Annotated in this window: 53 protein-coding genes (2 of these 53 only partly in view); 28 read left to right on the top strand and 25 right to left on the bottom strand. The window is 63.3% G+C overall.

Annotated elements, in window-relative coordinates; all coding sequences use genetic code 11:
• The 4 genes in view from AC1DX6_RS09300 to AC1DX6_RS09285 are tightly spaced (at most 1 nt apart) and all read right to left on the bottom strand, a layout consistent with a single transcriptional unit that may run on beyond the window.
• Positions 1–87 carry the start of an ABC transporter permease gene (locus AC1DX6_RS09300; RefSeq protein ID WP_477312470.1) on the bottom strand. It extends 720 nt beyond the left edge of the window, so only the first 87 of its 807 coding nucleotides appear in the window; its start codon is at positions 85–87; its stop codon lies beyond the left edge, outside the window.
• The gene (locus AC1DX6_RS09295) at positions 77–1003 is read right to left on the bottom strand and encodes an ABC transporter permease (protein ID WP_477312468.1); all 927 of its coding nucleotides are present in this window, start codon (positions 1001–1003) and stop codon (positions 77–79) included. The genes AC1DX6_RS09300 and AC1DX6_RS09295 overlap by 11 nt, the downstream gene beginning before the upstream one ends.
• Positions 987–2132 carry an ABC transporter ATP-binding protein gene (locus AC1DX6_RS09290; RefSeq protein ID WP_477312466.1) on the bottom strand — a complete coding sequence of 382 codons (1146 nt, stop codon included), beginning with the start codon at positions 2130–2132 and terminating at the stop codon, positions 987–989. Before AC1DX6_RS09290 ends, AC1DX6_RS09295 begins: the two co-directional genes overlap by 17 nt.
• Before the next feature lies 1 nt (position 2133).
• Positions 2134–3792, bottom strand: a complete 1659-nt coding sequence (locus AC1DX6_RS09285; protein WP_477312464.1) for an amidohydrolase — start codon at positions 3790–3792, stop codon at positions 2134–2136.
• Between the two features lie 156 nt (positions 3793–3948).
• Here AC1DX6_RS09285 and AC1DX6_RS09280 point away from each other — a divergent pair, with 156 nt between their 5' ends.
• Positions 3949–4680, top strand: a complete 732-nt coding sequence (locus AC1DX6_RS09280) for a GntR family transcriptional regulator (RefSeq protein ID WP_477312462.1) — start codon at positions 3949–3951, stop codon at positions 4678–4680.
• Positions 4681–4758: 78 nt separating this feature from the next.
• Here the strand turns inward: AC1DX6_RS09280 and AC1DX6_RS09275 are convergent, their stop codons facing one another.
• From AC1DX6_RS09275 to AC1DX6_RS09225, 11 genes are all read right to left on the bottom strand, one after another.
• Complete coding sequence (locus AC1DX6_RS09275) at positions 4759–5742, bottom strand: beta-ketoacyl-ACP synthase III (RefSeq protein WP_477312460.1); 984 nt, start codon at positions 5740–5742, stop codon at positions 4759–4761.
• A complete protein-coding gene (locus AC1DX6_RS09270) occupies positions 5739–7004 on the bottom strand; it encodes an adenosylmethionine--8-amino-7-oxononanoate transaminase (protein ID WP_477312458.1) in 1266 nt (421 codons plus the stop codon). Before AC1DX6_RS09270 ends, AC1DX6_RS09275 begins: the two co-directional genes overlap by 4 nt.
• The gene (gene bioD, locus AC1DX6_RS09265) at positions 7004–7639 is read right to left on the bottom strand and encodes a dethiobiotin synthase (RefSeq protein WP_477312456.1); all 636 of its coding nucleotides are present in this window, start codon (positions 7637–7639) and stop codon (positions 7004–7006) included. The genes AC1DX6_RS09270 and bioD overlap by 1 nt, the downstream gene beginning before the upstream one ends.
• Positions 7636–8775, bottom strand: a complete 1140-nt coding sequence (locus AC1DX6_RS09260; RefSeq protein ID WP_477312454.1) for an 8-amino-7-oxononanoate synthase — start codon at positions 8773–8775, stop codon at positions 7636–7638. Before AC1DX6_RS09260 ends, bioD begins: the two co-directional genes overlap by 4 nt.
• The gene (gene bioB, locus AC1DX6_RS09255) at positions 8772–9713 is read right to left on the bottom strand and encodes a biotin synthase BioB (RefSeq protein WP_477313661.1); all 942 of its coding nucleotides are present in this window, start codon (positions 9711–9713) and stop codon (positions 8772–8774) included. Before bioB ends, AC1DX6_RS09260 begins: the two co-directional genes overlap by 4 nt.
• A 161-nt stretch (positions 9714–9874) precedes the next feature.
• Positions 9875–10729: a carboxylating nicotinate-nucleotide diphosphorylase gene (gene nadC / locus AC1DX6_RS09250; RefSeq protein ID WP_477313659.1), complete on the bottom strand. Its 855-nt coding sequence runs from the start codon at positions 10727–10729 to the stop codon at positions 9875–9877.
• Positions 10730–10731: 2 nt separating this feature from the next.
• Complete coding sequence (locus tag AC1DX6_RS09245) at positions 10732–12270, bottom strand: L-aspartate oxidase (RefSeq protein ID WP_477312452.1); 1539 nt, start codon at positions 12268–12270, stop codon at positions 10732–10734.
• Positions 12267–13241 carry a quinolinate synthase NadA gene (gene nadA, locus AC1DX6_RS09240; protein ID WP_477312450.1) on the bottom strand — a complete coding sequence of 325 codons (975 nt, stop codon included), beginning with the start codon at positions 13239–13241 and terminating at the stop codon, positions 12267–12269. Before nadA ends, AC1DX6_RS09245 begins: the two co-directional genes overlap by 4 nt.
• 66 nt (positions 13242–13307) lie before the next feature.
• Positions 13308–14258 (bottom strand): NUDIX hydrolase, encoded by a 951-nt coding sequence (locus tag AC1DX6_RS09235; protein WP_477313657.1) that lies wholly within the window; start codon positions 14256–14258, stop codon positions 13308–13310.
• 527 nt (positions 14259–14785) lie between these two features.
• Complete coding sequence (locus AC1DX6_RS09230) at positions 14786–15109, bottom strand: hypothetical protein (RefSeq protein WP_477312448.1); 324 nt, start codon at positions 15107–15109, stop codon at positions 14786–14788.
• Between the two features lie 250 nt (positions 15110–15359).
• Positions 15360–16250 (bottom strand): helix-turn-helix domain-containing protein, encoded by an 891-nt coding sequence (locus tag AC1DX6_RS09225; protein WP_477312446.1) that lies wholly within the window; start codon positions 16248–16250, stop codon positions 15360–15362.
• Positions 16251–16559: 309 nt separating this feature from the next.
• Here AC1DX6_RS09225 and AC1DX6_RS09220 point away from each other — a divergent pair, with 309 nt between their 5' ends.
• The 4 genes from AC1DX6_RS09220 to AC1DX6_RS09205 all read left to right on the top strand — a co-directional run bounded on the left by AC1DX6_RS09220 (position 16560) and on the right by AC1DX6_RS09205 (position 22507).
• On the top strand, positions 16560–17345 hold the full coding sequence (locus AC1DX6_RS09220) for a hypothetical protein (protein ID WP_477312444.1): 786 nt from the start codon (positions 16560–16562) through the stop codon (positions 17343–17345).
• A gap of 704 nt (positions 17346–18049) precedes the next feature.
• A complete protein-coding gene (locus AC1DX6_RS09215; RefSeq protein ID WP_477312442.1) occupies positions 18050–19555 on the top strand; it encodes an arylsulfatase B in 1506 nt (501 codons plus the stop codon).
• Positions 19556–19592: 37 nt separating this feature from the next.
• The gene (locus AC1DX6_RS09210; RefSeq protein ID WP_477312440.1) at positions 19593–20552 is read left to right on the top strand and encodes a formylglycine-generating enzyme family protein; all 960 of its coding nucleotides are present in this window, start codon (positions 19593–19595) and stop codon (positions 20550–20552) included.
• 113 nt (positions 20553–20665) lie between these two features.
• Positions 20666–22507 carry a mechanosensitive ion channel family protein gene (locus AC1DX6_RS09205; RefSeq protein WP_477312438.1) on the top strand — a complete coding sequence of 614 codons (1842 nt, stop codon included), beginning with the start codon at positions 20666–20668 and terminating at the stop codon, positions 22505–22507.
• A gap of 105 nt (positions 22508–22612) precedes the next feature.
• Here the strand turns inward: AC1DX6_RS09205 and AC1DX6_RS09200 are convergent, their stop codons facing one another.
• Together AC1DX6_RS09200 and AC1DX6_RS09195 are read right to left on the bottom strand one after the other, a co-directional pair.
• Positions 22613–23830, bottom strand: coding sequence for an NAD(P)/FAD-dependent oxidoreductase (locus tag AC1DX6_RS09200; RefSeq protein WP_477312436.1), 1218 nt, complete (start codon positions 23828–23830; stop codon positions 22613–22615).
• Positions 23831–23844: 14 nt separating this feature from the next.
• Complete coding sequence (locus AC1DX6_RS09195) at positions 23845–24609, bottom strand: HpcH/HpaI aldolase family protein (RefSeq protein WP_477312434.1); 765 nt, start codon at positions 24607–24609, stop codon at positions 23845–23847.
• A 112-nt stretch (positions 24610–24721) separates the two neighbouring features.
• Between AC1DX6_RS09195 and AC1DX6_RS09190 the strand changes: the two genes are divergently transcribed.
• The 20 genes from AC1DX6_RS09190 to AC1DX6_RS09095 all read left to right on the top strand — a co-directional run bounded on the left by AC1DX6_RS09190 (position 24722) and on the right by AC1DX6_RS09095 (position 47196).
• Positions 24722–25612 carry a 2-hydroxy-3-oxopropionate reductase gene (locus tag AC1DX6_RS09190; protein WP_477312432.1) on the top strand — a complete coding sequence of 297 codons (891 nt, stop codon included), beginning with the start codon at positions 24722–24724 and terminating at the stop codon, positions 25610–25612.
• Positions 25613–25616: 4 nt separating this feature from the next.
• On the top strand, positions 25617–26429 hold the full coding sequence (locus AC1DX6_RS09185; protein WP_477312430.1) for a shikimate dehydrogenase family protein: 813 nt from the start codon (positions 25617–25619) through the stop codon (positions 26427–26429).
• Positions 26422–27228 carry an SDR family NAD(P)-dependent oxidoreductase gene (locus AC1DX6_RS09180; protein ID WP_477312428.1) on the top strand — a complete coding sequence of 269 codons (807 nt, stop codon included), beginning with the start codon at positions 26422–26424 and terminating at the stop codon, positions 27226–27228. Before AC1DX6_RS09185 ends, AC1DX6_RS09180 begins: the two co-directional genes overlap by 8 nt.
• A gap of 13 nt (positions 27229–27241) precedes the next feature.
• The gene (locus tag AC1DX6_RS09175) at positions 27242–27589 is read left to right on the top strand and encodes a RidA family protein (protein ID WP_477312426.1); all 348 of its coding nucleotides are present in this window, start codon (positions 27242–27244) and stop codon (positions 27587–27589) included.
• 135 nt (positions 27590–27724) lie between these two features.
• Positions 27725–28513 (top strand): FadR/GntR family transcriptional regulator, encoded by a 789-nt coding sequence (locus AC1DX6_RS09170; RefSeq protein WP_477312424.1) that lies wholly within the window; start codon positions 27725–27727, stop codon positions 28511–28513.
• A 289-nt stretch (positions 28514–28802) separates the two neighbouring features.
• Positions 28803–29513, top strand: coding sequence for an SDR family oxidoreductase (locus AC1DX6_RS09165; protein WP_477312422.1), 711 nt, complete (start codon positions 28803–28805; stop codon positions 29511–29513).
• Positions 29514–29524: 11 nt separating this feature from the next.
• A complete protein-coding gene (locus AC1DX6_RS09160; protein ID WP_477312420.1) occupies positions 29525–30274 on the top strand; it encodes an SDR family NAD(P)-dependent oxidoreductase in 750 nt (249 codons plus the stop codon).
• An 82-nt stretch (positions 30275–30356) separates the two neighbouring features.
• The gene (locus AC1DX6_RS09155; protein WP_477312418.1) at positions 30357–31304 is read left to right on the top strand and encodes a LysR substrate-binding domain-containing protein; all 948 of its coding nucleotides are present in this window, start codon (positions 30357–30359) and stop codon (positions 31302–31304) included.
• 103 nt (positions 31305–31407) lie between these two features.
• Complete coding sequence (locus tag AC1DX6_RS09150; RefSeq protein WP_477312416.1) at positions 31408–32427, top strand: amino acid ABC transporter substrate-binding protein; 1020 nt, start codon at positions 31408–31410, stop codon at positions 32425–32427.
• 81 nt (positions 32428–32508) lie between these two features.
• Entirely contained in the window at positions 32509–33672 is a 1164-nt protein-coding gene (locus AC1DX6_RS09145; protein ID WP_477312414.1) for an ABC transporter permease subunit, read from the top strand.
• A gap of 3 nt (positions 33673–33675) precedes the next feature.
• On the top strand, positions 33676–34755 hold the full coding sequence (locus tag AC1DX6_RS09140; protein WP_477312413.1) for an amino acid ABC transporter permease: 1080 nt from the start codon (positions 33676–33678) through the stop codon (positions 34753–34755).
• Between the two features lie 9 nt (positions 34756–34764).
• Entirely contained in the window at positions 34765–35529 is a 765-nt protein-coding gene (locus AC1DX6_RS09135; protein ID WP_477312412.1) for an amino acid ABC transporter ATP-binding protein, read from the top strand.
• A gap of 58 nt (positions 35530–35587) precedes the next feature.
• Complete coding sequence (locus AC1DX6_RS09130) at positions 35588–36994, top strand: FAD-binding oxidoreductase (RefSeq protein ID WP_477312411.1); 1407 nt, start codon at positions 35588–35590, stop codon at positions 36992–36994.
• Between the two features lie 117 nt (positions 36995–37111).
• The gene (locus tag AC1DX6_RS09125; RefSeq protein WP_477312410.1) at positions 37112–38782 is read left to right on the top strand and encodes a thiamine pyrophosphate-binding protein; all 1671 of its coding nucleotides are present in this window, start codon (positions 37112–37114) and stop codon (positions 38780–38782) included.
• A complete protein-coding gene (locus AC1DX6_RS09120) occupies positions 38779–40875 on the top strand; it encodes a hydantoinase/oxoprolinase family protein (protein ID WP_477312409.1) in 2097 nt (698 codons plus the stop codon). Before AC1DX6_RS09125 ends, AC1DX6_RS09120 begins: the two co-directional genes overlap by 4 nt.
• The gene (locus AC1DX6_RS09115; protein WP_477312408.1) at positions 40872–42506 is read left to right on the top strand and encodes a hydantoinase B/oxoprolinase family protein; all 1635 of its coding nucleotides are present in this window, start codon (positions 40872–40874) and stop codon (positions 42504–42506) included. The genes AC1DX6_RS09120 and AC1DX6_RS09115 overlap by 4 nt, the downstream gene beginning before the upstream one ends.
• On the top strand, positions 42503–43705 hold the full coding sequence (locus AC1DX6_RS09110) for a pyridoxal phosphate-dependent aminotransferase (protein WP_477312407.1): 1203 nt from the start codon (positions 42503–42505) through the stop codon (positions 43703–43705). The genes AC1DX6_RS09115 and AC1DX6_RS09110 overlap by 4 nt, the downstream gene beginning before the upstream one ends.
• A 3-nt stretch (positions 43706–43708) precedes the next feature.
• Positions 43709–44521, top strand: coding sequence for an NAD-dependent epimerase/dehydratase family protein (locus tag AC1DX6_RS09105; RefSeq protein ID WP_477312406.1), 813 nt, complete (start codon positions 43709–43711; stop codon positions 44519–44521).
• A gap of 455 nt (positions 44522–44976) precedes the next feature.
• Positions 44977–46017 carry a proline racemase family protein gene (locus tag AC1DX6_RS09100; protein ID WP_477312405.1) on the top strand — a complete coding sequence of 347 codons (1041 nt, stop codon included), beginning with the start codon at positions 44977–44979 and terminating at the stop codon, positions 46015–46017.
• A gap of 189 nt (positions 46018–46206) precedes the next feature.
• Complete coding sequence (locus AC1DX6_RS09095; RefSeq protein ID WP_477312404.1) at positions 46207–47196, top strand: GlxA family transcriptional regulator; 990 nt, start codon at positions 46207–46209, stop codon at positions 47194–47196.
• Positions 47197–47427: 231 nt separating this feature from the next.
• Here the strand turns inward: AC1DX6_RS09095 and AC1DX6_RS09090 are convergent, their stop codons facing one another.
• Positions 47428–48297 (bottom strand): LysR family transcriptional regulator, encoded by an 870-nt coding sequence (locus AC1DX6_RS09090; RefSeq protein ID WP_477312403.1) that lies wholly within the window; start codon positions 48295–48297, stop codon positions 47428–47430.
• Between the two features lie 235 nt (positions 48298–48532).
• Here AC1DX6_RS09090 and AC1DX6_RS09085 point away from each other — a divergent pair, with 235 nt between their 5' ends.
• Both AC1DX6_RS09085 and AC1DX6_RS09080 read left to right on the top strand, forming a co-directional pair.
• Positions 48533–48688, top strand: coding sequence for a YjiS-like domain-containing protein (locus AC1DX6_RS09085; RefSeq protein ID WP_477312402.1), 156 nt, complete (start codon positions 48533–48535; stop codon positions 48686–48688).
• A 262-nt stretch (positions 48689–48950) separates the two neighbouring features.
• Positions 48951–49943 carry a DUF930 domain-containing protein gene (locus AC1DX6_RS09080; RefSeq protein WP_477312401.1) on the top strand — a complete coding sequence of 331 codons (993 nt, stop codon included), beginning with the start codon at positions 48951–48953 and terminating at the stop codon, positions 49941–49943.
• A gap of 179 nt (positions 49944–50122) precedes the next feature.
• Here AC1DX6_RS09080 and hpaH read toward each other — a convergent pair whose 3' ends face one another.
• The 5 genes from hpaH to AC1DX6_RS09055 all read right to left on the bottom strand — a co-directional run bounded on the left by hpaH (position 50123) and on the right by AC1DX6_RS09055 (position 54815).
• Positions 50123–50926 (bottom strand): 2-oxo-hept-4-ene-1,7-dioate hydratase, encoded by an 804-nt coding sequence (gene hpaH, locus AC1DX6_RS09075; RefSeq protein WP_477312400.1) that lies wholly within the window; start codon positions 50924–50926, stop codon positions 50123–50125.
• Positions 50926–51795 carry a fumarylacetoacetate hydrolase family protein gene (locus AC1DX6_RS09070; RefSeq protein WP_477312399.1) on the bottom strand — a complete coding sequence of 290 codons (870 nt, stop codon included), beginning with the start codon at positions 51793–51795 and terminating at the stop codon, positions 50926–50928. The genes hpaH and AC1DX6_RS09070 overlap by 1 nt, the downstream gene beginning before the upstream one ends.
• A 93-nt stretch (positions 51796–51888) precedes the next feature.
• Complete coding sequence (gene hpaD / locus AC1DX6_RS09065) at positions 51889–52869, bottom strand: 3,4-dihydroxyphenylacetate 2,3-dioxygenase (protein ID WP_477312398.1); 981 nt, start codon at positions 52867–52869, stop codon at positions 51889–51891.
• Between the two features lie 14 nt (positions 52870–52883).
• Entirely contained in the window at positions 52884–54398 is a 1515-nt protein-coding gene (hpaE, locus tag AC1DX6_RS09060; RefSeq protein WP_477312397.1) for a 5-carboxymethyl-2-hydroxymuconate semialdehyde dehydrogenase, read from the bottom strand.
• 30 nt (positions 54399–54428) lie between these two features.
• The gene (locus AC1DX6_RS09055) at positions 54429–54815 is read right to left on the bottom strand and encodes a 5-carboxymethyl-2-hydroxymuconate isomerase (RefSeq protein WP_477312396.1); all 387 of its coding nucleotides are present in this window, start codon (positions 54813–54815) and stop codon (positions 54429–54431) included.
• A 216-nt stretch (positions 54816–55031) separates the two neighbouring features.
• Between AC1DX6_RS09055 and hpaR the strand changes: the two genes are divergently transcribed.
• Entirely contained in the window at positions 55032–55442 is a 411-nt protein-coding gene (gene hpaR / locus AC1DX6_RS09050; protein ID WP_477313655.1) for a homoprotocatechuate degradation operon regulator HpaR, read from the top strand.
• A 6-nt stretch (positions 55443–55448) separates the two neighbouring features.
• Here hpaR and AC1DX6_RS09045 read toward each other — a convergent pair whose 3' ends face one another.
• The gene (locus AC1DX6_RS09045) at positions 55449–55958 is read right to left on the bottom strand and encodes a flavin reductase (protein ID WP_477312395.1); all 510 of its coding nucleotides are present in this window, start codon (positions 55956–55958) and stop codon (positions 55449–55451) included.
• Positions 55959–55970: 12 nt separating this feature from the next.
• Positions 55971–56964, bottom strand: partial view of a 4-hydroxyphenylacetate 3-hydroxylase N-terminal domain-containing protein gene (locus AC1DX6_RS09040; protein ID WP_477313653.1) — the 3' portion only. Its footprint extends 551 nt past the window's final position; the window shows 994 of its 1545 coding nt (coding positions 552–1545); the start codon falls outside the window, past its right edge; it ends in the stop codon at positions 55971–55973.

Genomic DNA, 56964 nt, shown 5'->3' with positions numbered 1-56964 from the left:
CAGATAGAGAGCGACGATCGCCAATCGCGCAACAATGCCGAAGCCTGGCTGCGCCTTCAGATCGAATGCGTGCTGACTAGCGGCCATGCGCATTCTCCTTAGCCGAGCTTCCGCGGATGTAGATGATGAGCGCTACCGTCACGATCAGCAGGAGGCAGATGGAAAGTGCTGCGCCGAGGGGCCAGTTTCGACCCTGACCGAACTGCAGTTCGATCAGGTTGCCCATCATCATGTTCTTCCCCCCGCCCAAGACGCGCGGCGTCACGTAGGCACCGATTGCGGGGATGAAGACGAGGATCGATCCGGCGATCAGGCCCGGCTTGCAGGAGGGAATGACGATATGCCAAAGCACCTTTGAGCGCGTCGCATAGAGATCGTATCCTGCCTCTACAAGGCTGAAATCCATCCGCTCGAGGCTCGCATAGATGGGCAGTACCATGAGCGGCAGGTAGACGTAGACGAGTCCCAGGAGAACCGCCCCGTCCCTGAACAGCATCTGCATCGGCTTATCGATCAACCCAGCCCAGATGAGGATGTTGTTGATCGGCCCCTGATTGGACAGGATGCCCATGATCGCGAAGGTGCGGATCAGGAGATTGGTCCAAAAGGGGATCGTGATCAGCAGCATCCATTGCGACCGGACCTGCTCGGGCCGGGTCGCGATGTAATAGGCGGTGGGGAAGCCGATGAGCAGCGTGGCCAGCGTCGTTATCAGTGCCAGTTCGACGGAACGCCAGAAGATGATGAGATTGGCATCGGCCAATACGAGCACGTCGTCAAAGGGATCGCGCTCCACAAAGACGTTCATCCAGCCATCGAGACTGAACTGACCGAGCGCGACCCCGCCGAAGTCGCCCTTTGCCATCACCGAATAGACAAGCATCACTGCAAGCGGGCCGACAGAGGCGATCATGATGGTCACAAGGGCCGGCGCCTTGAGCAACCAGCGGCGCCGGCTTTCGGCGGCTCGGCGTGTGGCCGCCATCTCAGTGATGCTGGACATGTTCGCCTCCGAGCAGCCGGGCGCTATGGCCATGAATTCGCAGCCACACCTGCGTGCCAGACGTCATGATTTTCTCTTGTTCCGGGCTGTTGGTCAGGCGCGCCGTGAAAGTCGAACCGTCGTTCAGGCGCAGTTGAAGGCGTGTGTCCGTCCCAACGAAAACCTCGCCTTCAATGACCGCAGGAATGCAGTCCGATGACGGGGAGTGGAGGACGTCGACATGTTCGGGGCGGATCAGGACCTGAACCGTCCCGTCGCTGGACGTTCCGGCTTTGCCGTAAGCGGTGGTGACAGTGCCAGCAATATTGACCCGATGAGCATCCGGCGCGGCCTGGCCGACAAGCCGACCGCTCAGAATGTTCGATTCACCGATGAAGTCGGCGACGAACCTGTCCACCGGAGCGTTGTAGATTTCCCTCGGACGGCCAACCTGGAGCACCCGCCCACGATTCATGACGGCGATGCGATCGGACATCGCCAGCGCCTCCTCCTGATCGTGCGTCACGAAGATAAACGTGATGCCGGTTTCGGTTTGGAGTCGCTTCAATTCGACCTGCATCTCCTTTCGCAGCTTGTAGTCCAGGGCCGACAACGGCTCATCCAGCAAAAGCACTTCCGGTTGCGGAGCCAGGGCGCGGGCCAGGGCGACACGCTGCTGTTGCCCGCCGGAGATCTCGCTGGTCCGCCGGTCGGCAAGCGTTTCCATCCGCACAAGTTTCAGCATCGCGGCCACGCGATCCACGATCCTGGACTTCGTCCAGCCCAGCATTTTCAGTCCGAAACCGATGTTCTCGGCGACAGACATGTGGGGAAAGAGCGCGTAATTCTGGAAAACCGTGTTGATTGGCCGCCGAAACGGCGGAAGCGCCGCAATGTCCTTGCCACGGAGCAGGATTTGTCCGTTGGTCGGAAAGTTGAACCCGGCGATCAGTCTTAATAGCGTGGTTTTTCCGCAGCCGGACGGCCCCAGCAACGTAAAGAACTCGTTTTCGGTAATGTCGATCGACACATCGTCAAGCGCCAGAAAGGCCGAGGCGCCGGTGCCGTAACTCTTGTGCAGGCCGATCGCCTGGACCGCCAGGCGACGATCCGCGGTTTGCTGCTGGGCGGGTTGGGACAATGCCAGCATATCAGGCCTCGAAGGTCACGCGACCGCCGCAGACGGTCAGTGCGGGTGACAGGGTGTTGATCTCCTCTGGTGAAACGGCCTCGATATCGCCGGACAGGAGGACAAAATCGGCGAAATGACCGGGTTTGAGCTGTCCCTTCCGGTCCTCCGCGTGTTCGGCATAGGCGCCTTCGATCGTATAGGCTGCAATCGCCTCGTGGAGGGTGAAGCTCTGGTCCGGCAGATGCGGCGCCCAGGGCTTGCGGTTGACGGCGGCATGGATGCCAGCCAAGACATCGATCCGCGCCACCGGCCAATCCGACGCGAAGACAACATGGGTACCCGCCTGCATTAATGTCCGCCAGGCATAGGCCAGCGGCCAGCGATCGGGTCCGATGCGGGTCTTGCCCGGTTCAAGCGAGAAATCCATCACGCCTGGGGGATGGGGCGGCTGCATGGACGCGATGGCGCCAAGGGCTGCAAAGCGCGGAATGTCGTTGGGCTGGATGACCTCGACATGCTCGACCCGGTGGCGCGCGTCCCGCGAGCCGTTGGCCTCCATGGCGGCTTCATAGCCGTTCAGGACCGCGCGCACCGCACCGTCGCCGATCGCGTGCACGGCGATCTGCAAACCGCGCCGGTCCGCCTCGATCGCCATTTCGGTGAATTGGGCCTGCGTGAAGAGCGGTTGCCCGGTGAAGTCGGGTCTGTCGGCATAGCCATCGACGAGATAAGCGGTATAGCCTTCGATCACGCCGTCATAAAACGCCTTGACGAAACCGGAATTCAGCCAGTCCCCGCGATAGTCGTCATTCATGCGGGATGCCTTTTCCAGCATGTCGACCGTCATGAAGTTCTTGAAATGGAAGGGCACCTTGACACGGCAGATCAGGTTGCCCTGTTCCTGGATCTCGTTGAGCAGTTCCAGTGTGTAGAGATTTCCGTCCATGTTGTGGATCGACGTGATCCCGTGCCTGGCGCACCAGGCGAGGCCGGCGCTTATGGATGCCCGGTCTAGTGCCCTTTCCTCTGGCGTTGGCGGTTCGGGCGGCTCGCCTCCGGTGGAGAGCCCCAGCGACGACCGAAAGGTGCCGGCATAGACATCGACCGGTCCGAAGGCCTCGACTTCGCGCAGCTCGCCGGTAGCAAGGCCGTCCAGGCCCATGACCACCTCGTTGCCGGGGCCCAGGGCCTTTCCATGGAGAAGCCGGACTTCCTTGAGCAGTATGGTGTTGGCCCACATCGTGTGATGGTCGAAGGCCACGAAGGCCAGGGGCCGGTCATCGAGGATGCTGTCGAGGAAATGCCGGTCGATCGGGCTGCCATCGAGCATATCGTAGTCGGCACCCTGGCAATAAAGGACCTTCGCGTCCGGATTTGCCGCCGCGTGCGCCCGGACTTTTTCGCGGATCGCGGCTTTACCCTTCGTTCCCGTCAGCAACAGGTCATTGACGGTGGCGCCGCCGCCAAACACATGCATGTGCGCTTCGATGAAACCCGGCAGCACGCTTCGACCGGCACCGTCGATTATCCGCGTCGAATTGCCGGCAAGGGGCAGGATTTCCGTTGCGTCGCCGACAGCGAGAATGCGTCCGTTCGCGACTGCCATCGCAGAGGCCGCCGGCCTGGCAGGGTCCATGGTCAGGATCCGTGCGTTCGTGACCACGATGTCTGCCTGCATCTCTGACGCTCCCCCAGCCTCCCCAACCCGCTTTCGGTTGCGGCGGCAATTGACTACATTTTATGAATACTTTGTTGTATACATTATGCGGTTGCGAATGCGCGAGTCAACCGGTATCTATTGCCGCGTTGACGCCTGCTGGTGTTAGGAGCCCCCATGAACGAAGTTGGCCGCGGCCATTTGCGTCAGTCGACCTATGAATCGATCAAGGCGATGATCGTGACCGGGCAGCTGTCACCGGGCAGACGAATTACGGAACTCGAGCTCGTCGAACAGCTTCAGGTTAGCCGGACGCCGGTGCGCGAGGCCCTTAATCGATTGGAGCGCGACGGGCTTGTGGTCGAACGTCCCCGCACGGGATTTGCGGTGGTTCAATTTGACGTAACGATGCTGCGCAATGTGTTCGACATCCGGGCAGAGCTGGACGCCTATGCGACGACCTTGACGATCGCCCGCATCACCCTCGATGAAGTGGAAATGCTTCGCGGCCTGGTCGCGGACTGCGAGCGCCTGGCGCAAACCGATCCATCTCCACGTGCCCGGCTGGAAGAAATGCAGACCGGTATGGAAATCCATCGCGCAATCGCGCGATTTAGCGCCAACGCCATGCTCGCGGAAATGCTGAACGGACTTTTGGACAAGTGCCAGGTCTATGTCTGGATGGAACTGACCCAGTTGAACGACTGGCAGGCGGCGCGTGACGACCATCACATGATTGTCGAAGCGATCGCTGCCAGGGACGTCGACACAGCCTGCCGCGAATCCCGCCGTCATATCCGGCAATCGAGGGATGGCATCCTGGACCTCATGCTCAGACAGCGCGATCTGCGCGACCTGTATCTATCCCGAAACGAGGAATTGCAGACGCGATCGGGTCTGGCCGTATAAATGCCAGCATGCGGCTTAGCTGACGGCCGATCGACGCCTGGGGCTTAGCCGATCGGCTTCTCGCCGCCCCGTCGGTCGCTAAATTCCGACGACGAGCGCTCCGCCGCTGAGACCCGCACCCGCCGCCGCCAGAAGGACTTTTTCGCCCGACCGAAACGGCTCCGTCAGATTGGCCAGCGACAGGGAGAGGGGGATCGTTGCGGCCGAAGAGTTGCCGTATTCGGCGATCGTCTTGACGATTGCTTGATCTGCTATGCCGAGGTTTTTCCCGACCGCATCGAAAATGCGGGCATTGGCTTGATGCGGCACGAACCTGCCGACATTCTGTGGTCGCACTCCGGCAGCGGCAAGCGCGCTCATCGAGCAATCGGTCATCATCTCGACGGCCTTGGCGAACACTTCGCGACCGTCGGTCATCGTCATGCGGGTTTGCCCGAGGTCGAGGTCGCCATGGAACGGGATGTTGCTTCCGCCCGCCGGGATATGGATCAGCCCGTAGCGCGAGCCGTCGGAATCCACCGAGGCACCGAGAATGCCCCGATCAGGGTCCTCGCACGGACCAATCACCAGGGCACCGGCGGCGTCGGCGAACAGGACCGAACTGGCGCGCTCGGCCGGATTGATGCGGCGGCTGAGGATGTTGGCGGCAATGACAAGGCTCGCTTTGCCGTGCAGGCGGGTGAATCCATCAGCAAACATCAGCGCATAGATGAAACCGGCGCAGGCGCCGGTTAGATCGACCGCGCCCGCGCGGCCAAGGCCGAGCTTGTGCGCGACCAGGGGTGCACTGGGCGGCAGAAGGTGGTCGGGCGTCGAGGTGGCAAGCAACAACAGCCCGATGTCGCTGCGGTCGATGCCGGCGTTCGCCAGCGCCATGTCGCCGGCTTGCGTGGCGAGGCCTGACAAAGTGTCTTCGTCCGTGGCCCAGAAGCGCGACCGTATCCCGGTGCGCCGTTCGATCCAGCCGGGTTCGAGCCCGAGACTGTTTTCGATCTCCGGGTTCTCGACCTTGCGTGCCGGCGCATGATGGCCGAACCCGAGAAGGCGCGACGAACTGCTCACGGCTTCGCGCCGAAGCGTTCGCCGGCCTCCTCGATGGCGCCATAGAGTCCGTCGAGCTCGTCGCCGGTGATGCAATAGGGCGGCATGAGATACAGCACATTGCCGAGCGGGCGCACGAGCAGCCCCCGGTCAAGGAAGAATGCTCGCAGCTTCGGCCCGATCTCGGCCAGATAGCCGGCGGAGCCGGTGCGCAGATCGAGGGCTGCGATCGTGCCGGTTGTCCGGCTGTCGGCGAAGTAGGGATTGTCGCCAAAGCGCCGAAGCCCGGCGGCCTGTCGCGCACTCAGTACCGCGATACGCTCGGCCACCGGTTCGTCATGCCAAATTTCGACATTGGCGAGTGCTGCCGCGCAGGCTATCGGATTGGCCGTGTAGGAACTCGAGTGGAAGAAGGTCTTCTTGCGGTCCTGGGAATAGTGGGCCTGGAAGATGGCATCGGTCGCAAGCGTGGCGGCCAACGGGATCACGCCGCCCGTCAGCCCTTTCGAGGTGCACAATATGTCCGGAGAGATGGATGCCTGCTCGCAGGCGAACATGGTTCCGGTGCGGCCCCAGCCGGTCATCACTTCGTCGGCGATCAGCAGCGTGCCGGAGGCCTCGGCGATCTTCTTCAACTCGGCCAGAACCCAGGCCGGATACATCAGCATGCCGCCGGCGCCGAGCACCAGCGGCTCGACAATCAGCGCGGCGGCGTGCCGGTCGCGGGAGACGGCCTCGAACCGGTCCAGCGTCTCCTGCTCGCGCCCGGCGGCCGGGAAGGGGATGGTGTCGACCTCGAACAGCAACGGCTCGTAGGCGGCATTGAACACACCGCGGGCGCCGACGCTCATCGTACCGATCGTGTCGCCATGATAGCTGTGCTCCATGACGACGATGCGCGAGCGCGGCGCGCCGATGTTGCGGAAATAGCCGAGCGCCATTTTCAGTGCGACCTCGACGGAGGTCGAGCCGCTGTCGGAATAGAACACCCAGTCGAGGCCGGGCGGAGCGAGGCCGACAAGCGCCTTGGCCAGGCGCTCGGCCGGCTCGTGCGTGAAGCCGGCGAAGATGATCTGGTCGAGGCTCGCCGCGGTCGTCTCGATGGCCTTGATGATGCGGGGGTGGCGGTGGCCGTGGGTGACGACCCACCAGGAGGAAATGGCATCCAGGATGCGCGTGCCGTCGGCCTTGTGGAGGTAGGCGCCTTCCGTCCGGACGATTTCAGGGATGGCAAGCTCGAGCGCGTGCTGGGTGAAGGGATGCCAGACTTGAGACTGCGACATCACTCGCCTCCCGCGATCGCTGTGAGGTCGAAGCCGGCAACCATCGCTTCCCGCAGCGTCTCACTCGTCAGCGGATCGATGAGCGGCAGCCTGCCAAGCTGGCGCACGCCGCTGAATTCCACGATTGTTCTCTGCGTATCGGCCACCTCATCGCCGATGAAGGCAATGCCGATGAGCGGGATCGAACGGGCCCTGAGCGCCTCGATCGACAAGAGGGTGTGGTTGATCGTGCCGAGCTTGGTACGGGCGCACAGGATGACCGGCACCCGCCACTGAGCGAATATGTCGATAAATTTGGTGCGCCGGTTGAGCGGCACCATCAGACCCCCGGCACCTTCGATGACGATCGGACCCGGCAGGTCCGGAAGCGAGAGTTTTGCCACGTCTATCGCGACGCCGTCGAGTTCGGCTGAACGATGCGGCGACAGCGGCTCCTTCAGGCGATACACTTCGGGCAGCACGCGCCCGGCGGGCAAGCCGGAAAGCCGGGCGACGACCTCGCTGTCCGTCTCCTCGTCGAGGCCCGATTGCACCGGCTTCCAGTAGAAGCCGTCGAGCAGGCCGGCCAATCCCGCCGAAAACACCGTCTTGCCGATGCCGGTATCTGTTCCGGTGATGACGATGCGCTTGGTCATGTCGAGGCCAACACCTCGACGAGCGCCTCGACCATGGCGGAAATGTCGGCTTCGCTGACGTTGAGCGTCAGTGAAATGCGCAGCCGCGACGTGCCCTCGGGCACGGTCGGCGGACGAATGCCGCGTATGTCGAAACCGCGCGCCTGCAGTGCTGCCGCCACCGCCATGGTGCGCCCGACGTCGCCGATGACAAAGGGCTGGATCTGCGAGCCGCTGGCCTTCACGCCGCAGCGTTCGGCCAATTGGCGGCCCGCCAAGGCAACGCGCTCCTGCAACTGGACACGGCGTTGGGGCTCATCGGACAGCATGGCAATTGCCTCGCGCGCTGCCACTGCCATCAGCGGCGACGGCGCCGTGGAATAGATAAATGGCCGGCAGCGGTTGACGAGATAGTCGCACAGCAGTCCCGGCCCGGTGACCAGCGCACCGGACGCGCCGAGCGCCTTGCCGCAGGTATGGAGCGCAATGATGTTGTGGCGGCCCTCGAAAGCGGCGGCAAGGCCGCGGCCGTCCGGTCCCCAGACGCCGGTAGCATGCGCCTCGTCGACGACGATGAACGCCTCGTGCCGATCGGCAAGCGCGACCAGGCCCTCCATCGGCGCGCGGTCGCCATCCATGCTGAAGAGGCTTTCGACCACGATCCAGACGCGCCCGGTGCCGCCCTCGGCGCGCCAGCGCGTAATCGCATCCTCGAAGGCATCGACGTCGTTATGCGTTGCCAGCTTGAACTCGGCGCGGCCTGCACGAGCCCCCTCATGCATGCTGGCATGGGCGAGCTCGTCGAGGACCAAAAGGTCGCCCTTCTGTGGCAGGGCGGTCAGCAGAGCGAAGTTGGCGATGTAGCCGCTGCCGAAGAACAGCGCGCGGTCAGCTCCGAAGAACACCGCCGCGTCAGTCTCCAGAGCCTCATGCTCCGGCGCATTGCCGCGCAACAGCCGCGACCCGGTGGCGCCGACCGGCGTGCCCTGCGCGATCGCCACTGCCACCGCATCGCCTAGCCTTCCGGAAGCGGCAAGCCCGAGATAGTCATTCGACGAGAAGTCGAGGCCGGCGCGCGGCGACAGTGTCCGCAGCCGGTCCTTGCGCGCCAGTCCCTGCAGGGTCGCGTCGTAGCGGGCAAGCGGTGCCCCGTTCATTGCGCCTCGAGTTCCATCGGCTCGATGCCGAGACGGCGAAACAGAAGGCTATCCTTGTCCTCGCCTGGATTGTTCGCCGTCAGCAGCGTGTCGCCGACGAAGATCGAGTTGGCGCCGGCAAAGAAGCACAGCGCCTGCATCTCGTCGGTCATGGCGGTGCGGCCGGCCGAAAGTCGGACATGCGATTTCGGCATCATGATGCGCGCCAACGCGATCACGCGCACGAATTCGATCGGCTCGATGGGTTTGGCGTCGGCAAGCGGGGTGCCCTCGATCGGGATCAGCATGTTGATCGGAACGCTTTCCGGGTATTCCGGCAGATTGGCCAGCGTCACCAGCATGTCGATCCGGTCCACCGGCTCTTCGCCCATGCCGACAATGCCGCCGCAGCAGACCTTGATGCCGCTGTCGCGGACATTGGCCAGCGTATCCAGCCGGTCGGCGAACGTCCGGGTCGAGATGATCTCGTTGTAGTAGCGCTCGGAGGTGTCGATGTTGTGGTTGTAGTAGTCGAGGCCAGCCTCTTTCAGTTGCTGCGCCTGGCCGAGGTCAAGCATGCCGAGCGTCATGCAGGTTTCCATGCCCAGCGCCTTGACACCTTCGACCATCGCCACGACTGCATCCATGTCACGCGCCTTGGGATTGCGCCAGGCAGCACCCATGCAATAGCGGGTGGCGCCGGCATCACGCGCCTTGGTCGCCTCGGCGATGACGCGCCGGACCTCCATCAGCTTTGACGCCTTCAATCCGCTTTCGTGATGCGCCGACTGGCTGCAATAACCGCAATCCTCCGGACAGCCGCCTGTCTTGATGCTGAGAAGCCGGCTGAGCTGGACCTTGTTGGGATCGAAATTCCGGCGGTGGACGGTCTGCGCCTGAAACAGCAGGTCGTTGAAGGGCGCGTCGTGGAGAGACTGGGCCTCTTCAAGGCTCCACATCCGGCGGTCGCCGAGGGATTGAATTTCAGGCGCGGTCTTTTCCGAAATCGCTGCGTGCATTTCCATCCTGTTCCTTGCGTTGTGGCGACATGGGCGCCTTTTGAACTGGCGGCCCCCGTCGAGAGGAGCTGGGTCGAGTGTAGATGGTCAGGGTCTCACGATCAAAGCTCACGGTAATCGAGGCCGATATCGAGGATCGGGGCGCTGTGAGTCAACCAGCCGACTGAAATCAGATCGACACCGGTCGCGGCGATGACAGGCGCCGTCGCGGCGGTAATCCTGCCGGACGCCTCGGTGATCGCCCGGCCGGCAACCATCACCACGGCCTGGCGCAAATCGTCAATCGGCATGTTGTCGAGCAGGACAGCGTCAGGGGCAAGCGCCAGGGCCGCTTCCAATTGGGCCAGCGTATCGACCTCGACTTCGATCTTGACGAGATGACCGACGCTCATTCGGGCCCGCTCGATTGCCGTGCGAATTCCGCCGGCGATGGCGATGTGGTTGTCCTTGATCAGGATGGCGTCGTCGAGGCCGAAACGGTGATTGGATCCGCCACCGGCACGCACGGCGTATTTTTCGATGGCTCGTAGACCAGGCGTCGTCTTGCGCGTGCAGACGATCTTTGCGCCGTGATCGCGGACCGCCGCGACGACCGATGCCGTCGCCGTGGCGATGCCGCTCAGATGACAGAGAAAATTGAGCGCCGTCCGTTCCGCGGTGAGAATGGCGCGGGCCAGGCCGGTCACCGACGCAATGGTCTCTCCTGCGGCGACTTCGCTGCCGTCCGCTCGCTCCACCGTCATCTCGACATTTGGATCGATCAGCTTGAAGGCAAGCATCGCCAGATCGAGACCGGCGACAATGCCTCGCTGGCGTGCCGCAAGCACGGTCGTCGCGTGGCGTTCCTTCGCCACGATGGCATCCGTGGTCAAGTCACCGGCTCTACCAAGGTCTTCGAGCAGAGCCGCCCGTACCAGAGGCTCGAGCATGATTGCCGGAAGGGGCGAGAGGTTCATCATCATGTGACGTCTTCCAGCAGCAGGGGTTCGAAATCCCGCGCTGCGGCAATGGCCGCTTCGAGCGTGATTCGGGAGCGGCGGGCGACGGCCGCATGATGCGGGAAGTCCGTCCGGAAATGAGCGCCGCGGCTCTCCCGGCGTAGCAAGGCAGCAATCGTGATCATCAGCCCGACGGCGGCGGGATCGGATGCTGCATCGTGCTGCTGAGCCAGCGGCAACAAGGCCTGCGCGGCCTCCCTCAACCCGTCGCCATCCCGGATGACGCCGAGGGCACGCGACAGGTGAGGGCGCACAGGCCTTGGGTCCGGCGCGGGCAGGTGAGGTGCCATGGCTGGCTTTCCGCCGCTGTCGGGCGAACCGGCTACACTCTCGGCGACCCAGCGCGCGCAGACGACGGCCTCGGTCAGCGAGTTGCTGGCCAGCCGGTTGGCGCCGTGCAGCCCGGTCGAGGAGACTTCGCCGCAAGCCCAAAGTCCCGGAACCGATGTCCGCCCGGCCAGATCCACTGAAACCCCACCCATGTGGTAGTGCTGGGCAGGACGAATGGGAAGGAGATCGCGCGCCGGATCGATGCCGGCCTTGGCGCAGGCCGACGCGATCGTCGGGAACTGGCGCACGAATGCCGGGCCGGGCTTTTCCCGCACGTCGAGAAAGACGCGATGGCCATCTGCCAGGTGCTTCCAGACAGCGCGCGCGACGACGTCGCGCGGTGCGAGTTCCGCGCCGCGCAAGCCGTCGAGGAAACGTCGGCCCGTCTCGTCGACGATCACAGCACCTTCACCGCGAACCGCCTCGCTGATCAGCGTCATGGGGCGGTTCGATCCATCAAGCGCGGTCGGGTGGAACTGGATGAATTCCATATCGGCAAGCTCAGCCCCCGCGCGGGCCGCGAGCGCCAGGCCCTGTCCGCAACTGCCCAGAGGATTGGTGCTGTCGAGAAACAACCCGCCGATCCCGCCGGTGGCAAGGACGGCCCGTCCCGTGGTGAAGAACACCGGGCCCGTCGGACCGCTCGCCAGAACGCCGGCGATTTTGCCTTCCTCCACGGCGAGCCGGCGCGCTTCGAACCCTTCAATGACCTCTATTGTCGGCGTCGAGCGAACGGCCGCGACCAGGGCGCGCATGATTTCGCGCCCGCTGCCGTCGCCGTCGGCATGAACGATGCGGCGCCGGCTGTGCGCGGCTTCCAGCCCGAGACGCACCGTTCCTTCCGGCGTGCGGTCGAAGCGGACCCCGAAGCCCGCCAATGTCTCGATCGCGCCCGGTGCCGCGTTGAGGATGCGGCTCGCCATCTCCCTGTCGCAAAGCCCATCGCCTGCGGTGAGTGTGTCGGCAAGGTGGAGTGCTGGATCGTCGTCGTCGCCGAGGCTTGCCGCGAGGCCGCCCTGTGCCCAGGTGCTGGAAGCATCAGCACCCAGTGGCGTCCTGGACAGGAGAAGCACCGGCTCGGGCGCCAGATGCAGCGCAGTCATCAATCCGGCTATGCCGCCGCCGATAATTACCGGCCGGCCGGCGAGAGGGTGGACGTCCATGCTCATACCGCCAGCATCCGCTCGACGGCCAGCCGGGCGCGCCCGGCAATCTCCGGCTCGATGGTCACCACATGGCGGTTCTGCTCGAGCGCCGCACGGATGTTGGTCAGCGTTATCCGCTTCATATGCGGGCACAGATTGCAGGGCCGGATGAACTCGACCTCGGGATGCTCGACCGCGACGTTGTCGCTCATCGAGCACTCGGTCATCAGCACGACGCGGGGCGGCTTTTGCCTTCCGACATAATCCGACATGGCGGCAGTCGAACCGGAGAAGTCTGCTTCCGCGACGACTTCCGGCGGGCACTCAGGATGCGCCAGCACCGTCACCCCGGGATGGTCCTCGCGCAACTGGCGAATGTCGGACGGCGTGAAGCGCTCATGCACCTCGCAATGCCCTTTCCAGGCGATGATCTCCACCTCGGTCTGGGCGGCGATGTTCTGGGCCAGATACTCGTCAGGCAACATGATCACCCGCGGAACGCCGAGGGACTCGACGACGGCCTTGGCATTGCCGGAGGTACAGCAGATATCGGACTCGGCTTTCACTTCGGCCGATGTGTTGACGTAGGTGACGACCGGCACGCCCGGATAGCGTTGCCGCAGCAGCCGGATGTCCTCGGCGGTGATCGAGTCCGCCAGCGAACAGCCTGCTTGCAGGTCAGGAATGAGCACCGTCTTTTGCGGATTGAGCAGCTTCGCCGTCTCGGCCATGAAATGCACACCGGCCAGCACGATGACATCCGCATCGGCCGTCATCGCCTTGCGAGCCAGCGCCAGGCTATCGCCGACGATGTCGGCGACACAGTGGAAGATCTCCGGCGTCTGGTAGTTGTGCGCCAGGATGACGGCATTTCGCTGCCGCTTCAGATCGAGGATGGCGTCGATATCATCGGTGAAGGCTGGCCATTCGATCGGTGGAATGACCCGCCGCACCCGATCGTAGAGCTCGGTCGCACGTGCGGAGGTGGTCAGCATAGCTAGCACCAATATTCTCGATGTGAGTATAACTAGGGCATATACTTACCTTGAGCATAAGGAAAGTCAAGCGCGTGAAAGTGGCAATTTTGTTCCCGCAATGGCACGTTCCGCCAGAACGCCGTGGCGGAAGCGGAAGAGCTTGGCCGGCCGGCCGCCAGTTTCCAAAGTCACCGAGCCGGTCTCCTCGACCAGATCCTGCTGTTCGATGAGACGTCGAAAGTTTGGCTTGTGAACGAGCCTGCCAGCCAGCGCCTCCACGGTTCGCTGCAGCTGCAGCAATGTGAACGTCGCAGGCATCAATTCGAAGACGACGGGGCGGTATTTGATCTTGGCGCGTAGCCTGGCGATGCCGGTAGCCAGAATGCGACGGTGATCAGCCTGCATGGCTCTGCCGAAGACCGACGCTAGAGTGTCTGGACCGTGGTTGCGGTCTGCTTCCTCGACAAACGCCGCCTCGTAAAGCAGTTCGTAGCGCTGCAGCACCAATTCCTCATTCCAGCCATAGCCATCAAAACCGAAGGCGATCGCCGCTCGCTGCCAGCGGTCATCGTGCGTAGGGCGATCGTCGGCGGCATCCGCCCATGCCTTCAGGCGCGGAACGATCACGTCCGGTAATGCGGAGGGAACACCAGCACGGTGATCTTCCCAAGGGAAATAGTCGTACCAGTTGCGCCATGCGGCTTTGTCGGTAGGTGCAGCCTGCTCCTCCCGAGCCAAGGCGAGATAGCTGATGGAAACCACGCGTTGCGCGCTCCCGTTTGCTGTCCTGTCGCGATCGGCGAAAGTGTAGAGCTGCTCGATATAGCCCAACGGGTGGCGTGTCTGCTGTTCGACCCAATCCCTCAGGCCCGACTGGAGGGAACGATGCCCAAGTTCGAATGGGCCGGAAGGCAAGGATTGACCACGCTCGATGGTCATGACGCGCGGGTGGCCAATCGTCACCGCGACCAACACCGCAATCAGTTCCGCCGCGATAAAATGCTGTTGGCCGCTTTTTGCGGGTTGCCTCACAATGTCTTCCGCCTTATTTTTGGGTAGTCCTCGAACCCGGTGGGTATTGTCTGCCTTGCGGCTAAGAGTGATTCTGAGCGTGAACCGGGCCGTTGCGGCAGTCAACGTTTCGACCAAGGCAACGGGCCAGCAACCGACGGTTCAAAGCTGCTCACTGGATCAAAATCGACGAGCTTCTGGCCAAGCACGCCCAACGCGAGAACTTCATCGCCACAACGTGACCCAGGATAGCTGTGGGGTATCGAGCGGATCCTTGTGGACTACGATTATCATACTGTTTTGCCTCGAGACGAATTCTCCATTCAGATGGCCACCAACGACGCGCAATTTGGCCGGTTCTGATTTCGGCCGTAGGCTTAAATGCTCGATCTGCGGATTGGACAACCGAGCGCCAACCGAAGGCGTCGAAACCGATGGTCTTGGCGCGCTCGTCGTCTCCAGGCGTGCTAGCGCGCCCGACTGGCCGTTGCAAATTCCGGGCAGGCCTAAGTCAGGACACCGGCTACACAGAAGCCCATGTCACTTCCCACTCAATGTATGAGCACGACGACGTAGCGTCCGCCGTAGGGTTGATAATACGTGCTGCCGCAGTGCCACAGCACGGTGCCGTTGATAGTGGTCTTCACGCACGCTGCGGGGAGCCGGGTCACATAAATGGTCGAACGGCGGATCACGCGGCGTGTTGTACGCCTCGTGACGCCCGCGACGCTGCCGGGTGTGAGCGGACGGCCGACTTTCGCCTGCGCGTCGCTAACGAAGGGGGCGAACGGTACAACGCCGTCGACAAGTCCTGCAAAAATCAAGGCGACAACGATTCCGGCAGCGCCGGTCAGTCTCAAGCCAGGTCTTGTCATTCTACGTCCTCCCAAAGCTCCACCGCTGCCTGCGTTTTTATTTCCGGCCGATGCGCCACGCGCCCAAAGCAAGCCTGTGCCGAACCGAAATCGAACCGGTCCGCTTCCGACCTTGAGGGCCGGAGGTGTGTATTATTAGCAAGTTGGAATATACCAATTCGCAAGCGCGACTTCTATCCGGATTGCGCAAATTCCATCGAACTGCTTGCGATGACGACGCGGCGCATTTCTCGGCGCACGTTAAGCCCCGTCACGACCTTCCGGCACGCTGAATTGTTTCCTTAGGAGACTCGCCGAAGAATAGGCGATAATTCGCGGCGAAGCGGCCCAGATGGGTGACCCCCACATCCATAGCGATCGTTGTAACACTCAAGCCGTTGGCACGTGCCGTGGTAAGGAGCCGTCTGGCTTCGTTGAGGCGGAGCGCTCTGATGAATTCGAGCGGGGTTACAGCGAACGTGGTTCGAAAGGCATACTCGAGCTGTCGACGGCTGATACCAATTTCCTTGCACAGTCGAACAATGGGTATGTCTTCCCGGATATGAGCACGAATGAAATCCTCGGCCGCCGACGCTTGTCTAAGATGACGATTCGCGGAGCCGGCGGTCTCAGTCTCACGATTATCTACGCCTGCGAAGGCGTCAGCCACCACCCCTAGATATTCCACGAACGCACTTGGAGGCTGCTCCGGCAGAACCGAACCGCCTGCAACTGTCCCGAGGCGGTCTGCAATCGACTTCATTTGGCGTCGGATTCTTTGCGCTTCGTCGGTGGTGAGCCGAACTGCCGCTGGGCGATCGCTGATTTGTTCGAAAACCATCCCCGCGACAACCGACTGGATTTCCATCCAGGTCGCGGTCGGAACAATGGCGACCGCGTAAGTGAGGCCGGGCCGGACCGTTGCCGTCACGCTCGTGCCGGCAGGAATTGCCAGGATCAAGTCGTCTTCGAGCGGAATGCCGCATATTGTCGACCCACAGGCTCGCTCGATGGCCACTAACGCCACGGAGCCTGGATCGAAACCGCCGCTGGCGCGGAAGGCGCAGTTGAATTCTGGCAGGTCGAGCGCCCACTTGCCGGGGGACTGGATTTGCCGGATGCGCGAGGGAAGCCAGCCGGCGGAAAGCCTATCGACCTTCACGGGCAAACCAGAGGCGGCGCTGGTAAGGTCGTCAGGGCCAAGTAGCACATCCCTGTACGAAGGCGATGAAGGCCACGTGGTCAAGCAAGGCGTCCTTTGCGCAAAGTGGATAGAAGAACGATTGTATTAGCTATAGCTGAAGCGCAAATTGCGCGAGATCAATTGGCACTTAGGTGCCCCGACGAACGGCTTAGTGGGGATAGACCGTGCGGCCAAGTTGACAGAGCGCAAAGCGAGGGTCCATCCAGTATGGAAGAGGAGTCTCTGCTTGGCGTAATCGGGCAGTAAAAACGACAAATGGGGACGATGATGAAGAAATTTCGTTTGGCCGCCCTCGCAACGGCAGGTGTATTGGTACTTGGTGCGGCCAATGCCTTTGCAGCAGACATCGCCAAGCCACAGGATGAAGGTTGGACCTTCACCGTCGCCCCGTATTTGTGGGCATCGGGAATCAAGGGCGAAAGCGGCCTCTTCGGATTCCCGCCTCAGGATGTCGACGTAAGTTTCAGCGACGTGCTGAACAACCTTCAATTCGGCTTTATGGGGCTTACGGAAGCTCGCAACGGGCCTTTCACAATCAGCACGGACATAGTGTACGCCAAGCTCGACGCCAACATAGGCACCCCGAGAGGAGTCCTAGCCTCCAACATCGACGCGACGGTGAGCACCTTCATGGGCACCGCGCTCGGTGGTTACAGCGTTTACTATCAGGATGGGACGAATTTCGATCTGGTGGCCGGCGTCCGCCTCTGGTCGGTCGACAACAGTTTCGACTTCCATGGCGGCGCGCTTGACGGCAGCTCAGCGAGTGATGGCGATACGTGGGTCGATCCGGTGATCGGCGCCAAAATCAAGGCCAATGTTGGCAATGGGATTTACCTCGCCGGCTGGGCTCTCGTCGGTGGTTTCGGCGCAGGATCCAAATCGATGTGGGATGTGATGGGCGGTGCCGGCTACCAGTTCAACGACAAGATGTCGATGTTCGTCGGTTATCGGGCCGTGCACGACAACTATAGCCACGACGGCTTCGTGAACAAACTCACTCAGCAGGGTCCGATGCTTGGGTTCACTTATCAATTCGCGGCCGCCCAATAGAATTGACATGAAGTGGTCGATTGGTGGCGGCGCCTGCGTTTTAGTGCCGGACTACTTTCGCTCCCATAGTTGAAATGGCGTACTGATTTTGCGCCACGTCTGAAAAGCGTCTTCCCTCGCAGCCTGGAAGGGATGCCGAAGTAGCGCAATTTCGGTTTGGCCGCTGGTGCGGACCACCGCTGATACGATCGTGCCGTGGACCGGATTCCATTTTTTTGCTGGCAGTTGCTGCGGCCGGACATAACCCAAGGCTGCATAGGCAGGTTCGTCCAGGCTGAGCGGTGCGTCTCTGCGACGATGCAGGCCCAGGAGGCCAAAAAATACGTCCTTTGCGCAAAGTGGATAGCGGTACGGTTGTATTAGCTATAGCTTAATATGAATTGCGCGAGACCAAACAGCGCGGGCGTATCGCCGACCAACGGCGAGTGGGGAGCATGAACGGGCAGGACCATTCCAGAAACGTGTGCAGAGGACATCGAGCGCCCTGCAGCAATCGTGCCTTGTGGGGCCGATTGATTTCCTGGAGAGGCCATGACTGTGCTGACACCAACTCCTGGAACCCGAGAGATCTCGTGGCAACCAAGTCGGTCGAGTCGATACCAAGGTGCCTGGGCTGTCTCTTTGGATTCCAGGGGAAATGATCGGCTCAGACATGTCATGGTTTTGAGTGGAACGGCACGAATCTGCAGCGCAGGGGCAAGAACATGAGCAACGATCGTGACTTCCCGGCTGAAGCCGGCATCAGCAACAAAATAACGCGGCGAGACGCATTGATGGCAGGTACGGCGGCGGCCGTTACGCGGTTTGCCGCTCCTGCCGGCCTTTCGGGGGCGCTTGCCGGCCTCGCCGGCGTTCAGCCGGCCGCAGCCCAGCCCTCGCAGCCCAACATCGTCTTCATCGTTGCGGACGATCAGGGCTGGAAAGACGTCGGCTACCACGGCTCAGACATCAAGACGCCCAACATCGACAAGCTAGCCGCTGAGGGGGCGAAGCTCGAAGAATATTACGTGCAGCCGATGTGTACACCGACGCGCTGCGCCCTCATGACCGGCCGCTATCCGCTACGCTATGGCATGCAGGTTGGCGTTGTCCCCGCAGCAGGGACCTATGGCCTTCCGCTTGACGAAACCCTTCTTCCGCAAATCCTTAGAGACGCGGGCTATCGGACGGCGATGAGTGGCAAATGGCACCTCGGCCATGCCAAGGTGGCCTACTGGCCGAAACAACGTGGATTTGATTCATTCTACGGGGCAACCGTCGGCGAGATCGACCATTTCAAACATTCATCGCACGGCATCGCGGACTGGTACCGCAACAACAAGCCGATCAAGGAGCCGGGCTTCGACAACACCCTGTTCGGTCAGGAGGCTGTCCGAGTCATCAAGGCTCACGATCAGAAGAAGCCGCTGTTTCTTTACCTCGCCTTCACCGCGCCCCACACGCCGTTCCAGGCTCCGAAGGAATATCTCGACCGGTATGAGGGCATCGCCGACGAGAACCGGAGGGCCTATGCCGCCATGGTCTCGGTGATCGATGACGAGGTGGGAAATGTCGTGGCCGCGCTCGAGAAGAAGGGGATACGCGACAATACCCTCGTCGTTTTCATGAGCGACAATGGCGGCGTCGTCAACTCGATGTTCACCGGTGATTCGAAGGTGGAGGGCAAGCTTCCCGCCGACAATGGTCCCTATCGCGATGGCAAAGGTACTCTCTATGAGGGAGGCACGCGCTCGGTTGCCTTCATGAACTGGCCCGGCAAGATCAAGCCTGGTGTCTTCAACGGCCTTATGCACGTCGTTGACATGTTGCCGACACTGGCTGGGTTGGCCGGTGCCAAACCCGGCAAGGACAAACCCCTGGACGGCATGGATATGTGGCCGGCCATCAGCGAGGGCAAACGTTCGCCGCGCACCGAGATTGTCTACAATGTCGATCCGATGGTCGGCGCGGTGCGTGAGGGCGATTGGAAACTGGTGTGGGCAGCGGCGCTGCCGCAAAAAATAGAGCTTTTCAATTTGGCGCAGGACAAATCGGAAGCCACCAATCTGGCCGACAAGAACCCTGACAAAGTCAAGGAGATGCAGGCAAGAATTACCGAGCTTGCGAGCCAGATGAAGCCTCCACTGTTGCTGCAAGAAGCGGTGCGGTTGATATTCTTCACACCGCTGGTGACACCAAGCCCGGAAGATATGTTCGCTGCGGGGGATTGAAAGGCAGATGAGTTCGGCCGTTTAGGCGAGGCGCCCGATGACTGATGCACGACTTGCCGCAAAGCCAGCAGTCTCGTCGCAGGGCGATATGGCCTGGATTCCCGGCGGTGAGTTCTTAATGGGCTCCGACGACCACTATCCGGAAGAGGCGCCGGCGCATCGTGTTGTGGTCGGCGGCTTCTGGATGGATCGCACGGCCGTCACCAATGCTGAGTTCAGGCGCTTTGTCGAGGCCAGCGGCTACGTCACGCTGGCCGAGCGACCGGCAAATGCCGTGGACTATCCCGGAGCTAACCCTGAGTCGTTGGCACCGGCTTCGGCCTTATTCGTGAGGCCTTCACGCAGCATTGATCGCGGCAATCACTACAACTGGTGGGCCTATGTGCGCGGCGCGAATTGGCGGCATCCTCGCGGGCCCGCCAGCGGACTCAAGGACCTCGAAAATCATCCCGTCGTGCACATCGCTTACGAGGACGCGGAAGCTTATGCGAGTTGGGCGGGCAAGGAGCTTCCGACCGAGGCCGAATGGGAGTTCGCCGCCAGGGGCGGGTTGGAAGCAGCCGAGTTCGCATGGGGCGACGAACTAACCCCCGGCGGCCAGCATATGGCCAACACGTACCAGGGCGAGTTTCCGTTCCGCAACGATTGCGAGGACGGCTACGAATGGACGTCTCCGGTCGGTTCATTTCCGGCAAACGGCTATGGGCTCCATGACATGGCTGGCAATGTCTGGCAGTGGACCACTGACTGGTACCAGGAGCACCGCCGCATCGACAGCCCTTGCTGCACGATGGCCAACCCGCACGGTGCCGAGCGTGAGGCAAGTTACGATCCGCTGACACCCGACATCAGGATTCCGCGCAAGGTGACCAAGGGCGGGTCTTTCCTGTGCGCTCCAAGTTATTGCCGGCGTTACCGGCCGGCCGCGCGCATGGCACAAGCTGTAGATACGTCCACTTGCCACCTCGGCTTCCGTTGTATCGAGCGTTCGTCGTGAGGGAGCGTGCCCCATGCTCGACGGCATGACCGCCCGGAGAGACAAGCGGCGAATTGTTCGACGGTCGGGCGACCGCCGGAACTGGCTTTCGAGGTGCTGAAGAGGGGGAAATCGTGGGCACGACGGCAGAGACGGACGTTACTTCGTTGATTTCGGGCTTCGAACAACTGGCCGACCGCTTCGTCTCCGGACTGTTCGCGCGGTTTGCCGCTTTGAGCGACGTCCCCGTCGAGCTTGAAAACTTGAGGTCCTCGCTTGCGGACGGCGGAACATCTCTCCTTGGGCTCCTGTTCGAGATTGTGTTGATTGTTGCGCTCGTCGCGGGCGTGTTCATCCTGCTCGCCCGGCGGTTCAAGAAGGCGAGTGCCACAAGTAGCGCATGGCGCAGATTCTTCGCAGGCGTGGCGGCTACTGTGGTGGCGCTGGTGATCGGTTTCATTGCTGCGCGGCTGCTGGCCGGTTCTGGCGTACCTTTGCAAACCCTTCGCCTTTGGACGGTGGCGACCGTGCTCGGCTTCATCATCCTCGCCGCCGTCAGATCATTCTTTATGGCATCGCGGCGAACCGAGTTCGCGGAGCGCTCCGCCCATCTGGCGGTGCTCGTGCGCGACCTCTCGCTTGCTATTGGCTTGGCGATCATCGCCACTACGCTCATCGCGACGTCGCGGCTCTGGAGCGTCGGGCCGGCCCTGGGGGATGTGCTGCGCACAGGTTTGGCAATTCCGACCTACCTTCTGTTTGCATGGGCGGTATGGCGGCACAGACGCACAATGGCGGCCGCCGTCGCCGGTCCGCGCCCCAGAAGCCGCTGGCGAACCCGTCTCGCCAAAATGTGGCCGGCAGTAGTGATAGCGTTCGTGGTAGTCACCTTTCTCAGCGCTCAGGCCGCGCTGACCCTGGGAACATCGCTTCGTGGGGCGGCCGTTCTGCTGACAGCGTTGATGTTTCTCGCCGCGCCCCATCTCGATGCGATGATCGGGAACTGGGCGCAGCGCGGATTGGAGTCTCCCGACATCTCGATCTTGGCAGCGGCAGGGCGACAGACAGCCCGCTTCGCCGTCGTGGCTATCATGATCGCCATGCTGGGAACGCTATGGGCGACACCGCTGGCTGCCGGGTTCGGCATAGATCTGCGAGAGGTCGCCAAGGGCGCCTCCGGGGTGGCGCTGATCATGTTGGTGGCGGCGTTTCTGTGGAATGTGATCGGCACAGGGACGGCTCGCGCCTTGCGCGCGGAGTTATCCGTTGTTGGCGGTGACGAGGAGATGCTGGGTGCGCCGCGTTCACGGCTGGGCACATTGGTGCCGCTGATCAGCGGGGTCGGCAAATCGAGTATTCTGGCCTTGGCGCTGCTCTCGATCCTGGTGTCGATCGGGATCAATGTCTGGCCGTTGATCGCCGGCTTGAGTGTGTTCGGGCTGGCCATCGCCTTCGGCTCGCAGACGCTGGTTAAGGACCTAGTCTCCGGGCTGTTTTTCTTGATCGACGATGCATTCCGCTTCGGCGAATATATCGAAACGTCAGGCGCCAAGGGGACCGTGGAAAAAATCTCGGTCCGGTCGGTTTCCCTGCGCCATCAGCGCGGTGCCTTGGCGACAATCCCCTATGGCGAGATTGGCAAGATACAAAATTTCAGCCGCGACTGGATGATCGAGAAACTGACCTTTCGCGTTGCGTTCAACACCGATGTCGAAAAAGTCCGCAAGATTTTCAAGAAGATCGGCCAGGATATTTCGGCCAACCCGGAACTTGCTGGAGATCTGCTCGAGCCGTTCAAGAGCCAGGGAATTGCCGAGGTTGAGGACGGCACGCTGGTCATCCGGGCCAAATTCAAGGCAAAGGCGGGCAGAAATTTCATGATCCGCCGCGCCGTTTTGCTCGCCGTGCACCAGGCATTTCAGGAAAACGGCATTCGGGCCGTCCCAAAGCCACTGACATCTAATCCCGGAGCCTGATCACCACTTTGCCCACAGCGAACGCAGGCATCAGAATGTCGGCCGGATGGGCCTCGTTCATGCGGTGCGGCCCCGGCGACAAATCGCGAGCAGACGACGCCGAAATCAGATCACTGCTTCTTCCAGGAACGGTTCATCGCGCTCTATGCGTTCGTAGCTGAATGGCGACAGGTCGAGCGTCTGAAAGGCGCCGTGGATGATCAGCTCCGACACCGCCCGACCGACGGCGGGCGACTGCTGCAAGCCATGCCCGGAAAAACCGTTGGCGAACATGAAGTTGGTTACCTCGGGGTGGAAGCCGACAATGCCGTTGTGGTCGAGCATGTTGTATTCGTAGTGGCCGGTCCAGCTGGTCTGGACCTTCAGCGCGTCGAAGGCCGGAATGCGGTGCCAGAGCGCCGGCCAGATGTAGTCGTCGAACTCCTCGAAATGCATCTCGAAGTCGTCATAGCCGGCAGGACCGTCGCCCTGCGGCGTGTTGCCGGTGAGGAAAAGCTCGCCTTCCGGACGCACGAAGGTGCCGGAAAGGTCGATGACGTTGGGCATCCGGCCGGGGATCGGATTGGCGCTGGCGAAGACGAAGCTGTAGCGCTTGTAGGGCGCGACCGGGATGGAGAGACCGGCCATGGCGGCGACCAGCTGCGCGCGCGGGCCGGCGGCGTTGACCAATGCGCCGCAGGCGACCGTCTGACCGGTCGCCAAGCGTACCGAGACGACCCGCCCATCGGCAAGATCCAGTGCGGTCACGGCGTTGTCGATGTATTCGACACCGCTGGCGCGGGCGGCGCGGCGGAAGCCGTTCATCATGCCCATGGAATCGAACCAGCCCTCTTCCCGCGAGCCCCAGGAACCGCCGCCGAGATCCTCGACATTGAGCCAGGGAAAGCGCTCCTTCAGCGGGCCGGGCTCAAGGAAGACGGTATGGGCGCCGAGGCTGCGCTGCAGGTCGACGCGCTCGCGCGCCGCTTCGACGCCCTCGGGCGAGCAGCAGTAGAGATAGCCATGCTCGCGAAAGCCAAGGTCGGGTGCCGGCTCGTCCTTGTAGAAGGGCGCCATCCGCTCCTGGAAGGTGCGGATGATCTCGATGCCGAACTGGCTGATCTTTACATTGATCGGATTGGAATATTGCTGGCGGATGGCGCTGGTGGAGAGCGCCGTCGAGGAAAACTCGTAGCTTGAGTCGCGCTCGACCACGAGGATCGAGGCGCCGCTGCCCAGCGCCTGGCTCAGCCAATAGGCCGTCGACGAACCGATGACCGCGCCGCCGACGATGACGATGTCGTAGGCGTTGCGCGACGGCGCTTTGTAGGGGGGGATTGCCACTGTCTGTCTCCGGTCTACTGGTTGAATGAGGCGATCAGGGCATCCGAGCCCCGCGCCAGCAGGCCGAGGTCGGAACCGACCGCGACCATGGTGATGCCGTCGGCGAGATAGCGGTCGGCATCGGCCTTTGCCGGCGCCAGGATGCCGCTGGCCTTGCCTGCCGACGCTGCTGCCTTGCGCACCGAGGCGATCGCTTCCTGAACATGCGCGGCATTGGGATTGCCCATGGCGCCCATATTGGTCGAGAGGTCGCCGGGGCCGACGAAAAGCACATCGACGCCGTCGACGGCTGCGATCTCGGCGGCATTGGCGACGCCGGTTTCGTCCTCGATCTGCACGGCCAGCAGCTGCTGCTCGTGCGCCTTGGCGTGATAGCCGGCGATGCGGCCGAAGGCATTGGCGCGGTGACCGACCGAGAAGCCGCGGAAACCGCCCGGAGCATAGGTCATGGCGGCAACGATCGCGCGCGCCTGATCGGCCGTCCGCACATTCGGGATCATCAGGCTGCGCGCGCCGATGTCCAGTGCCTGCTTGATCAAATTGGCGTCGTCGGAGGGCAGCCTCACGACCGCCTCGCTGTCGAAGCCGCCCATGACCTGCAGCTGCGCCATGATGCTGCGCAGATGGTTGGGACTGTGCTCGCCATCGATCAGCACCCAGCCGGCTCCGGAGCCGGCGACGATCTCGGTGGTGAGGGCCGAAGCCAGCGAGCACCAGATGCCGATGTGAGCCCGGCCGGCCGAAACGGCGGCCTTCAAGGTGTTGCGGCGCTCCTGCATTTGCGATCGATCTCCCTGAAGAAGGTCCATTGAAATTTGTATGATGTCCTATATCATACGGCTGACTTTGGCTGCAAGGCCAGTTCGCACGAGGTCCGAAAGGGAGTTGGACATGAAGATTGGTTTCATCGGGCTTGGCGTCATGGGAGCGCCGATGGCGCACCACCTAGCCAATGCCGGGCATGAGATCGTCACCGTGCTGAACCGCTCCCCCCTGCCGAAGGAACTGGAGGCATCGGTCGTCGCCTCCGCCGCCGAAGTGGCGCGGATATCCGATATCATCATCACCATGCTGCCCGACACGCCCGACGTTGAGCGCGTCCTGCTTGGGCAGGACGGCGTGCTGGAGGGAATATCGGCGGGCAAGCTGGTCATCGACATGAGTTCGATCAGCCCGATCGCCACGGCGGAATTCGCGACGAAGATCCGACAGGCAGGCGCCGGTTATCTCGACGCGCCAGTCTCAGGCGGCGAGGTTGGCGCCAAGGCGGCGAGCCTTACCATCATGGTCGGCGGGCCGGCCGCCGAGTTCGAACGGGCACGGCCGATCTTTGAGACGCTGGGCAAGAACATCACCCTGATCGGCGAGCAGAACGGCGCCGGCCAGACCTGCAAGATCGCCAACCAGATCATCGTCGCGCTCAACATCGAGGCGGTGGCCGAGGCGCTCGTCTTCGCCAGCAAGGCGGGTTGCGATCCGGCCAAGGTACGCGGCGCGCTGATGGGTGGCTTTGCCTCGTCGCGCGTGCTCGACGTGCATGGCGAGCGCATGATCGCGCGGACGTTCGCGCCGGGCTTCCGCATCCGGCTGCACCAGAAGGACCTCAACCTGGCGCTGGAAAGCGCCCGCGCGCTCGGCGTCGCCCTGCCGAACACGGCGACAGCGCAGCAGCTGATGAATAGCTGCTCGGCCCGAGCCGGTGGCGCGGAGGCCGACCACTCGTCCCTCGTCCAGGCGCTCGAGATGCTGAGCGACCATGAACTGTCAAACGGAAAGGAATAAATCGATGCGCGGAACCGGCAAGGCCGATGTCTTCGTGATGCTGGCCCATCCTGTGGGCCATGCCAAAAGCCCCGGCATGTTCAACGAGATCTTCGAGCAGAAGGGCCTCGACAGCCTGATGGTGCCGTTGAGCTGCCGCCCGGAGGATTTCGACACCTTCTGGGCCGGCATCACCGCGGCCGAGAACATTCGCGGCGTCATCATCTCGGTGCCCTACAAGGTTCCGGTCTACCATAAATGCAGTGCCGCGCACGATCGCGCGGCGCGGGTGCAGAGTGCGAACTCCGTGCGCCGGCTCCCGGACGGAAGCTGGTACGCCGACAATTTCGACGGCGTCGGTTTCATCGATGGGCTCAAGGCGGGCGAGCACCAGATTGCCGGCCGCCGCATCCTCCAGGTCGGCGCCGGCGGCGCAGGCGCGTCGCTGACCTACTGCCTGGCCGAAGAGGGCGCGGCGGAGATCCGGCTGACCGACATCGACAAGGATCGGGCTGGAAAACTGGCGGCGCTGGTCAGCAAGTCCTTTCCAAAATGCCGTATCGAGGTCGGCCAGCCCGATCCGTCCGGCATGGACATGGCGATCAACGCGACCCCTGCCGGGCTGAAAGCCAGCGATCCGCTGCCCATGGATGTGACTAAGCTGACCCCGGACATGACAGTGGTCGACATCATCATGGAGCCGGCCGAGACGGCGCTGCTCAAGGCGGCGAAGGAGATCGGCTGTCGCATCCAGCCCGGACGCCCGATGATGGACTTCCAGGTCGAGGCCATGGCCGAATTTTTCGATATCGAGCGCAAGGACCGCAGCCATGGTTGAGACACTGACAGCCGTCGTCATCGGCGGCACCTCCGGCATCGGACGTGCCATCGCGCTGCGCTTTGCGGAGGAGGGCCATCAAGTCGTCGTCGCAGGCCGGGACGCGATACGGGGCAAGGAGGCGGCCAGCGCCTGCGAGACGGCGGGCGCGCCGCGCGCCCTGTTCGTCCAGACCGATGTCGCCGATGCTCAGTCGGTGGAAGCGCTGGCGCAGGCCGTCAGCGCTGCGTTCGGCACACCGCATGTCGTGGTCAACTGCGCCGGCATCCTGCAGAGCGGCAAGCACGTGCTCGACCAGGATCTCGACGAAGACGAAAAAATGTGGCGGGTGAACTATCGCGGCACACTGCTGGGGTGCCAGGTGTTCGGCCGGCTGATGTCGGCCGCCGGGCGCGGCGCGATCCTGAATGTCGGCTCGCTCGCCTCCTTCGCGCCGCTGTCGCTGCCAGCCTACACGCCCGGAAAGCACGCGGTGCTGGCGCTGACCCAGATCCTCGCCGCCGAACTCGGCCCGCGCGGAGTCCGCGTCAACGCGGTAGCGCCCGGTTACACGCTTTCAGACGGACTGAAGGCCAGGATCGCCAAGGGCGAACGCAACCCCGAAGCGATCCAGGCCACCACCGCACTGCGCCGCTTCGTCGAGCCGCGCGATGTCGCCGAGGCCGCGCTGTTTTTGTGCTCTGACCGTGCTGCATCGATAACCGGCGTGACCTTGCCGGTCGATGCCGGCTGGCTCGTCCAGGCGCCCTATGCGCAGTATTTGCAGGGCAACCCCATCCGGCAGACACCGGCAATCTGACGAGGACAATCCAATGAACGATATCCAGCGTTTCGACTTCGACACCCGAATCCACCATGGCGTCATCCACAATGGCACGCTCTATCTCACCGGCCAGGTCGCGAGGCCCGGCCAGTCGGCGGCAGACCAGATGCGCGAGGTACTGGACAAGATCGATGCGCTGCTTGCCAAGGCAGGCACCGACAAGACCCGCATCCTTCACGTGCAGATGTGGCTGGACGATGTGCGCGACTTCGACGAGGTCAACACGGTCTGGGATGCCTGGATGCCGAAGGAGCACGCGCCGGCGCGCTCTTCCGGCGAGGGACGGATGGCCAAGCCCGGAATGCTGGTCGAGCTGATTGTCACCGCGGCGGTTTGAATGGTCCTGCCGGTTCGGGCATCATCGCGAATCTGGGTCGAGCGTTTCACGGAAACGCTCTATCTCTTTGTTTCTACGCAATTCCGGACGGAAAACCGTTAGACACTTTTCCTGAAATTGCTCTAGGGGAGACTGATGACGAAGCGCAAGCCGCTTTCCACCGTCGTGGCGGAGAGCCTGTCCGAAAAGATCCGTTCCGGATCGCTGCTTCCCGGCGCGCAATTGCCGACCGAGGCGGAGCTTTGCGCCGAATACGATGTCAGCCGCACCGTCGTGCGCGAAGCGGTGGCGCGATTGCGCTCCGAAGGCATGGTGGTGCCGCAGCAGGGGCGCGGCATGTTCGTCAGCGAAACGCCGGCGCCGCGTAACTTCTCGATCCCCGACGAGGCGCTCAGGACCTTGCCGGAAACCATCGCTTTGCTCGAGTTGAGGTTGAGCGTCGAAGTGGAGTCCGCCGGGCTCTGCGCGGAACGGCGCACCGACGCGGAGGCGAATGCAATCCGTGCGCTGATGGAACAGGTCGATGCCCAGCATGCGGATCCCGCCGCCGTCCAGATCCACTACGACTATGATTTCCACCTGGCGATCGCCAAAGCCGCGCGCAATGAATTCATCCACGGCTTCCTGAGCTATCTCGGGCCGATCATCGTTCCGCGCTTCAATCTCGGCTATGTCGTCGCGCCCGAGCTCAAGGACAGCTACTACGCGCGCATCCACAACGAGCACAAAGCCATCGTCGACGCCATCGAGAGGCAGGATGGCCGCGCCGCGCGCCAGACCATGCGCAAGCATCTGCACAACAGCCTCGGGCGCGTGCGCGCTCTGGCCCGCGCTTCGGGCGTCGAGGCAACGGACGCGGAGCAGAAAGCGGCCGCGGCCTCTCTCTTCACCGAGATGAAAAGGCCGGTGCCGACGGGCGGATAAGGCCTGGGAACTCGATCGCATACGCAAGCGCCTGGACTAATTTAGCCGCGCATTGCGAAAGCCATGTTTTTTGTTCTGTCGGCTTGCAGCAACCGCTTCCGGTTACCTGAGGGGCTCGTTTTCCTGCTGTTTCCGCTGGTTTGCGGCACTGACATCCAGGTGCACACGGGTCCAGGTTTCATACGGGAAAAGAAAATTCGAAAGTTTATCTTTCCTTTTTGCTGGTTTTCTTGGTTTCGCGGCATCGGTCCACGCCGCACACTGAAACCAGGTAATCAGGAAAGCCCACGTGACGACAGCCTTCATCACAGGAGCGACAAGCGGCATCGGGCGGGCCATGGCGATCGCGTTGAGTGACGCCGGCCATGACGTCTATGCCGTCGGGCGCAGCCAGGCCGCGCTCAAGGAGTTGCAGGCCGAGCGGCCAGGCATCGTGCCGATCGCCGTCGACATCACCGACCGCGAGGCGCTGGAAGCGGTTCTGGCGGACCTCACCATCGACGTGCTGATCAACAATGCCGGGATCATGCCGCCGCTGGGCAATTTCGCCGACATGAAAATCGCCGACATTGACACCACGCTCGAGGTGAACCTCAGCGCGGCGATCCTGCTCACTCGCCTCGTCGTACCGCAGATGCGCGAGCGGCAGTCTGGACATATCTTGTTCACCGGTTCGACCGCCGGCCACGCGGCCTATTCCAACATTGCCGTCTATTCAGCCACCAAGGCGGCGATATCAGGCTTTGCCGCCGCGCTGCGCACCGACCTCTCCCCATCAGGCATACGCGTCACCGAGATCGTCGCCGGTCGTGTCGAGACACAGCTCTACCAGGACATCCTCGACGCCAAGGCGCGCGCCGCCATGTACGCCAGCAAAGTGGTGCAGCCGGAGGACGTGGCCAGGATGGTCGTCGCGGTGCTTGCGCTCCCCGCATGGGCCGACGTCACCCGTTTCGACATCATGCCGACCTGGCCGACATCGCCAAGCGGCACCAAGTAAGGAAAACTGGAATGAAAGATCTTTCCGTTCTCATCGTTGGTGGCGGCGCCGGCCTCGGCGCTCTTCTGGCCGAGATGGCTGTCGAGGCCGGGGCGGCAAAGATCGGCATCATCGACATCAATCAGGAGGCAGCCGAATCCGCGCTCGCGCCGGCGAAGGCCAAGGGCCTGCCGACGGCGGCGGCGGCATGCGACATCCAGGTCGGTCCGCAATGCCACACGGCCTTCGACGCCATCGTTTCGAAGCTCGGGCGCGTCGACACGCTGATCAATTGCGCCGCGATCTATCCGCGCCGCCCGCTTCTGGAAATCAGCGACGCCGATTGGGACGCCTCCAACGGTATCAACATCAAGGGCACCTACCACATGATGGTGGCGGCCGTTCGCCATATGCAGTCGCAGGAGCCGAAGAACCATGTGCGCGGCCGCATCGTCAACCTGACCTCGGTTGATGCCTTCAAGGCGCATCCGCAGAACGCTCATTATGCGGCGACTAAGGCCGCCGTCGTCAGCCTGACGCGCTCCTTTGCCCATCACGTGGCAAAGGACGGGATCCTGGTGAATTCGGTGGCGCCGGCCGGCATGGCCACGGAGAAGGCGAAAGCCCTTGGCTTCCTCGAGGAACTGGCCAAGGCGAGCCCGCTCGGCCGTGGCGCCGAGCCCACCGAGATCGCCGAATGGGTGCTGATGACCGGTGGCCCGAAAAACACCTACATGACCGGCGAAAACGTAATTGTTTCAGGCGGCTATATCTACGCCTGAGGCAACATTCCGCAGCCGGCGGCGGCGGAAATACGGCAGTGCATGATCAGCGGAGTCTCGAGCAAGGGAGGCGGAATTCACGATGACCGGCAAGCTTCGCCTTCCTTCGCTCAACGCGCTTCGCGTCTTCCACGCTGTCGCGCAGCACAAGAGTTTCAGGCAGGCGGCCGACGAACTGCTGGTGACGCCGCAGGCTGTGGGACAGCAGATCAAGCTGCTGGAAGACACGCTGCAGGTGACGCTGTTCGAGCGCAAGGGCCGGTCGATCGAACTGACCGAGTCCGCCATCCTGCTCTCGCATTACGTCAAAGCCGGCTTCGACGAGTTTTCGGAAGGCGTGCGCCGCGTCACCAAGTCGACTTACCGCGACCGCATCAACCTCAATGCCAGCCCGTATTTCGCCACGCACTATCTGCTGCCCAGGCTTTCGCTGTTCCGCGAGATCCTGCCGGGCGCGGATCTGCGCCTGACGACGATGGTCGACCTGCCCGATTTCGGCCGCGACGACATCGATATGACGGTGCAGTGGGGCTACGGCAGCTGGCCGGACTACGAGACCACGCTGCTGGTGCCGGACCCGAAGATCATCTGCTGCACGCCTGATATCGGCGAGAAGATCAAGTCGGCGCATGACCTGACGAAGTTCACGCTGCTCGACACCGTCAAGTCGAAGCGCCTGTGGCCGGACATATTGCGCCATCTCGGGGTGGAACTGACGGATGGCGACCGCAGCATCAGCTTCGACGACGCGGCGACCATGCGCCGGGCGACCCTGCAAGGCATCGGCGTAGGCCTGGTCTCCGTCATCGACGCCGAGGAGGATTTGCGATCGGGCGCGCTGGTCGCGCCGGTCGGCCGCGACGCCATCGCCGATATGAAGCCGGAGGAAGTCCCCGGCTTCTACCTCGTCGTCCCGCGCGGACATCTGCGCGTCAAGGCGGTGGCTGCCCTGCACCGATGGCTGGCCCAGCAGGACTGGCGGAGCGATCTGAAGCTCCCCTTGCCGAAACCGACCCCGCTTTCCGAGTAGGAAGCGGCTTCGCGACTGAAGTCCGAAGGGCACCTTTCGGACCTCCAACAACAAGAAACGGAACAACCTCAACAGTGGAGACAATCAACATGAAAATGATGCAATGGGGGCTGCGGCCCTGACGCTTGGCCTCGTGCATTTCGCGGCGCCGGCCGAGGCGGCCGGCGGCAAGACGCTCGACACCGTCAAGGCGCGCGGCGTGCTCAACTGCACCGGCCATGACGGCTCCTATCTCGGCTTTGCCGAAGTGGACGACACAGGCACCTGGAAGGGCATGGACATCGACCTCTGCCGAGCCGTGGCCACCGCCGTCTTCGGCGATCCGACGAAACTGAAGATCGTGCCGATCAGCTGGGCGCAGCGTTGGCCGTCGCTGCAGTCGGGCGACGTCGACATCGTCATCAAGGCCTCGGGCGGCACGCTGAGCCGCGACACGGAACTGGGACTCCAGTTCTCGATGTCATACTACCTCGGCACGACCAAGGTGATGGCGCACAAGGAGCTTAACCTGAAGTCGCTCAAGGACGCGCAGGGCGGCACGATCTGCATCCCTGCCGGCACAACCATCGAACAGCAGGTCGCTGCCTACAGCCAGAAGATCGGAATCAAGCTCGAGCCGGTCGTCATCGAGAAGACGGAAGAGCTCGAACAGGCCTACTTCTCCGGCCGTTGCGACCTCTATGCGCAATGGGGTCCGGTCCTCGCCATCGCGCGTGTGGCCAAGGGCAAGGTCGAAGACCATGTGATCCTGCCCGACGTGATCGCGGTCGAGCCGGAGGTCATGATCGTGCGGCAGGGTGACGACAATTGGGTCGACGTCGCCAACTGGACGCTCAGCGCCCTGCTTTTCGCCGAACAGGAAGGCATCACCTCCAAGAACGTTGACGAGATCAAGGCCAAGCCGACGTCGCCGGCGGTCGCCAAGTTCCTGGGTGCGGCACCGGGCATGGGCAAGGGTCTCGGCCTGCCTGACGACTGGGCCTACAACGTCATCAAGAAGGTCGGAAACTATTCGGAGATCTTCGATCGCGATCTCGGCAAGGACTCGCCCTACAAGATGGATCGTGACCTGACCAACCTCTGGAACAATGGCGGCGTCCTGTTCCCGCTGGTGATCGACTGATCCACGTCTGAACGCATCCCACCCTCGCTCCGCCCGGCCCGTGCCGGGCGGGGTCGGCGACAATTCGGGAAGGATCGGTCAATGAGCAGCCTGCTGAGAAATCAGAAGGTCCGCAACGCACTGTTGCAGGTCCTCTATGTCGGCTCGCTTGCCGCGCTGGTGCTTGCCGGTGTGGTGATCGCGCGGCGTAACCTTGCCGAGCAAGGGATCACTTCCGGCTTCGACTTCTTGTACAAGTCAACGGGCTGGGACGTGAACTTCTCGCTCCTGCCCGCCACGGCCAACGATCCCTATTGGTGGTTCTTCCTCATCGGCATCATCAACACGCTGTTCCTGGGCAGCGTCGGATTGATGCTGGCGACGCTTGTCGGCACGATCGTCGGGTTGGCGCGGACCTCCTCCAACGAATTGGCGCAGGTGCTCGGCCGCACCTATGTCGACATCTTCCGCAACATCCCGCTGATCCTCCAGGTCTTCTTCTGGTACGCGCTCATCACCCACCTGCCGACACCGCGCGCCGCGCACGAAGCCTGGGGCTTTATGCTCACCAGCCGGGGGCTTTATGTCCCGTTCCCGAATGTCGGCGGCGTGGCAATGGCACTGGCCATTCTGGCCGTGATTGCCGCCATCGTGCTGCCGGCCTGGCTTGGCCGGACGTCACGTCTGAGCCAGCCAATCGGCCAGCGTTCCTCCATACAGCTTGCCGCCGCCGCAGCGGCACTGGCCGTTGCAGCCATCATCCTCGTTGTCGGCCGCGTGCCCGACGCGCCGCTGCTCGACTTTCCGGCCCTGCAAGGCCTTAACCTGAGAGGCGGCCTGCGCATTCCACCGGAGTTTTCGGCGCTCGCGGTTGCCATCGCCATCTATGGCGGCTCCTACATCGCCGAGATCGTGCGCGGCGGCTTCAAATCTGTCGGCAAGGGCCAGGTCGAGGCGGCACTTTCGCTGGGCCTCAGCCCCTGGCGGGTGTTCACGCTGGTCAAGCTGCCGCTAGCGCTGCGCGCCATGCTGCCGATCCTCGCCAACCAGTATGTCTGGCTGATCAAGGCGACGACGATGGGCATCGCAATCGGCTTCACCGACTTCTTCATGATCGTGTCGCTGACCATCAACCACTCCGGCCAGACCTTGGAATCGATCGGCATCCTGATGGCAGGCTTCCTGACCATCAACCTCAGCCTGGCCGCCATCTTCAACCGCATCAACAAAGCAATCGCCCTCAAGGGCAATCAACTGAGGGGATGAGAGATGGAGATGGTTGTTGTCGCTCCACCCGCTCCCGGAAAGCTCGAGGACCTGAGACGGCGCTTCTTTGCGACGCCGCTTCAGGCCTTGCTGTCGCTGGTCTCCCTGGCGATCTTGGTCTTCCTGGGCTGGAAGCTCCTGAACTGGGCGGTCTTCTCGGCCGTGTTCACCACCAGCGGCGGGCCTGAAGCCTGCCAGGCGGCGGCTGGAGCCTGCTGGTCGGTCATCGCGGCCAGGTGGCGCATCATCCTGTTCGGCCTCTACCCCTTCGACGAGCAATGGCGCTCGGCGCTGGCCTGCGTCACCGTGGTGGTGATGACGGTGCTGAGCTGTATCCCGGCCTTCTGGACCGGACGCCGCATAGCCCTGGTATGGGGAGCCGGAGCAGCCCTTTACTATGTGCTGATGAAGGGCGGCGTGCTTGGCCTTGCCCATGTTGGTGAGGAGGCCTGGGGCGGACTGGCGCTGACCCTGTTCATCTTCGTCACCACCTGCCTGATCGGCTTCCCGCTGGCGATCTGCCTGGCTCTGCTGCGCCGCTCCGACCTGCCATGGATATCACGGACCACCGGCCTCATCATTGACGGGGTGCGTTCGCTGCCGCTGATCTCGATCCTGTTCACCTTCGCCATCGTGCTGCCGTTCGCGCTGCCGCAATGGCTGCAGGGCGACAAGCTGTACCGTGTGATTCTCGGCTCGGCCCTGTTCTTCTCGGCCTATCAGGCGGAGATCGTCAGAGGCGGCATGCAAGGCGTCCCGGCGGGACAGGAGGAAGCCGCCATGGCGCTCGGCATGAGCTATTGGCAGCGCATCGGCCGCATCCTCTTGCCGCAGGCCATGCGCAACGCGCTGCCGGCCACGATCAACCAGTTCGTCATCTCGTTCAAGGAGACCTCGCTGGTGGTCATCGTCGGCTTCTTTGAGATCCTGGCCTCCGGCAACGCCGCCTACGGAACCGGCGAGTGGCGCTTCGCCTATGTCGAAGTCTACGCTTTCATCGCCATGATCTATTTCGTCTTCGTCTTCAGCCTGTCCCGCTACGGCGCCTTTCTCGAGCGCCGCATGTCGGTCGGCGAACGGTAGGAGACGCAGGTGATTTCAAGCAATTCGTCGCAATCCGCCGGCCCTGCGGTCCAGATCGAAAACCTCGACAAATATTACGGCACGTTCCACGCGCTGCGGAAGGTGAGCCTGACGGTGCAGCGGGGCGAGAAGATCGTGATCTGCGGTCCTTCCGGCTCCGGGAAGTCGACCATGATCCGCTGCATCAACCGCCTCGAGCAGCACAATGGTGGCCGCATCACCGTGCTCGGCACCGAGCTCAACGACGATGTCGGCAACATAGACGGGATCAGGCGGGAGGTCGGCATGGTGTTCCAGCACTTCAACCTGTTTCCGCATATGACGGTGCTGGACAACTGCATGCTTTCGCCGATGATCGTGCGCAAGCAGCCGCGCGCCGAAGCCGAGGCAACCGCAAGGCGCTATCTGGAAAAGGTCCGTATCCCCGAACAGGCGATGAAGTTTCCCGGCCAGCTCTCCGGCGGCCAGCAGCAGCGGGTGGCGATTGCGCGCGCCCTTTGCATGCAGCCGCAGATCATGCTCTTCGACGAGCCGACCTCGGCGCTCGATCCGGAGATGATCTCCGAGGTGCTGGACGTCATGGTCACGCTTGCCTCGGAAGGCATGACGATGATCTGCGTGACGCATGAGATGGGCTTCGCGCGCCGGGTCGCCGACCGGGTGATCTTCATGGATGGCGGCGAGATCGTCGAGGAGGCGCCGCCGGAAGAATTCTTCGCCGCGTCCCGCAACGAGCGCACCCGGCAATTCCTGTCGCAGGTGCTGGGTCATTGAACGGCATTTGGGAAGATGCAACGTTCACCCAGCACGCCACATATCTTCAGGTATCTTCATGACTGACCCCGCCGCCGCGTTGCGCGAGATCCTCGGGCCGAAAGGCTGGCTTTCTGGCCATGACGCCGAGCCCTACCAGCGCGATTGGCTCAACCGCTATGGCGTCGCGCCTCTGGGCGTTGCGCGGCCCGCGGACACGTCCGAGGTCGCCAGTGTCATCAAGCTGTGCCGGGAGGCCGGACTGGCGGTCGTGCCGCAAGGCGGCAACACCGGGCTTTGCGGCGGCGCCGTCGCGGAGCAGCCGAACGCCGTGATCGTCTCGCTGTCGCGCATGGCGGCGATCGGCAAACCGGATCTCGACAGCGGATCGATCGCCGTCGAGGCAGGCGTCGTGCTTGCCGCGCTGCACGAGGCGCTGGAGCCGCATGGCCTGATGTTTCCGATGCATCTGGGCGCCGAAGGCAGTGCCAGGATCGGCGGCCTGATCGGCACCAATGCCGGCGGCAGCCAGGCGTTTCGCTACGGCATGATGCAGGATCTTGTGCTCGGCCTCGAAGTAGTGACGCCTGACGGCGTGGTGTGGGACGGGCTGCGCGCGGTGCAGAAGGACAATGCCGGCTATCAGCTGCGCAAGCTGTTCTGCGGCGCGGAAGGCACGCTCGGCATCGTGACACGCGCGGTGCTGCGGCTCTATCCGACGCCGAGGCAGCAGGCGGGCGCGCTGCTGGTCATGTCCGACTTTGCCGCCGCCGTGTTGTTCGGCGCCTTCCTGCGCGGCGAGGCCGGGGAATTCCTGACCGGCCTCGAATTCTTCTGTGACCTCGGCCTGGAGCTGGCGCTCAAGCATCTGCCCGACCTCTCCTACCAGTTGGAGACGCGGGGCGACGTCTATCTGTTGGTCGAACTGGCATCGGGGTCGCAGCGCGTTCCCCTGGACGAGATCCTTGGTTCGGCGCTCGAATGGGGCATGGAACAAGGTCTGGTGCTGGACGGCGCGCTGGCGACGTCGGGCGCGCATCGGGCGCAGTTCTGGCGGCTGCGCGAGGAACAGCCGGAAGGGCAGCGGCTGGAGGGCGAGCAGCTCAAGCACGACATCTCGGTGCCACCGGGCGCGATCGCCCGCTTCATCGAAGCCGGCGCCAAAGTCTGCGACGACATCCTGCCAGGCGTGCGGATAAACCCGTTCGGGCATCTCGGCGACGGCAACATCCACTACAATCTGTCTCCGCCGGAAGGCCGCGCCGATTTCGACGGCAAGGCCGGGCAGTTCGCGCAGGCGCTGTCGGCGCTTGCCACGGAGATGGGTGGCAGCTTCGCGGCCGAACATGGGCTCGGCCGCGCCAAGATCGCCATGGCTGACCGGAATCGCGGCGCAGTGGAGCGGGAACTCATGGCTCGGCTCAAGGTCGCGCTCGATCCGCGGGGTACGATGAACCCCGGTGTTCTGGTGCGATCGTCACTGTAAAGAAAAACTTTCGAATGGACCGCATTTCTTGATTTCGCCCCGACCCGCCAGAGTGCAGGTATAAATCCGAAAAGGCAGGCTCGGTCCGCTTGCCGCCAATCTCGAGGATGCCGAAGCATGATCCGCAATGGCGGTCGCCTACTTGTCGAATGCCTGATTGCGCTGGGCGCGACCAAGAGCTTCGGCGTGCCCGGCGAAAGTTACCTCGCCGTCCTCGATGCCCTGCACGACACGCATGGCAGGCTGGACTATGTGCTTTGCCGCAATGAGGGCGGCGCGGCGTTCATGGCCTCGGCCTATGGCAAGCTGACGGGCACGCCGGGCCTCTGCTTCGTGACGCGTGGCCCGGGCGTCACCAATGCCAGCATCGGCGTCCACACGGCCATGCAGGACAGTTCGCCGATGATCCTGTTCGTCGGCCAGGTCGGCACCGATATGCGGGGCCGCGAAGCCTTCCAGGAGATCGACTACCGCGCGGTCTTCGGAACCGTCGCCAAATGGGCGGTCGAGATCGACGACGTCTCGCGGCTGCCGGAGATCGTGGCGCGGGCCTGGACCACCGCCACGACCGGACGGCCCGGCCCGGTCGTCGTCGCGCTGCCGGAAGACATGCTGACCACCCTGACCGAGGCTGCGCCGCTGAGCGGCCCGGCGGCGATTTTCGAACCGGCACCGAGCACCGACGCGATCGCTTCGGCCCTCAAGCTGCTGGCGACGGCCGAAAGGCCGGTGCTGCTGATGGGCGGCACCAACTGGACGGCGGATGGGCGGGCGGCGCTGCAGGCTTTCGCCGAGGCCTCCGACATCCCGGTCGTGGCCGCCTTCCGCTATCAGGACCAGTTCGACAACCATTCGCCGGCCTTTGTCGGCGAGGCCGGCGTCGGCATGGTGGCGCATGTCAAGAAGCTGATCAGCGACGCCGACGTGATCCTGGCCGTCAATGTGCGCTTCGGCGAGATGACCACCGATGGCTACACGCTGCTGTCGGTGCCGGTGCCGCGCCAGAAGCTGATCCATGTCCACGGCTCGGACCGCGAGATCGGCAAGATCTATGTGCCGGCGCTAGGTATCCATGCCGGCCCGAACGCCTTCGCCAAGACACTGACGCCGGTCAAGGGCGCTTGGGCGGAGTGGCGCGCGGCGGCGCGCAAGGCCTACGAAGGCACATTCTCAGCACCCGTCCAGCCAGGCCCGGTCGATATGGTCGCGGTAAGCGCCTGGCTGCGCGAGACCCTGCCCGCCGACGTCATCCTCACCAACGGCGCCGGCAATTTCACCGTGTGGCCGAACAAGTTCTTCAAATTCGGCCCGGAGGCACGCCTGCTCGCGCCGCAGTCCGGCGCCATGGGCTACGGCCTGCCGGCGGCCGTCGCCGCGAAGGTCGCATTTCCAGAGCGCACCGTCGTCTGCTTTGCCGGCGACGGCGACTTCCAGATGAATTGCCAGGAACTCGGCACCGCCATGCAGGCGGGCGCGCAGCCGATCGTGCTGATCCTCAACAACGGCATCTACGGCACGATCCGCGCGCATCAGGAGCGTCACTATCCGGCCCGCGTTTCAGGGACGTCGCTCGAGAACCCCGATTTCGTGACGCTGGCAAAGGCCTATGGCTTCCACGCCGAGCGGGTCGAGTCGACAGGGGATTTCGCCGCCGCGTTCGGGCGGGCGCTCAACTCGGCGACGGGCGCCGTTCTCGACATCGCCATCTCGCCGGAGGCGCTGACGCCCCGGCAGACCCTCTCCCAGATGCGCGACGCCGCGCTCGCTTCCCAGAAGGCCAAGGCATGAGCTCCAAGAACGACGACATCCGTCTCGGCGCGGACATTGGCGGCACGTTCACCGATATCGCCCTCGATTTGCGTGGAACGATCTTCTCCACCAAGGTGCTGACCAATTATACGGCGCCCGAGCAGGCGATCCTCGACGGCATCGACATCGTCACCCGCGACGCCGGGATCTCGCTGGCCGAGATCGGCATCATCATCCACGGCACGACGCTGGCGACCAACGCGCTGATCGAGCGGCGCGGCGCCAAGACCGCACTGGTCACGACCGAAGGTTTCCGCGACGTGATCGAAATGCGCACGGAGAACCGTTTCGAGCAGTATGATTTGAACCTGCAGCTGCCAACGCCGCTGATCCCGCGCGAACACCGCTTCACGGTCAAGGGCCGCATCGGTGCCGAAGGCCAGGAACTGCAACCGCTCGACGAGACTGCTCTCGAAGAGATCGCCGAGCGGATCGCGGCCAGCGGCTTCGGCTCGGTGGCGATCGGCTTCATCCACGCCTACACCAATCCGGCCCATGAGCGGCGCGCGCGAGAGATCCTTTCGCGCAAGCTCAGCATCCCGATTTCGATCAGCGCCGAGGTCTCGCCGCAGATGCGCGAGTTCGAGCGCTTCAACACGGTCTGCGCCAACGCCTATGTGCGGCCGCAAATGGCCGATTACCTCGCCCGTTTCCAGACGCGGCTGAAGGACATGGGCGCCGAGTGCCCGGTCTTCATGATCCATTCCGGCGGCGGCCTGATTTCGGTCGAAACCGCTTCGGAATTTCCTGTGCGCCTGGTCGAGTCCGGCCCGGCTGGCGGCGCCATCTTCGCCGCCGACATCGCCCGGCGCTTCGGCCTGGAGAAGGTCGTCTCCTATGACATGGGCGGCACCACCGCCAAGATCTGCCTGATCGAGGACTATGCGCCGCGCACGGCGAGGACATTCGAGGTGGCGCGCACCTATCGCTTCTGCAAGGGCTCGGGCATGCCGATCTCCATTCCGGTGATCGAGATGATCGAAATCGGCGCCGGCGGCGGTTCCATCGCCTGGGTCGACGCCATGGGCCGTATCCAGACCGGACCGGAAAGCGCCGGCTCGGAACCGGGTCCGGCCTGCTACGGCCGCGGCGGCAAGCGCCCGGCGATCACCGACGCCGACCTTGTCCTCGGCAAGCTCGATCCCGACAATTTCGCCGGCGGCGCGATCCGGCTCGACACCTCCGCATCCGAACAGGCCATCCTGCGCGACGTTGGCGAGCGTCTTTCGCTCGATGCCATGTCGACGGCCTTCGGCATCTGCGAGGTGGTGGACGAGAACATGGCCAATGCCGCCCGCGTCCACGCCGTCGAGAACGGCAAGAACATTTCCGACAATCTGATGATCGCCTTTGGCGGCGCGGCCCCGCTGCACGCGGCAAGGCTCTGCGAAAAACTCGGCATCGACCAGTGCATCGTCCCCAAGGGCGCCGGCGTCGGATCGGCGATCGGCTTCCTCAGGGCGCCGTTCGGTTACGAGGCGCTGGCGTCGAAGCTGACACGCTTGTCAAAGTTCAAGCCAGCAGAAACCAACGCCTTGCTCGGCGACCTCAAGGCCTCCGCCGAGAGCTTCGTGCGCACCGGCGCCGCCGGCAAGATAATCTGCGAGATCACCGCCTTCATGCGTTATGCCGGCCAGGGCTGGGAAATCCCCGTGCCGCTGGCGGACGAGCCGTTCGGCGACGATGCCGCCACAACGCTCAAGGAGCTGTTCGAGGCGAACTACCAGCGCTTCTTCGGTCGTGCCATCGAAGGGCTCGACGGGTTGGAGATCGAGATCGTCACCTGGTCAGTCAAGGCGACGGACGTTCGCCCCGCCGTCGCCAGGCACGAGCTTACCACCGGCAAGCGGACCAGCGCGCCGGTGACAACCCGCGCGGTCTTCGACCCGGCAAGCGGCGCGCCGCAGACCTATGGCATCGTCGAACGCGAGACGCTCTGCGCCGGCGACCGCGTGGCAGGCCCGGCCGTCATCGTCGAGCGCGAGACCTCCACCGTCGTCACCACCAGCTTCGACGCCGTGATCCAGAGCGACGGCGCGATCCTTCTCACCCGCAAAGGCAGCCAGGCATGAGCGACCCAGGCAAGAACAACATCGGCGAAATCCGCATGCAGGTGATGTGGAACCGGTTGATCTCAGTGGTCGAGGAGCAGGCGCTGACCTTGCTGCGCACCGCCTTCTCGACTTCGGTGCGCGAATCCGGCGACCTCTCGGCCGGTGTGTTCGATCCGCGCGGCCAGATGCTGGCGCAGGCCGTCACCGGCACGCCCGGCCACGTCAACACCATGGCCGAGGCCGTGCTGCATTTCATGAACGAAATCCCGCGCGACAACATGTTCGAGGGCGACACCTACGTCACCAACGATCCCTGGCTGGGCACGGGCCATCTGCACGACATCACCATGGTGTCGCCATCGTTCCTGAACGGCGAGTTGGTGGCGTTCTTCGCCTGCACGGCGCATGTCGTCGATGTCGGCGGGCGCGGCTTCGGCGCCGACGCCAAATCGGTCTACGAAGAAGGCATCCAGATCCCGATCATGAAGTTCGCGGAGAAGGGCAAGGTCAATCTCGACCTCGTCAGGATCCTGCGCGCCAATGTGCGCGAGCCGAACCAGGTGGTCGGCGATTTCTATTCGCTCGCCGCCTGCAACGAGGTCGGCCATCGCCGCCTCGTCGACATGATGAAGGAGATCGGCCTGACGTCGCTGGACGGGCTCGGCGGCTTCATCTTCTCGCGCACGCAGGATGCCATGGTCGAACGCATCAAGGCGCTGCCCAAGGGAAGCTGGTCGAACGAGCTGGTCACCGATGGCTATGACGCGCCGGTGAAGCTTGCGGCGACCGTCACGGTTCGCGACGGCGGCGTCGATGTCGATTTCACCGGCACAGACCCGATGAGCCGCTGGGGCATCAACTGCCCGATCATCTACAGCAAGGCCTATGCCTGCTATGCGCTGAAATGCGTGGTGGCCCCGGACATCCCGAACAATGCCGCTTCGCTTGCCTTCTTCACCGTGTCGTCGCCGGTCAACATCCTGAACGCCGTGCGGCCGGCGCCGGTGGCGCTGCGGCACATATTCGGCCACATGGTCCCCGACCTCGTGCTGGGTGCGATCTCCCAGGCGATGCCCGGCAAGATCCTCGCCGAAGGCGCCGGTGCGCTGTGGAACATCCATATCTCGGCCCGTCCGGTCGCCGGCGGCTCGGGCCGCCGCGCCGAGGTGCTGATGTTCAACTCCGGCGGCATGGGCGCGCGTCCTGGCCTCGATGGATTGTCGGCGACGGCGTTCCCCTCCGGCGTGCATACGATGCCGATCGAGGCGACCGAGCATACCGGTCCGATCGTCATCTGGCGCAAGGAGCTGCGTCCCAATTCCGGTGGCGACGGCGAATTCCGCGGCGGTCTGGGGCAGGTTATCGAGATCGCGGCGACCGAAGGCCACGAATTCGACTTCTCGGCCATGTTCGACCGCGTCAACCACCCTGCCCATGGACGCAATGGCGGCGAGCCTGGCGTTGCCGGCGTGGTCAAGCTCGACGATGGCACGCAAATGCGGCCCAAGGGCTGGCAGCACGTTCCGGCCGGTCGCCGGCTGATCCTGGAACTACCGGGCGGCGGCGGCTATGGCGATCCGGCGAAACGCGGCGCCCAGGCGCGGGCGAACGACCGGTCCAAGGGCTACATCTCGGAGAACGACCAATGAGCTACGTTTCCTCGCGCCTGGCGGTGGTGAAGCCTTCGGCTTCGATGGCGGCCTCGCAGGCCGCCAAGGCGCTGCGCGCCAAGGGCGTAGACGTGATCGATCTCGGGCTCGGCGAACCGGATTTCCCGACGCCCATGCACATCATCGATGCCGCCCATTTCGCGGCGAAGGCAGGCCAGACGCTCTACACCGGTGCCGCCGGCACGCCCGAGGTGCGCGAAGCCGTGGCCAGCAAATTCCGGCGCGAGAACGGGCTGGACTACACGGCCGACGATATCGTCGTCGCCAACGGCGCCAAACAGATCATCTTCAACGCGCTGCTGGCCACACTCGAGACCGGCGACGAGGCGATCCTGCCGGCGCCGTACTTCGTCTCCTATCCCGAAATGGTGAAGCTGCTCGGCGGCACGCCAGTCGTCGTCGAGTGTCCGGAGACATCAGGTTTCCGGCTGACGCCGGACGTTCTGGAAAAGGCCATCACGCCGAGGACGAAGTGGCTGTTCCTCAACATGCCGGGCAACCCGTCTGGCGCGATCTATTCGGAAGCGGATCTCAAGGCGCTGGGCGCGGTACTGGCAAAACACCCACAGGTGCTCGTCCTCTCCGACGAAATCTACGAGCACATCCTGTTCGACGGGCGCGAATTCGTTTCCTTCGGCAAGGCCTGCCCCGAGTTCAAGGACCGCACGCTGATCGTCAACGGCGTCGCGAAGTCCTATGCGATGACCGGCTGGCGCGTCGGTTACGCGGCCGGACCGGCGCCGCTTCTCAAGGCGATGTCGACCGTCCAGAGCCAGTCCTGCACCTCCGTCTGCTCGATCGCGCAGGCGGCGACGGTGGCCGCGCTCAATGGCCCGCAGGACGAAGTGGCGCGCTTCCGGCAGGCATTCGAGGCGCGCCGCGACCTGGTTGTGGACGGGATCAGAAAGATCAACGGACTGACGCTGTCACCGCCGGAAGGCGCCTTCTATGCCTATATCGGCTGCGCCAGCCTGATCGGCCGCAAGACGCCCCAGGGCGTCGTGCTGGAAAACGATACCGCGGTGGCGAATTATCTCTTAAGCGAAGGCCGCGTGGCATCGGTGCCGGGTGCTGCCTATGGACTTTCACCCTATTTTCGTATCTCGACCGCGACCAGCGAAGAGGTGCTGACCGAGGCGATCGCGCGGATCAATGCCGCCGTCGCGCAAGTGGAGTAGATGATGCCGCATTACGACCGTATCCTGATCACCGGCGCTGCCGGCCGCCTTGGCTCGGAGCTGCGCAAGGGGCTGGTGCCGCTGGCGAAAACCATACGTCTGGCGGGACGCGAACCGTTCGGCGATCTTGCCTCCCACGAGGAGGAAGCGGTCTTCGATCTCGCCGACATGGAGGCAACGATTGCGGCCACCAAAGACTGTGACGCGATCGTTCACTTCGGCGGCGCGCCGCTCGAATGCGAATGGCAGACGATCCTCGATTCCAGCATCCGCGGCTCCTACCACATCTACGAAGGCGCCCGGAAACACGGGGCAAAGCGCGTCATCTATGCCTCCTCGGTGCATGCCATCGGCTATCACGAGGTCGAGGCGCATATCGGCGTCGACGCGCCGGTGCGGCCCGACAGCCTCTATGGCGTGTCGAAGAATTTCGTCGAGAGCCTCAGCCGGCTCTACTGGGACAAGTTCGGCATCGAGACGGCGTGCCTGCGCATCTTCTCGTCCTTCCCCGAGCCGGCCGACCGGCGCATGCTGTGGTCGTACCTCTCCTTCGCCGATTGCGTGCGCCTGGTCGAAGCAGCGCTAGTCGCGCCGCGCGTCGGCCACACGATCTCCTTCGGCATCTCCGACAACAAGGTGAAGACGGTCGACAACAGCGGCGCCAACCATCTGGGTTTCATCCCGCAGGACAGTGCCGAGCCTTCCCGTGCCGCGGTCGAGGCGAGGACACCCATTCCCGATCCGAAAAGGCCGTCGGTGAAGTATCTCGGAGGCTGGTTCTGCGAACTCGGCCATCCGGACGACAAGCCGGCATGAAGGTCAGGTAACGGGACAGCCAACTCGCGGCTCGGATGCAAAACTCCGGGCACTGCGGCGCAATCCGCAATAGCTTTCATTCGGCCACCGAAGCGCCCGCCAGTATTGCTTCTTCTGTTCGAGACGACCAGCCAGCTGGCGCTGTCGCCCAGTGCCGAATGACAGTCCTCGTGAGACCAGCAGAATCCAGAAAAATCAGAGAGAAAGTCGGCCATTGGCCAGCTCAGGCCGAGAACGGCCGTACGCGAGGAACCAATGCTTCCGAACCAACGTTCGGCGGCTGCTCGGGTTTGCACGCGAAGCTCTTTTGGACCAAACTCGTTCTTTGCACATTCCATTCTCGCTGGTCGTGTTGGACAACGATGATCCTTTCACCGTGGGAGACATCTAGGCCTGAACTTCGGGACTCGCTGCTCGTTTCGCCGTGAAGGCAATGAAATCGACAAGGAACAACAATGCGTACGAAAGCCTCCATTCGTGTCGTCGGCTGCCATGCCGAAGGTGAAGTCGGCGACGTCATCGTCGGCGGTGTCCTACCGCCGGCGGGCCGCACGATGATGGACAAGATGATCACGATGGCACGCGATCACGACCATATAAGGCGGATGCTGATCTGCGAACCGCGCGGCAGCGTTGCGCGGCACGTCAATCTGCTGGTTCCATCGACGCGCGAGGATTGCGTCGCCGGCGCCATCATCATGGAGCCGACGGAATATCCGCCGATGTCCGGTTCCAACACGATCTGTGTTGCCACCGTGCTGCTCGAGACCGGCATGATGCCGATGCAGGAGCCCGAGACACGCTTCAAGCTCGATATGCCGGGTGGCGTCATCGAGGTGCGCGCCGAATGCCGCGACGGCAAATGCCTGTCTATCACCTTCCGCAACGCGCCCGCTTTTGTCGATCGCCTGGACGCCAGCATCGAGGTGGAAGGGCTAGGCACGCTCACGGTCGATATCGCCTATGGCGGCATGTTCTATGCGATCGTCGATGCCAAGGCGCTCGGCTTCTCGGTCGCCCCCGACGAGGCTCGCGAGCTGGCGGTAACAGGCGAGAAGGTCCGGCGGGCCGCACGCGAGCAACTCGATGTCGTCCATCCGGAATTTGACCATGTGCGAGGCGTGTCGATCGTGCAGTTCGCCATGCCGTTCCAGGGCCCGGGCAACGTCACGCGCAACACCTGCATCGTTTCGCCGGGCCGCTCGGACCGCAGCCCGACTGGAACCGGCACCTCGGCCCGCATGGCCGTGCTGCAGGCGCGCGGCTTGATGGAAGTGGGCGACGTCTTGATCCATGAATCGATCATCGGCTCGCGCTTCACCGGCAGGATCGTGGAGCTGACGCGGATGGGCGACCGCAAGGCAATCGTTCCGGAGATCACCGGCCGAGCCTGGATCACCGGCGAGCACAGCTACTATCTCGATCCAACCGATCCGTACCCGCAAGGCTACGTGCTGTCGGATACCTGGGGTACCTCCACCTCGGTGAAGCAGTAGGTGCACCGACGGCAGGGCTGTGCGACGATGGCAAAGGGTAAGGAGTTTGTGGATTGCCGGTGGACGATTGTATCGGCGAACCGGTGCAGCCGATCGCCCCGGGGTGCGATCACTCGTTCCGATATTCGCTTGCGGGCATGGTGACATCGTCAGATGCTGTCGGCCCAATAAGCACAGAGGCAGGCGGACATGAAATCAGCCAATGAGGTTCCGGAGATCGACCGATTGAAGATCGGCTTTGTTCTGGCTCGCTCCTTCACGCTTTCCGCGTTTGCGCTGTTCGTCGACACGCTCAGACTGGCGAGCGACGAGACCGACAAATCCGGCAGGGTTTTCGCTGATTGGCAGCTCCTGGCGAGCACTCGAAACCTGATCACATCCAGTTGCGGAGTCCAGGTCGCGCCGACATCGGATTTCGTCGACCCGGGTGAGTTCAACTATATCGTGGTCGTCGGCGGGCTGCTGAACAGTGAATTCCCGGTCGACAGCGAGACAGTCAGCTACCTCAAGAGGGCCGCTGCTGCGAAGGTTCCCTTGATTGGGGTCTGTACGGGAACGTTCATCCTGGCCGAGGCTGGCCTGATGAAGCACCACCAGACGTGCGTCAGCTGGCTCCACTTTCAGGCGTTCCGCGAGCGCTTCCCCGATCACGCGGTCAGGGCGGACCGTCTGTTCAATCTTGATCGTACCAGGGGATCATGTGCCGGGGGCAGCAGCGCGGCAGATATGGCGGCGTCTATCGTCAGGCGCCATATCAGCAGGGAGGCCGAGACAAACGCACTCGAAGTGCTGCAGATCGAGAAGGCGCGCTCGGCTTCGGACATCCAGCCGCGCAGACCGCTTTCCATCGAGAGCCATGATCCCAGGCTCAAGGCGGCGCTGATCATCATGGAGAACCATGTCGAGAATAGGATCTCCATTCCCAAATTGGCGGCCTTGGTCGGACTGTCCCGAAGACAACTCGAGCGCCTCTTTATGGAGAAGACAAAGAGCTCTCCGGCGGTCGTCTACACAAGGGTGCGTCTGGAGCGGGCGAAGCACCTGCTGATGCAGACCCGGGCTCCGATGATCGAGATCGCCGTCGAGGTCGGGTTTGAGAACGCCTCGCATTTCTCGAGGCTTTTCCGCCAGGCCTACGGTCAACCACCCAGCAAGTTCAGATCAGCAGCTTCGAACTGACTTGCCTATTCTCCGGAATGAAGCACGCTTTGGGGCCTCCGCTGGAGGCGGAACTGGTTTCCCTGTTCCCCCAGACAAATTCCCTGTTAGATCCACCAGGGAACTCGACAGCTAAGTGATTGAAATTATGCTGCCAGCTTTGGTCGAAAACCGGGTGTAGCATCTGATAGCGGCGGAGCCCGGCCATGTGCCAACATGCGGCTCAGCTGACGGCCGATCGACGCCTGGGGCTTACGGGATCGGCGTCTCGCCGCGAAACAACGGCTGATGCGCCCGCATCAAGCCGGCAATCCGGTTGGCGACTTTTCGTACCGGCGGGGCGTGACGCTCCTCGTGATGGGTGACGATCCATTGGTCGGTTTCGAGTTCGGGGATGGGCTGGGCCACGCGCACCAGCCGCGGATCGCTGTCGCCGACGAAGCACGGAAAGACCGAAAGGCCGGCGCCGGCGGCCACCAGTTCGCGCGCTGAATGGGTGTTGTTGCCGCGCACGGCGATGCGGTCGCCGTGATGGGCTTGCAGCCAGCGCGCCGAGGCAATGTTTGCCCCTTCGCCGCTGACGCCGACGAACAGCCCGGCGGCGATGCCGTTGATCAAATGGCGTCCGGAATAAATGGCGTGGGCGACCTTGCCGCTCTGACGGCCGGCCAGCCACTGCTCGGTCGGGCGCTCGCTGCGGATGCCGATGTCGGCGGCACGGCGACCGATGTCGACCCGGTCGGTGGTGGTGACGAACTCCACCCTTATGCCGTCATCGACCGTCCAGATCTCGCCGATATGGGCGGCAATGAAGGCGGAGGTCCACGGCCCGGCGGAGACACGAACAATGCGGTCGGGCAGGTTTCCTTCGCGCCAGCGGGTCAGCGACTGCATTGCAGCCTCGACGTCTTCGGCGCGCCGCAGCAGTTCTTCACCGACCGGTGTCAGCTGGTAGCCGGTCTGCTGACGCACGAACAGCGATTCACCGATCTGCTTTTCGAGAGCGGTGACGCGTCGTCCCAAGGTGGCCGCGCTGAGGCGCGTGGTTGCCGTCGCCGCGCTCAAGCCACCCAGCCGCGCCACGTCGAGAAACAACCGCAGATCGTCCCAGCCAATATCCATTTTGCAGAAATGAAAAACTCCTTGCGACCATGGCTGTAGCGCGAAGGGAGCATCATGCGCAAGTATGCAGGCATTGAAGGCATTGGACAATCCTGCCAGGCGGGACAGTGACAAGCGCCTCAGCTGACCAGGAAGCCTGCGCAATCCTTTCGATCACGCAAGCGCCTTGCGCAGATGCTTTGCGTTTTCAAGAAACCCAGGCGGGCGGGCATTCTGCGCGCCAAAGGAGACGATCATGCTGTACGAACTGCGACACCGTTTCGCCCAATGGCTTGTCTATCGCCAGACGCTTGCGAGGCTGAGGCAGGCCTCAGACAGCACACTGGCCGATGCCGGCATTTCTCGCGAAGAGATCCGCGCGCGTGCCCGCCACGCCAGCCTGCGCCGTTGAGACAATGGAGGCGGGATGACCGAGATCGACGCCGTGCTGAATGTTGCCGGGACCGCCTAGAGCCTGTTCCATCCCGATGGAATCGGGATGGGGCTCTATCTTCTTGTTTGAGCATGATCTCCAGACAAAACGGTTCCCGTTTTGTCTGAGAAAACCGGTTCCCACTTTTCGGGATCATGCTCTCGTGCCGAGCGGCGGCTAAATTGCGCCAATCAGGTGGCCATGCTTGATGCCGCCGCACTTTCACTCCACATCGTGAGGGATGAAGGACGAGACAGTTGAGCGGCGTCGGACTTTGCTGTGGACCTTGCCCGCATCGCTGATCCTGCATGCGCTCATCACCGCGTTCCTGGTCTACGGCCTGCCCAGTCGTCCCCAACAGCCGCAGGACGAGCAAGCGGTCAATGTCGCCCTCGTGCCTCCGCCGGATCAGCCAAAACCTGTTCCCACGCCGTCTCCACACAAACCCGAGGCCAGAAAGCCACCGGAACCGAAAGTCGAAAAACCTCCCGAGCAAAAGGTCGAAAAGCCGCCTGCACCGGAAAAGCCATCGGAAATCGAGGTCCTGAAGCCGGTCTTCCAGTTCGGCGACAAGGACACCGGCCCCAGGAAATCCCTGGATGGGGCCAGCGCCCAAGACAACGCGTCGTCGCCGGCCAAGGACGACGATTCAAAGCCGCCTGTCGTGCCGAAGGATACAGAGACAAAAGCGGCCGCGTCGCCAACGCCGTTGACTGCTGCCGGCGGCGACGACGAGATCGAGCTTCCCAAATTGGCCCAAGCGCCTGAGACCAGACCCGAAAATGTGCCGAAATCTGCAAAAGTTTCGAAGCCAGTTAAAGCTAGCGCCAGGACGCCAAGCTCTGCGGATGTGGTCACCGCCCGGGCGTATTCGGGTCTTCCGGGTGTCCGCAAGCTTTACTCGAAAGGCGCGACCGGCAGTGCGTTCGCTACGACCGCGATGGATGGCATGACGCGTGATCAGCGGGTTGACAACCTTTGCGCCAGCGCGATGCAACAGCAACTGCTGGATGCCTCTTACTTTCCCGATCTGGTGCCACGCATTCCGGTGAAGACAGGCGATGTCTTCGACGTCCCGAACTCCAATTTCCATGCACAAGGAAGATGGTACTGGCTGAGCTTCCGGTGCGAGATCGACACCAATGCGACAAAGGTCTTGTCTCTAAACCTCCGCGTCGGAGCTGCCATCCCTCCTAACGAATGGGCCCGCCTTGGACTACCTGATCTGCGGTAGTAGAGAATTCCGGCGGAGGCAGGGTCGTCTGCAATGCTCCAGCTCCTCATTTTCGTGCAAGCAGGTGTTACCGGCTGGGCAACTGGCGGACAAGGCGGCTTGTCTATCGCACCCATCGATGACGTTATCCAGTGTACCGCGGGGTAGGGCAGTGACCGCCTGCAAGGCTGACGTAGGCGTCAGGCAAAAGCGAGGCTGATCGTTCCGAACGGCCCGAAATCGGCAACGATGCTGTCGCCGTGGCGCGCCTCCACCGGGCGCACGAACGAGCCCGACAGCACCACCTGCCCGGCGCCGATCTGCATGCCGTACTGGTGCAGCCGGTTGGCCAGCCAGACGATGCCCTTGGCCGGATGATCGAGCACGCCGGCGCCCAGGCCGGTTTCCTCAACCTCGCCATTGCGCGAAACGATGGCGCCGATCCAGCGCAAATCGGCCTCGCGCGGGCCGGCCGCGCGGCCGCCGACGACGATGCCGGCATTGGCGGCATTGTCGGAGATGGTGTCGAAGAAGGTCCTGACCTTACCGGACTCCTTGTTGAGGCGCTCGATGCGAGTGTCGAGGATTTCCAGCGCCGGCGTGATGTAGTCGGTGGCGTCGAGCACGTCGTCGATCGACACGTCCGGGCCGGCGAGCGGCGCCTTCATGACGAAAGCGATCTCGGCCTCGATGCGCGGCTGGATGAAGCGGTCGGCGGGAACGATGCCGCCATCGTCGTAGAACATGTCGTCGAACAGCACGCCGGAATCGGGAATGTCGATGGCGAGCGCCGATTGCATGGCCTTGGAGGTGAGGCCGATCTTCCAGCCCTTGATCGCAAGCCCCGATGCGACCTTCCTTTTCACGAGTGCGGCCTGCACGCGGTAGGCGTCGTCCATCGTCGCACTGGGAAAGTCGAGGCTGAGCAGCCTGATCTGTTGGCGGTTGCGTTCTGCCTCGAACAGCCTCGCCGCGGCATCCTCGACCTGGTCAGGGGTCATCATCAGGCCCTCTCGTCGACGACGCCGTTGCGGAGCAGGCCGATGCCGTCGGCCTCGACCTCGATGACATCGCCCGGCTTCAGCCAGATCGGCGGCTCGAAGCGGGCGCCGGCGCCGGTCGGCGTGCCGGTGACGATGACGTCGCCGGGCACCAGCGTGGTGAAGGTCGAGACGTAGTTGATGATCTTGCGGAAGGAGAAGATCATACGGCTGGTGCGGTCCTGCTGCCGCAACTCGCCATTGACGCGGGTAGTGAGCCCGATGTCGGCGATCTGCGCCTCGTCGGTGAACGGCACCAGCCACGGGCCGATCGAACCGGTGCGGTCGAAATTCTTGCCCTGGGTGACGTTGAACTTGGCATGACGCACCCAGTCGCGGATCGTGCCTTCGTTGCATAGCGACAGCGCCGCGATATGACCGAGCGCGTCGGCTTCGGCGATGCGGCGGCCGGCCTTGCCGATGACGATGACGATCTCGCCCTCATAGTCGAGCTGCGGCGATTCCGGTGGCCGCACCAGCGGCGCGCCATGGCCGACGAAGGAGCGTGGGAAACGGATGAACAGCGACGGGTTCGAGGGCGCCGCCTGGCCGTCCTTGTACTCCTCGTTGCGGTCGGGAAAGTTGACGCCGACGCAGATGATCTTTTCCGGCGAGGGGACAGGGATTTCGTAAGCGATGGCGTCAAGCGGGAAATCGGCGGAATACGCGTCCGCTTCTGCCGCCAGCCGCTGCAAGGCACCGGCCTCTATCACTTCGCGCAGCGTCGGCCATTGGCCGTGGCGTGACGAGAGGTCGACGACACCTTTCTCGGTAACCGCGCCGTAGCGCGTCTTGCCGCCGACGGTGAAGGTGGCGAGCCGTGCCGCGCTCATGCTGGAACTCCGGGGAATAGCCGATCTCCCCCCAAGTGGGGGAGATGTCCGGCAGGACAGAGGGGGGCGCGAAGGAACGCGATCATAGCAAAACTACGGCGCCACGATCGGCGACGCCGCCAGATCGGACTTGCGCGGCTCGACCCCGGCAAAGACACTGCCTTCCTCGAACCAGCTTTTCGGAGCCGGCGCGCCCCACAGCGTCTGGCGTTGCGGGTCCTTGAGGTCCCATTTGATCGGCTCGAGATCGGGATCGACCGTCTGGTAGTCCGAGCAGTAGATCTCGATGCGGTGATTGTCGGGGTCGCGGATGTAGAGGAAGAAGGCGTTGGAAATGCCGTGCCGGCCGGGGCCGCGCTCGATATTCGGCAGCCAGCCGGTGGTCGCCATCAGGTCGAGCAGGTCGATGATGTTGAGCGGCGTCGGCACCCAGAAGGCGACGTGGTGCAGGCGCGGGCCGAGGCCGTTGGTGAAGGCGATGTCGTGCACGCCGCCCTTGCGGTGCGTCCAGGCCGCCCACAGCTTACCGGTCGCTTCGTCTTCAGTGTACTCGGTGACGCGGAAGCCGAGCTCGTTGTAGAACGCCACCAATTCATCGACGTTGGGCGAGAAGCAGTTGAAGTGGTCGATGCGCAGCGGCTTCACGCCTCTGTACAGCGCATATTTCTGATGGATCGGCGGCAGCCGCTCCATCTTCGAATAGAACTCCAGCGGAATGCCATGCGGGTCGCGGGTGCGGAAGGTGCGCGACTGGTAGGGTCTGTCAACCCATTCCACCGGCAGTCCCTTGCCCCTGAAGAAGTGCTCGGCCTTGTCGAGGTCCTCGTCGGAGAAAACCTTGAAGCCGAGGTCGCGGGCTTCCGGCGTCGCCGCCTTGCGCAGCACGATGCAGTGATGGCCGCGTTCTTCCAGCGCGCGCAGATAGATCGCGTCCTTGGTCTCGTCGGTCACCTGCAGGCCGAGCGTGTCGACATAGAAGGCGCGGGATTTGGCAAGATCGGTGACGGCAAGCTCGACATGGGAGAGCCGCACGATGTTGAAGGCCGGGTAGAGATTGGGTTGGGGCAGGGGCATCTTGATGTCTCCGGTCAGCCGCCGAGCTTCTGGATCGAGTGCGGCGCCGTGGCGAACGCGATGTTCTTGGTTTCCATGTAGAAATCGAACGACCAGTCGCCGCCGTCGCGGCCGATGCCCGAACTTTTGACGCCGCCGAACGGCGTCGGCAAATGGCGCACATTCTCCGAGTTGACCCAGATCATGCCGGCGTCGAGCGCGTCGGTGAAGCGGAAGGCGCGGGTCACGTCCGAGGTCCAGAGATAGCCGGTCAGGCCGTATTGCGTGTCGTTGGCCAGCGCCAGCGCCTCTGCCTCGTCCTTGAACGCGATGGCGGTCAGCACCGGCCCGAAAATCTCTTCCTGGGCGATGCGCATCTTGTTGGTGGCGCCGGTGAACAGTGTCGGGCTGACATAGCAGCCGCCGCCCGGACCGGCGAACTTGCCACCGCCCGCGGCAACCGTGGCGCCTTCCGATTTGCCGATCTCGATATAGGAAAGAACCTTCTCTTCATGCACAGGATGGATCAGCGGGCCGACCACGGTTTCGGGATCGAGGGGATGGCCGATCCTGATGCGCTTTGCCTTCTCCGCCACCAGCGCAGTGAACTTGTCGTAGACCGAGGCCTCGACCAGCAGGCGCGAGGACGAGGTGCAGCGCTCGCCGTTCAGCGAATAGATCATGAAGACAGCGGCGTCGGCGGCGCGCTCGAGGTCGGCATCGGCGAAGACGATCACCGGGTTCTTGCCGCCGAGCTCGAAATGCACGCGCTTCAGCGTGTCGGCGCCTTGCTTCATGATCATCGAGCCGGTGCGGCTTTCGCCGACGAAGCCGATCGCCTTGATATCCGGGTGCTCGGTCAGCGCCCGGCCGGCGTCCTCGCCAAAACCGTTGACGAGGTTCCACACACCCTTGGGCAGGCCGGCCTCCTCGGCGATCTCGACCAGCAGCCGCGCCGTCAGCGGCGACAGCTCCGCCGGCTTGTGGACGATGGTGCAGCCGGCGGCCAGTGCCGGCGCGATCTTCCAGGTCGACAGCATGAAGGGCGTATTCCAAGGCGTGATGACGCCGACCGGACCGATCGGGACACGCGTCGTCATGTTGACCTGGTTGGGTGCGCGGATCGTGCGGCCGTCGCGGGCTTCCGGCGCACGGTCGGCGTAGAAGCGAAAATTCTCGGCGCCGCGCAGGGCCGCCTTGGCCATGAACTTCAGCGACTGGCCGGTGTCCATGCACTCGACGAAAGCGATCTCCTGGGCCCGCGCCACGATGGCGTCGGCGATTTTGTGCAGCAGCTTCTTGCGCGCGTCGCCGGAGATCGCTGCCCAGTCGCGGAAGGCCGCCTTCGCCGCCTTGGCGGCGCGGTCGATGTCTTCAGCCTTGCCGCGCGCCACGGTGGCGATCGGCTTCAGGTCGATCGGCGATATCGTCTCGTAGGTCGAGCCGTCAGCGGCAACAACTGCCTCGCCGCCGATCTGGTTGAGCACGCCGCCCTTCCTGAAGCGCTCTAGATAGGCATCGGCCTTCTTCAGATTGTCGTCTAGAGCCATGAGGTCTTTCCTGTCACTTGCCACGCCCGCTCACTTGCCACGCAGGCGCGGGTGGATGGCATTTTTCTTCCAGCTCAGTTCGGCGTCGATCTCGCGGATCTCCAGGGAGAGGGCGAAATGCGGCGTCGTGAACAGCGATGCGAGATGCTCCGAGACGGCGACGAAGATCGCCTCGCCGGTGCGCTTCTTTTCTTCGGCACTGCGGCCCTTGCCGATGCGGAAGTTCATGTCGATGAAGCCGTTCTCGGGCAGGCGGTCGGCGATAGCGTAGGCCTCGGCACGGAAAGCGCGTACCCTGACCGCGCCAGGTTCGAATAGGCCGGTTTCGAGGATGGTGCGCACGACGAGTTCGCAAAGCGCGCCCATGTCGACCTTGGCGTCGAGATTCGCCGAATATTCGATCGCCATGTGCGGCAAGGTTTCCTCCACCTTGTAATTAACATGTGAATTACATCTTGACCGCGGAATGTCAAGCGTAGTTCTCTGTTTGGGGGCATCCCGGCGCCGGGATTGCCGCTCCCGGCAAAATCGCGGATATAGCTGCGATCCAGTGCCTTATGCGCCTTGCGAGTCGAACTGGAACGTTTCGGAGACCTGATCTTGCTACCGCCCAGCACCCGCCGCTCCTTGCCGATGGCACTGCTTCGTGCCCGTGAAGTGATCATGGCGCATTTCCGGCCGATGCTTGCCCGCCACGACATAACCGAGCAGCAATGGCGCGTGCTGCGCGTGCTTGCCGAGGCTGGGCCGCTGGAAGCGACCGAGCTCGCCAATCGTGCCTCGATCCTGCCGCCGAGCCTCACCCGCATCATCAAGGCGATGGAGGAGCGGCAGTTCATCTCCCGCAACAAGGTCAAGGACGACGGCCGCCGGGCCTTGCTGGCCATCAGCCCTGCCGGGCTGGCGCTGATCGAGGACCTGTCGCCCGAGCGCATCGCCATCTACGACGCGATCGAAAAACGCTACGGCGCCGCGCAGCACGAACGCCTGCTCGACCTGCTCGAAAGCCTGATCCAGTCGGAATCACCCGACAACCAGGCCTGACGGCGTTCAGCCGCCAAAACTCCCCAGCGCGCTCGGCTGCATGTAGTTGCGGTCGACATAGAGCAGGGCGGCCTCACCGCTGCCATGCCGGATGTCGACGACGCGGCCGAACATGACATTGTGCGTGCCCACCTTGTTGACGTCGCCGATCTCGCAATCGAAGCTGACGATGGCATCGAGCAGCGCCGGCATGCCGGACGGCATCGTCTGCCATCGTGCGGCGCCGTAGCGCTCGCTCATGTCGCGGATCGCCCCGGCGAACTTCGCCGCAAGATGCATGTGGGCCTGTGTCAGCACGTTGACGCAGAAGCGCCGGTTGGACAGAAACATCCCGGCCTGTGTCGAGCGTTCATTCATGCAGATGAGCAGCGTCGGCGGGTCGTCGGAAACGCTGCACATCGCAGTCGCGGTGAAGCCGCCGCGCCCCGCCGGACCATCCGTGGTGACGATGTTGACCGGCGCGCAGACCCGCGCCATGGCGTCACGGAATTCGAGCCTTGCGACCTGAGCCTCCATGGCCGGCCTCCGTCAGCTGGCCTGGGCTGAAAGCGGCGGCAGCCAGGTGTCGCCGGTCCAGCCCTTTTCGTCATAGTCGGCCATGCAAGTGTCGACCAGCTCTTCCATTGCCTTGAGGCGGCCGCCGCGCTCGGCGCCTTTCAGCACCTGTAGCCGCACCTCTTCCGGCGCGCCGGCATAGTTGAGCTCGTAAAGCGCATGGCGGCCGCCGAATTCGGTACCGGTGGCGTCCCACAGCAGTTTCATGATCTTGATGCGCTCGACATGGCCCATGTCGTTCGAGCCGCGCACATATTGCGCGAGATAGCGGTCGATCTCCGGATTGTTGAAATCCTTCACCGAGGAGGGGAGGTAGATCAGCCCCGAGGCGATCACCCGGCGCACCGTGTCGATGACGCGCGGATAGGCTTCCGACATGAAGGTGCGGTAGGCGAGTGCGGCCTCCAGATTGGGCAGCACGGCGCCGTCGGCCCAAGGCACCGGGTTGTACGCCATGGCGTTGGAAAAGCTCCAGAACATGTGGCGCAGCGCGATGACCTCGCCAAGTGCCGCCTGGTTGCCGCGGAAGGCGTCGCCGCCGGTGGCGCGCAGCGCCTTGGCCAGCAGGCCGGCAAGGAAGTCGAGCTTGACGGCAAAGCGCGTGCAGCCCTGGAAGCAATAGCCGTGCATGAAGCCGGACGCCGGATGGAACGACAGGATTTTTTGCGCGTCGCGCAGCACCAGCACGTCCTCCCAGGGGATGAAGACGTTGTCGAGCACCAGGATGGCGTCGTTCTCGTCGAAGCGCGACGACAGCGGATAGTCGAACGGGGTGCCCACCGTGTTGGCGGTCTGCTCGTAGGAAACGCGGCAGAACATCTTTATCCCCGGCGCGTTCATCGGCACGATGAACATCACCGACAGCGAGGGATCCTCGGTCACCGTCGCCGAGCTCTGCGCCAGGAAATTGTAGTGCGTCAGCGCCGACGATGTTGCCACCACCTTGGCGCCGGACACCCAGATGCCG

It is taken from the genome of Mesorhizobium sp. P2_C4 (assembly GCF_056404575.1).
This window is presented reverse-complemented; position numbering and strand designations above follow the sequence as displayed.

Excerpts from the sequence above, each read along its gene's own strand:
- AC1DX6_RS09100 (WP_477312405.1), top strand. The coding sequence starts at position 44,977 with ATGCGTACGAAAGCCTCCATTCGTGTCGTCGGCTGCCATGCCGAAGGT.
- AC1DX6_RS09085 (WP_477312402.1), top strand. The coding sequence starts at position 48,533 with ATGCTGTACGAACTGCGACACCGTTTCGCCCAATGGCTTGTCTATCGC.
- AC1DX6_RS09270 (WP_477312458.1), bottom strand. The coding sequence starts at position 7,004 with ATGTCGCAGTCTCAAGTCTGGCATCCCTTCACCCAGCACGCGCTCGAG.
- AC1DX6_RS09155 (WP_477312418.1), top strand. The coding sequence starts at position 30,357 with ATGACCGGCAAGCTTCGCCTTCCTTCGCTCAACGCGCTTCGCGTCTTC.
- bioD (WP_477312456.1), bottom strand. The coding sequence starts at position 7,639 with ATGACCAAGCGCATCGTCATCACCGGAACAGATACCGGCATCGGCAAG.
- AC1DX6_RS09045 (WP_477312395.1), bottom strand. The coding sequence starts at position 55,958 with ATGGAGGCTCAGGTCGCAAGGCTCGAATTCCGTGACGCCATGGCGCGG.
- AC1DX6_RS09150 (WP_477312416.1), top strand. The coding sequence starts at position 31,408 with ATGGGGGCTGCGGCCCTGACGCTTGGCCTCGTGCATTTCGCGGCGCCG.
- AC1DX6_RS09245 (WP_477312452.1), bottom strand. The coding sequence starts at position 12,270 with ATGAGCATGGACGTCCACCCTCTCGCCGGCCGGCCGGTAATTATCGGC.
- AC1DX6_RS09280 (WP_477312462.1), top strand. The coding sequence starts at position 3,949 with ATGAACGAAGTTGGCCGCGGCCATTTGCGTCAGTCGACCTATGAATCG.
- bioB (WP_477313661.1), bottom strand. The coding sequence starts at position 9,713 with ATGTGGAGCCTTGAAGAGGCCCAGTCTCTCCACGACGCGCCCTTCAAC.
- nadC (WP_477313659.1), bottom strand. The coding sequence starts at position 10,729 with ATGAACCTCTCGCCCCTTCCGGCAATCATGCTCGAGCCTCTGGTACGG.
- AC1DX6_RS09120 (WP_477312409.1), top strand. The coding sequence starts at position 38,779 with ATGAGCTCCAAGAACGACGACATCCGTCTCGGCGCGGACATTGGCGGC.
- AC1DX6_RS09210 (WP_477312440.1), top strand. The coding sequence starts at position 19,593 with ATGACTGATGCACGACTTGCCGCAAAGCCAGCAGTCTCGTCGCAGGGC.
- AC1DX6_RS09180 (WP_477312428.1), top strand. The coding sequence starts at position 26,422 with ATGGTTGAGACACTGACAGCCGTCGTCATCGGCGGCACCTCCGGCATC.
- AC1DX6_RS09260 (WP_477312454.1), bottom strand. The coding sequence starts at position 8,775 with ATGAACGGGGCACCGCTTGCCCGCTACGACGCGACCCTGCAGGGACTG.
- AC1DX6_RS09215 (WP_477312442.1), top strand. The coding sequence starts at position 18,050 with ATGAGCAACGATCGTGACTTCCCGGCTGAAGCCGGCATCAGCAACAAA.
- AC1DX6_RS09080 (WP_477312401.1), top strand. The coding sequence starts at position 48,951 with ATGAAGGACGAGACAGTTGAGCGGCGTCGGACTTTGCTGTGGACCTTG.
- AC1DX6_RS09295 (WP_477312468.1), bottom strand. The coding sequence starts at position 1,003 with ATGTCCAGCATCACTGAGATGGCGGCCACACGCCGAGCCGCCGAAAGC.
- hpaE (WP_477312397.1), bottom strand. The coding sequence starts at position 54,398 with ATGGCTCTAGACGACAATCTGAAGAAGGCCGATGCCTATCTAGAGCGC.
- AC1DX6_RS09070 (WP_477312399.1), bottom strand. The coding sequence starts at position 51,795 with ATGAGCGCGGCACGGCTCGCCACCTTCACCGTCGGCGGCAAGACGCGC.
- AC1DX6_RS09285 (WP_477312464.1), bottom strand. The coding sequence starts at position 3,792 with ATGCAGGCAGACATCGTGGTCACGAACGCACGGATCCTGACCATGGAC.
- AC1DX6_RS09095 (WP_477312404.1), top strand. The coding sequence starts at position 46,207 with ATGAAATCAGCCAATGAGGTTCCGGAGATCGACCGATTGAAGATCGGC.
- AC1DX6_RS09170 (WP_477312424.1), top strand. The coding sequence starts at position 27,725 with ATGACGAAGCGCAAGCCGCTTTCCACCGTCGTGGCGGAGAGCCTGTCC.
- AC1DX6_RS09220 (WP_477312444.1), top strand. The coding sequence starts at position 16,560 with ATGAAGAAATTTCGTTTGGCCGCCCTCGCAACGGCAGGTGTATTGGTA.
- AC1DX6_RS09190 (WP_477312432.1), top strand. The coding sequence starts at position 24,722 with ATGAAGATTGGTTTCATCGGGCTTGGCGTCATGGGAGCGCCGATGGCG.
- AC1DX6_RS09105 (WP_477312406.1), top strand. The coding sequence starts at position 43,709 with ATGCCGCATTACGACCGTATCCTGATCACCGGCGCTGCCGGCCGCCTT.
- hpaR (WP_477313655.1), top strand. The coding sequence starts at position 55,032 with ATGGCACTGCTTCGTGCCCGTGAAGTGATCATGGCGCATTTCCGGCCG.
- AC1DX6_RS09175 (WP_477312426.1), top strand. The coding sequence starts at position 27,242 with ATGAACGATATCCAGCGTTTCGACTTCGACACCCGAATCCACCATGGC.
- AC1DX6_RS09140 (WP_477312413.1), top strand. The coding sequence starts at position 33,676 with ATGGAGATGGTTGTTGTCGCTCCACCCGCTCCCGGAAAGCTCGAGGAC.
- AC1DX6_RS09195 (WP_477312434.1), bottom strand. The coding sequence starts at position 24,609 with ATGCAGGAGCGCCGCAACACCTTGAAGGCCGCCGTTTCGGCCGGCCGG.
- AC1DX6_RS09110 (WP_477312407.1), top strand. The coding sequence starts at position 42,503 with ATGAGCTACGTTTCCTCGCGCCTGGCGGTGGTGAAGCCTTCGGCTTCG.
- AC1DX6_RS09115 (WP_477312408.1), top strand. The coding sequence starts at position 40,872 with ATGAGCGACCCAGGCAAGAACAACATCGGCGAAATCCGCATGCAGGTG.
- AC1DX6_RS09290 (WP_477312466.1), bottom strand. The coding sequence starts at position 2,132 with ATGCTGGCATTGTCCCAACCCGCCCAGCAGCAAACCGCGGATCGTCGC.
- AC1DX6_RS09230 (WP_477312448.1), bottom strand. The coding sequence starts at position 15,109 with ATGACAAGACCTGGCTTGAGACTGACCGGCGCTGCCGGAATCGTTGTC.
- hpaD (WP_477312398.1), bottom strand. The coding sequence starts at position 52,869 with ATGCCCCTGCCCCAACCCAATCTCTACCCGGCCTTCAACATCGTGCGG.
- AC1DX6_RS09185 (WP_477312430.1), top strand. The coding sequence starts at position 25,617 with ATGCGCGGAACCGGCAAGGCCGATGTCTTCGTGATGCTGGCCCATCCT.
- nadA (WP_477312450.1), bottom strand. The coding sequence starts at position 13,241 with ATGCTGACCACCTCCGCACGTGCGACCGAGCTCTACGATCGGGTGCGG.
- hpaH (WP_477312400.1), bottom strand. The coding sequence starts at position 50,926 with ATGATGACCCCTGACCAGGTCGAGGATGCCGCGGCGAGGCTGTTCGAG.
- AC1DX6_RS09125 (WP_477312410.1), top strand. The coding sequence starts at position 37,112 with ATGATCCGCAATGGCGGTCGCCTACTTGTCGAATGCCTGATTGCGCTG.
- AC1DX6_RS09090 (WP_477312403.1), bottom strand. The coding sequence starts at position 48,297 with ATGGATATTGGCTGGGACGATCTGCGGTTGTTTCTCGACGTGGCGCGG.
- AC1DX6_RS09145 (WP_477312414.1), top strand. The coding sequence starts at position 32,509 with ATGAGCAGCCTGCTGAGAAATCAGAAGGTCCGCAACGCACTGTTGCAG.
- AC1DX6_RS09130 (WP_477312411.1), top strand. The coding sequence starts at position 35,588 with ATGACTGACCCCGCCGCCGCGTTGCGCGAGATCCTCGGGCCGAAAGGC.
- AC1DX6_RS09160 (WP_477312420.1), top strand. The coding sequence starts at position 29,525 with ATGAAAGATCTTTCCGTTCTCATCGTTGGTGGCGGCGCCGGCCTCGGC.